The 57453-nt window shown below is 71.8% G+C and carries 46 protein-coding genes (2 of these 46 running past the window's edge); 18 read left to right on the forward strand and 28 right to left on the reverse strand.

What is annotated here, in order from left to right; translation table 11 throughout:
* From ACTOQ1_RS19905 to ACTOQ1_RS19925, 5 genes are all read left to right on the forward strand, one after another.
* Window positions 1-1185, forward strand: the 3' portion of a protein-coding gene (locus ACTOQ1_RS19905) for a peptidase domain-containing ABC transporter (protein ID WP_440069133.1). The gene continues 954 nt to the left of window position 1, outside the view; the window shows 1185 of its 2139 coding nt (coding positions 955-2139); its start codon lies off the left edge, out of view; its stop codon occupies window positions 1183-1185.
* 200 nt (window positions 1186-1385) lie between these two features.
* Window positions 1386-2213 carry a DUF4352 domain-containing protein gene (locus tag ACTOQ1_RS19910; protein ID WP_440069135.1) on the forward strand — a complete coding sequence of 276 codons (828 nt, stop codon included), beginning with the start codon at window positions 1386-1388 and terminating at the stop codon, window positions 2211-2213.
* Between the two features lie 202 nt (window positions 2214-2415).
* On the forward strand, window positions 2416-3996 hold the full coding sequence (locus ACTOQ1_RS19915; RefSeq protein WP_440069136.1) for a hypothetical protein: 1581 nt from the start codon (window positions 2416-2418) through the stop codon (window positions 3994-3996).
* Window positions 3997-4063: 67 nt separating this feature from the next.
* The gene (locus tag ACTOQ1_RS19920; RefSeq protein ID WP_440069138.1) at window positions 4064-5296 is read left to right on the forward strand and encodes a helix-turn-helix domain-containing protein; all 1233 of its coding nucleotides are present in this window, start codon (window positions 4064-4066) and stop codon (window positions 5294-5296) included.
* Between the two features lie 333 nt (window positions 5297-5629).
* Window positions 5630-5935, forward strand: a complete 306-nt coding sequence (locus ACTOQ1_RS19925; RefSeq protein WP_440069140.1) for a hypothetical protein — start codon at window positions 5630-5632, stop codon at window positions 5933-5935.
* Window positions 5936-6313: 378 nt separating this feature from the next.
* On the opposite strand, the gene gatB is transcribed toward ACTOQ1_RS19925, so the two are convergent.
* From gatB to gatC, 5 genes are all read right to left on the reverse strand, one after another.
* Window positions 6314-7819 (reverse strand): Asp-tRNA(Asn)/Glu-tRNA(Gln) amidotransferase subunit GatB, encoded by a 1506-nt coding sequence (gene gatB / locus ACTOQ1_RS19930; protein ID WP_440069141.1) that lies wholly within the window; start codon window positions 7817-7819, stop codon window positions 6314-6316.
* Between the two features lie 33 nt (window positions 7820-7852).
* Window positions 7853-8422, reverse strand: coding sequence for a hypothetical protein (locus ACTOQ1_RS19935; RefSeq protein ID WP_435288491.1), 570 nt, complete (start codon window positions 8420-8422; stop codon window positions 7853-7855).
* Entirely contained in the window at window positions 8419-9507 is a 1089-nt protein-coding gene (locus ACTOQ1_RS19940) for an AAA family ATPase (RefSeq protein WP_440069142.1), read from the reverse strand. The genes ACTOQ1_RS19935 and ACTOQ1_RS19940 overlap by 4 nt, the downstream gene beginning before the upstream one ends.
* Window positions 9508-9568: 61 nt before the next feature.
* On the reverse strand, window positions 9569-11059 hold the full coding sequence (gene gatA, locus ACTOQ1_RS19945) for an Asp-tRNA(Asn)/Glu-tRNA(Gln) amidotransferase subunit GatA (RefSeq protein WP_440069143.1): 1491 nt from the start codon (window positions 11057-11059) through the stop codon (window positions 9569-9571).
* Entirely contained in the window at window positions 11056-11355 is a 300-nt protein-coding gene (gene gatC / locus ACTOQ1_RS19950) for an Asp-tRNA(Asn)/Glu-tRNA(Gln) amidotransferase subunit GatC (RefSeq protein WP_329085297.1), read from the reverse strand. The genes gatA and gatC overlap by 4 nt, the downstream gene beginning before the upstream one ends.
* A 326-nt stretch (window positions 11356-11681) precedes the next feature.
* Here gatC and ACTOQ1_RS19955 point away from each other — a divergent pair, with 326 nt between their 5' ends.
* Entirely contained in the window at window positions 11682-13097 is a 1416-nt protein-coding gene (locus tag ACTOQ1_RS19955) for an ATP-binding protein (RefSeq protein ID WP_440069144.1), read from the forward strand.
* A gap of 131 nt (window positions 13098-13228) precedes the next feature.
* Here the strand turns inward: ACTOQ1_RS19955 and ACTOQ1_RS19960 are convergent, their stop codons facing one another.
* The 3 genes from ACTOQ1_RS19960 to ACTOQ1_RS19970 form a co-directional block, all read right to left on the reverse strand.
* A complete protein-coding gene (locus ACTOQ1_RS19960) occupies window positions 13229-15310 on the reverse strand; it encodes a putative bifunctional diguanylate cyclase/phosphodiesterase (protein WP_440069145.1) in 2082 nt (693 codons plus the stop codon).
* Window positions 15311-15449: 139 nt separating this feature from the next.
* Window positions 15450-17630 (reverse strand): NAD-dependent DNA ligase LigA, encoded by a 2181-nt coding sequence (ligA, locus tag ACTOQ1_RS19965; protein WP_440069146.1) that lies wholly within the window; start codon window positions 17628-17630, stop codon window positions 15450-15452.
* A gap of 154 nt (window positions 17631-17784) precedes the next feature.
* The gene (locus ACTOQ1_RS19970) at window positions 17785-18789 is read right to left on the reverse strand and encodes a methionine synthase (protein ID WP_440069147.1); all 1005 of its coding nucleotides are present in this window, start codon (window positions 18787-18789) and stop codon (window positions 17785-17787) included.
* 280 nt (window positions 18790-19069) lie between these two features.
* Here ACTOQ1_RS19970 and ACTOQ1_RS19975 point away from each other — a divergent pair, with 280 nt between their 5' ends.
* The 3 genes from ACTOQ1_RS19975 (at window position 19070) to ACTOQ1_RS19985 (ending at window position 23142) form a co-directional block, all read left to right on the forward strand.
* Complete coding sequence (locus tag ACTOQ1_RS19975; protein WP_440069148.1) at window positions 19070-20371, forward strand: S8 family serine peptidase; 1302 nt, start codon at window positions 19070-19072, stop codon at window positions 20369-20371.
* A gap of 147 nt (window positions 20372-20518) precedes the next feature.
* The gene (locus ACTOQ1_RS19980; RefSeq protein ID WP_440069149.1) at window positions 20519-22786 is read left to right on the forward strand and encodes a protein kinase domain-containing protein; all 2268 of its coding nucleotides are present in this window, start codon (window positions 20519-20521) and stop codon (window positions 22784-22786) included.
* A gap of 86 nt (window positions 22787-22872) precedes the next feature.
* Window positions 22873-23142, forward strand: a complete 270-nt coding sequence (locus ACTOQ1_RS19985; RefSeq protein WP_440069150.1) for a YbaB/EbfC family nucleoid-associated protein — start codon at window positions 22873-22875, stop codon at window positions 23140-23142.
* Between the two features lie 196 nt (window positions 23143-23338).
* On the opposite strand, the gene ACTOQ1_RS19990 is transcribed toward ACTOQ1_RS19985, so the two are convergent.
* Both ACTOQ1_RS19990 and eccCa read right to left on the reverse strand, forming a co-directional pair.
* A complete protein-coding gene (locus ACTOQ1_RS19990) occupies window positions 23339-23794 on the reverse strand; it encodes a hypothetical protein (RefSeq protein WP_440069151.1) in 456 nt (151 codons plus the stop codon).
* Between the two features lie 2 nt (window positions 23795-23796).
* Complete coding sequence (gene eccCa / locus ACTOQ1_RS19995) at window positions 23797-27762, reverse strand: type VII secretion protein EccCa (protein WP_440069152.1); 3966 nt, start codon at window positions 27760-27762, stop codon at window positions 23797-23799.
* 330 nt (window positions 27763-28092) lie between these two features.
* On the opposite strand from eccCa, the gene eccD reads away from it, so the two are divergent.
* Window positions 28093-29478: a type VII secretion integral membrane protein EccD gene (gene eccD, locus ACTOQ1_RS20000; RefSeq protein WP_440069154.1), complete on the forward strand. Its 1386-nt coding sequence runs from the start codon at window positions 28093-28095 to the stop codon at window positions 29476-29478.
* Window positions 29479-29533: 55 nt separating this feature from the next.
* On the opposite strand, the gene ACTOQ1_RS20005 is transcribed toward eccD, so the two are convergent.
* Genes ACTOQ1_RS20005 through ACTOQ1_RS20015 form a run of 3 tightly spaced genes read right to left on the reverse strand, consistent with a single transcriptional unit; the run spans window position 29534 to window position 31108 of the window.
* Entirely contained in the window at window positions 29534-29968 is a 435-nt protein-coding gene (locus ACTOQ1_RS20005) for a YbaB/EbfC family nucleoid-associated protein (RefSeq protein WP_440069156.1), read from the reverse strand.
* Window positions 29965-30774: a hypothetical protein gene (locus tag ACTOQ1_RS20010; protein WP_440069158.1), complete on the reverse strand. Its 810-nt coding sequence runs from the start codon at window positions 30772-30774 to the stop codon at window positions 29965-29967. The genes ACTOQ1_RS20005 and ACTOQ1_RS20010 overlap by 4 nt, the downstream gene beginning before the upstream one ends.
* A gap of 31 nt (window positions 30775-30805) precedes the next feature.
* The gene (locus tag ACTOQ1_RS20015) at window positions 30806-31108 is read right to left on the reverse strand and encodes a hypothetical protein (RefSeq protein WP_440069160.1); all 303 of its coding nucleotides are present in this window, start codon (window positions 31106-31108) and stop codon (window positions 30806-30808) included.
* A 203-nt stretch (window positions 31109-31311) separates the two neighbouring features.
* Here ACTOQ1_RS20015 and eccB point away from each other — a divergent pair, with 203 nt between their 5' ends.
* The 6 genes from eccB to ACTOQ1_RS20045 all read left to right on the forward strand — a co-directional run bounded on the left by eccB (window position 31312) and on the right by ACTOQ1_RS20045 (window position 36431).
* Entirely contained in the window at window positions 31312-32739 is a 1428-nt protein-coding gene (gene eccB / locus ACTOQ1_RS20020) for a type VII secretion protein EccB (RefSeq protein ID WP_440069161.1), read from the forward strand.
* 108 nt (window positions 32740-32847) lie between these two features.
* Window positions 32848-33162 carry a WXG100 family type VII secretion target gene (locus ACTOQ1_RS20025; protein ID WP_362693859.1) on the forward strand — a complete coding sequence of 105 codons (315 nt, stop codon included), beginning with the start codon at window positions 32848-32850 and terminating at the stop codon, window positions 33160-33162.
* 22 nt (window positions 33163-33184) lie between these two features.
* Window positions 33185-33490, forward strand: coding sequence for a WXG100 family type VII secretion target (locus ACTOQ1_RS20030; RefSeq protein ID WP_344917995.1), 306 nt, complete (start codon window positions 33185-33187; stop codon window positions 33488-33490).
* Window positions 33491-33599: 109 nt separating this feature from the next.
* The gene (locus ACTOQ1_RS20035; protein ID WP_440069163.1) at window positions 33600-33968 is read left to right on the forward strand and encodes a hypothetical protein; all 369 of its coding nucleotides are present in this window, start codon (window positions 33600-33602) and stop codon (window positions 33966-33968) included.
* 6 nt (window positions 33969-33974) lie between these two features.
* Window positions 33975-35417, forward strand: a complete 1443-nt coding sequence (locus ACTOQ1_RS20040; RefSeq protein WP_440069164.1) for a hypothetical protein — start codon at window positions 33975-33977, stop codon at window positions 35415-35417.
* A gap of 372 nt (window positions 35418-35789) precedes the next feature.
* Window positions 35790-36431 (forward strand): MBL fold metallo-hydrolase, encoded by a 642-nt coding sequence (locus ACTOQ1_RS20045; protein WP_440069165.1) that lies wholly within the window; start codon window positions 35790-35792, stop codon window positions 36429-36431.
* A 42-nt stretch (window positions 36432-36473) separates the two neighbouring features.
* Here the strand turns inward: ACTOQ1_RS20045 and mnmA are convergent, their stop codons facing one another.
* Window positions 36474-37544 carry a tRNA 2-thiouridine(34) synthase MnmA gene (gene mnmA / locus ACTOQ1_RS20050; RefSeq protein ID WP_440069167.1) on the reverse strand — a complete coding sequence of 357 codons (1071 nt, stop codon included), beginning with the start codon at window positions 37542-37544 and terminating at the stop codon, window positions 36474-36476.
* 118 nt (window positions 37545-37662) lie between these two features.
* Window positions 37663-38826 (reverse strand): cysteine desulfurase family protein, encoded by a 1164-nt coding sequence (locus ACTOQ1_RS20055; RefSeq protein ID WP_440069169.1) that lies wholly within the window; start codon window positions 38824-38826, stop codon window positions 37663-37665.
* 112 nt (window positions 38827-38938) lie between these two features.
* Here ACTOQ1_RS20055 and ACTOQ1_RS20060 point away from each other — a divergent pair, with 112 nt between their 5' ends.
* Together ACTOQ1_RS20060 and ACTOQ1_RS20065 are read left to right on the forward strand one after the other, a co-directional pair.
* The gene (locus ACTOQ1_RS20060; RefSeq protein WP_440069171.1) at window positions 38939-39445 is read left to right on the forward strand and encodes a TetR/AcrR family transcriptional regulator; all 507 of its coding nucleotides are present in this window, start codon (window positions 38939-38941) and stop codon (window positions 39443-39445) included.
* A gap of 184 nt (window positions 39446-39629) precedes the next feature.
* Window positions 39630-40832, forward strand: a complete 1203-nt coding sequence (locus ACTOQ1_RS20065) for an MFS transporter (protein WP_440069172.1) — start codon at window positions 39630-39632, stop codon at window positions 40830-40832.
* A gap of 137 nt (window positions 40833-40969) precedes the next feature.
* Here ACTOQ1_RS20065 and ACTOQ1_RS20070 read toward each other — a convergent pair whose 3' ends face one another.
* The 13 genes from ACTOQ1_RS20070 to ACTOQ1_RS20130 all read right to left on the reverse strand — a co-directional run.
* A complete protein-coding gene (locus tag ACTOQ1_RS20070; RefSeq protein WP_440069174.1) occupies window positions 40970-41923 on the reverse strand; it encodes an electron transfer flavoprotein subunit alpha/FixB family protein in 954 nt (317 codons plus the stop codon).
* Window positions 41924-41941: 18 nt separating this feature from the next.
* A complete protein-coding gene (locus ACTOQ1_RS20075) occupies window positions 41942-42721 on the reverse strand; it encodes an electron transfer flavoprotein subunit beta/FixA family protein (protein ID WP_440069176.1) in 780 nt (259 codons plus the stop codon).
* Between the two features lie 328 nt (window positions 42722-43049).
* Window positions 43050-44543 (reverse strand): protein kinase domain-containing protein, encoded by a 1494-nt coding sequence (locus ACTOQ1_RS20080; protein WP_440069178.1) that lies wholly within the window; start codon window positions 44541-44543, stop codon window positions 43050-43052.
* A gap of 91 nt (window positions 44544-44634) precedes the next feature.
* Window positions 44635-46638: a protein kinase domain-containing protein gene (locus ACTOQ1_RS20085; protein WP_440069180.1), complete on the reverse strand. Its 2004-nt coding sequence runs from the start codon at window positions 46636-46638 to the stop codon at window positions 44635-44637.
* Entirely contained in the window at window positions 46638-48905 is a 2268-nt protein-coding gene (locus tag ACTOQ1_RS20090) for a protein kinase domain-containing protein (RefSeq protein WP_440069182.1), read from the reverse strand. The genes ACTOQ1_RS20085 and ACTOQ1_RS20090 overlap by 1 nt, the downstream gene beginning before the upstream one ends.
* A gap of 131 nt (window positions 48906-49036) precedes the next feature.
* A complete protein-coding gene (locus tag ACTOQ1_RS20095) occupies window positions 49037-49585 on the reverse strand; it encodes a YbaK/EbsC family protein (protein ID WP_440069184.1) in 549 nt (182 codons plus the stop codon).
* Window positions 49586-49658: 73 nt separating this feature from the next.
* Window positions 49659-51350 (reverse strand): flavin monoamine oxidase family protein, encoded by a 1692-nt coding sequence (locus tag ACTOQ1_RS20100; protein WP_440069185.1) that lies wholly within the window; start codon window positions 51348-51350, stop codon window positions 49659-49661.
* 196 nt (window positions 51351-51546) lie between these two features.
* Complete coding sequence (locus ACTOQ1_RS20105; protein WP_440069187.1) at window positions 51547-52389, reverse strand: M55 family metallopeptidase; 843 nt, start codon at window positions 52387-52389, stop codon at window positions 51547-51549.
* Window positions 52386-53636, reverse strand: coding sequence for a DUF6395 domain-containing protein (locus ACTOQ1_RS20110; protein WP_440069189.1), 1251 nt, complete (start codon window positions 53634-53636; stop codon window positions 52386-52388). Before ACTOQ1_RS20110 ends, ACTOQ1_RS20105 begins: the two co-directional genes overlap by 4 nt.
* Window positions 53633-53998 (reverse strand): hypothetical protein, encoded by a 366-nt coding sequence (locus ACTOQ1_RS20115; RefSeq protein ID WP_440069190.1) that lies wholly within the window; start codon window positions 53996-53998, stop codon window positions 53633-53635. The genes ACTOQ1_RS20110 and ACTOQ1_RS20115 overlap by 4 nt, the downstream gene beginning before the upstream one ends.
* A gap of 87 nt (window positions 53999-54085) precedes the next feature.
* Complete coding sequence (locus ACTOQ1_RS20120; RefSeq protein ID WP_362696769.1) at window positions 54086-54856, reverse strand: enoyl-CoA hydratase/isomerase family protein; 771 nt, start codon at window positions 54854-54856, stop codon at window positions 54086-54088.
* Between the two features lie 102 nt (window positions 54857-54958).
* Window positions 54959-56050, reverse strand: coding sequence for a glycosyltransferase family 4 protein (locus ACTOQ1_RS20125; RefSeq protein WP_440069193.1), 1092 nt, complete (start codon window positions 56048-56050; stop codon window positions 54959-54961).
* A gap of 139 nt (window positions 56051-56189) precedes the next feature.
* Window positions 56190-57453, reverse strand: partial view of an amylo-alpha-1,6-glucosidase gene (locus ACTOQ1_RS20130; RefSeq protein ID WP_440069195.1) — the 3' portion only. Its footprint extends 857 nt past the window's final position; the window shows 1264 of its 2121 coding nt (coding positions 858-2121); the start codon falls outside the window, past its right edge; its stop codon occupies window positions 56190-56192.

Raw genomic sequence — 57453 nt, forward strand, 5'->3', positions numbered from 1 at the left:
ACCACCCGCCGGATCAACCTGCTCACCCAGCAGGAGCTCACCGCCTTCTCCGCGTCGCAGAGCAGCCTCATCCAGGCGATCACCGGCATCGAGACGCTGAAGGCGTCCGGGGCCGAGAACCGGGCGGTGGAGCAGTGGTCCGCCCACTTCACCCAGCAGCTCAACGCCGACGTGCGCAGCGGCCTCACCCAGGGGCTGGTGGAGGCCGCGCTGTCCGCGATCCGGGTGGTCGCCCCGCTCGGCCTGCTGTGGCTCGGCACCTGGCGGGTCCTCGACGGGGAGCTGACCGTGGGCGCGCTGATCGCGCTCAACGCCATCGCGCTCGGCGCCCTGATCCCGCTGGGCTCGCTGATGACCGGCCTGCAGAGCCTGCAGCAGGCCGGCGCGCACTTCGACCGCCTGTCCGACATCCTCGCCTCGGCACCAGAACCCAGCGACGGCATCGAGGTGCTGCGGCTGCGCGGCGCGGTGGAGCTGCGCGGCGTGAGCTTCCGGCACGATCCCCGTGGCCCGTGGGTGGTGCGGGACGTCTCGGTCTCCATCCGGCCGGGGCAGAAGGTCGCCCTGGTGGGCGCCTCGGGGTCGGGCAAGAGCACGCTGGCCAGGCTGCTGCTCACCCTGCACACCCCGGTGGAGGGCGAGATCCGGTACGACGGCGTCCCGGCCTCCGAGCTCAACCTGCGCACCCTGCGCCGCCAGTTCGGCGTGGTCGGCCAGGACTCCGCCCTGTTCAGCGGCTCGATCCGGGAGAACATCGCACTGAACTCCCCCGACGCGCCCCTGGAGCGGGTGGTCGCCGCGGCCCAGGTGGCGGCGCTGCACGAGGAGATCATGGCCATGCCGATGGGGTACGAGACGATGCTGACCGACGGTGGCGGTCTCTCCGGCGGCCAGCGCCAGCGGCTCTCCCTGGCCCGCGCCCTCCTGTCGCGGCCGAAGATCCTGCTGCTCGACGAGGCCACCAGCAACCTGGACAGCGCCACCGAGGCCGTCATCGAGTCCAACCTGTTCTGGCTCACCCAGACCCGCATCGTGATCGCCCACCGGCTGAGCACGATCCGGGACGCCGACCTGATCCTGGTGATCGACTCCGGGCGCGTCGTCGAACGCGGCACCCACGACGAGCTGATGGCCGTCGGCGGCAAGTACGCCGAACTCGTCGCCGCCCAGGCCACCCCCGCCTGACCCCGTTTCCCATAAGGCGCGAAATCACCACAAATTATCCCAATTTTCGAGGTAACGCAGCCCAATGGCCCGCGCTTACCGACCTGTGGTTAAGTGCCCAACCACACGGCATTCACGAAAAGGCCAGAAGAATCGCGGATCGCGTCATCCGAGCGGACATCCAGGGCGTCCCCTATGCACCCTCTGTCCCAGGAGCACCAATGGCGAATCAGTACGGCCCACAGGATCCGCACCAGCGACCGTACGGGCAGCCACCACCCCCGCAGAACGGTTACTCCCAGCAGCATCAGCAGCCCTACGGCCAGCCCTACCCACCACCCGGTCACGGATACGAGCAGCCCTACGGCCAGCCTTATCCGCCGCCCGGCCGGGGATACGGATACGCCGAGCCACCGCGCAAGCCGAGCAAGGGGACCGCGTTCTGGCTGCTCGTCGCCTGCGCGCCCATCCTGCTGCTGTTCGGATGCGTCGCGGCGGTCGTCAGCGTCAGCGACGACACCACGGTGACGACGCGAAAAGACCGGCCGACGGCCGCCCACTCGGCTCCTGTCGCGGAAACCGAAGCGGAAACCGAGAAGGCGCCGACCCAGGAGCCAGAATCCAAACCTTCGACGGCGACCGTAGGTGGCACGATCACACTGAGAGGCATCGAATCCGATCTCCAGGTCGCCGTAACCCTCGAAAAGGTCGTCGAGAACGCGACACCGAAAGTCGACTTCTTCAAGCCGAAAGACGGCAGTCGCTTCTTCGCGGTTCAGCTGACCCTCAAAAACACCGGGCAGCAGGCTTACAGCGACAGCCCGTCCAACGGCGCCATGTTGATCGACACCGAGGGACAGCAATACCGATCGACGTTCGGCGACATACAGGAGGGCGTCTCGTTCGCCGGGTCCGTCACGATGAGCAGCGGCGACAGCCGCAAGGGGGTCATCGTCTTCGAGGTCCCCAAGACCACGAAAATCGAAAAACTTCAGTTCGCGTTGAACAGCGGATTTGCCGATCACACGGGCGAGTGGCTGACCAAATAAAAGTTTGTCAGCGATGCGCCGATCCTGCGGGAAGCTCCGCCCGACAGGATCGGCGCGTTCACCGAGGCGCTGTCGGCGCAGGGAACGGTTTGTCCGCGGTTCTCGCCATCGGCCCGGAGGAGGCCCGTGATTGCGGTCCGGACTCCCGATAGGTCATCATGGCGGGCATGACCTACAGGAAGGGCGGCCACCGCCCCAGCCGGTGAACCCCGGCACCTGGAAGCTGGGCGACGATCCCCTCGGCGATCGCCCCACCTTCCTCGCTCACGCGCTCGCGATGTCCCTGCGGTACGGGCCCGGCCCGTGGCCCGAGGACGCCCAGCGACTCCCCGACGAACCGCCCCGCCCCACCGGCGACGAGCCGTTCATCAGCAGTGTCGTCATGGACGGCATCCAGACCCATCACTTCGGCGTCAAGCCCGACGACGACGCCCTCATCGAGATCACCGACCTGCTCGGCAGGCTCGTCACCGACGATCCCGCCCACAACGATCTCCTGCGGCTGCATGATCGGCTAAGCGCCGTCTCAGCGCTCGGTATCGCCGACGATCTCATCGACCGTATCCGACGGCAGCGGCTTCCCAGAGACAGGATCGGCGAGGTCGGACGGCATCTGGCCGAGCACGGCACCCACCGCGACGCCGTCAAGATCGGCCTTGTGCTGCTCGGCGCCTGCGGGGACGAGCGGGACCGGGAGCTACTGCTCCTGCTCGGCACGCTGGAAGAGCTCACCCTGTACGCGGTGGTCGCCCTGCGGCGCACCCAGCCCGACCACCAGCGTGCCACCTACGAACTGGCCCGCCGAGTACGGGGCTGGGGCCGCATCCACGCGGTGGAACGGCTCAAGGGGTGCGGCGATCCACAGATCAAGGCCTGGTTGCTCCGCGAGGGCTTCCGCAACGGGATCATGAACGAATACCTGGCCCACCTCGCGGCCACGACCGGCGACCTGTACTCGGCCCTGCTGGAGCCGGACGTCGACGACGCCCTGCTCGACGGCGCCGCGGACATCCTGGCCGCCCTGGCGCTGGGCGGTCCGGCCGAGGACATGAGCGACTACGCCGACGCCGTACCGGCCACGCATCGCCTCGCCGACCTTCTCGTCGGCGGGCGGGCCACGCTCGGCAGGCTGGACGCCGCACTGAGAATCCAGGCCTTCCTGCGCGAGCCCGGCGACGCTTCGTCCTGGCCGCCCGACATGATCGCGCAGCTCCGCCACCGCTACGAGGAACTCGTCGTTCAACCCCGGTGGCACGACCTCGTACTGGAGTGCCTGGCCGATCCGCACCACGCCGATTTCGGCCACGCGATGTGGGCCGCCGACGAACTCAACCTGCCGGTGGTCCCGCAGATCATCGCCCGCCTGAACACCGATCCGCTGGACGAGTCCGCATGGCACCACGCCATCAGGCTCGCCACCGCCGAGGAGGCCGAACAGCTCGTCCACCTGGCCGGACGACTCCTTCCCCTGACCGATCTGGCTGACATCGCCGATGGGCCGGGGGACCACCTCGGCCTCGGCGAGGAGTACAGGCCGGATCGAGCGCTGGAGTCCGTCGTAGGCGGGCTGGAGTCCTTCCCCGGCATCGGACTGGCACTGATCGACGTGGCGCTGCGCAACCGGGTCACCAGGATCCGGCGCGCGGCCCTGGCCGCGCTGACCACCTGGCCGGCCTCAGCCGTACCGGACGAGGCGAGAAACTGGGTGAGGCGGGCGGCATCGGTGGAACCGCACGAGGAGACCAGAACCGAAATGATCGATTTCCTGAGACGCCATCCCTGACCAGCTGTTCCCATGACACGCGAAGGCCCCGGACGTAGCCTGAGGTCGTCGAGACCATTATGGAAACGTGCGGGGCCTGCTCATGCGTGATGATGGTGCGAATACCCCCGCCGAAGAGCGAATTGGGCGACGGATCGCCCAGGCCCGCAAGCTGCGCGGCCTGACGCAACAGCAGCTCGCCGATCGCGTGCCCTGCTCCAAGAGTCTGATCGCCCAGGTCGAACGGGGGCACAAACCGGCCACGCAGGCCCTCGTCACCGCCGTGGCTCGAACTCTGCGGATCGGGCTCGGCGAGCTGACAGGCCAGCCGTACCGTGATCCCGAAGCGCGCGAGAACCGGATTCACCAGTGCATCCCCGAGATCCGGCGCGCGCTCCTCGCCTGGGACCTGCCCGACGAAGACGTCTCGCCGCCATCGATGGAACGGCTCCGGGCGGACGTGCGCCGCGCGTCCGTGCTGGGCAGGCAGGCTCGGTACGCCCAGCTTGGAGAGATGCTTCCGGGCCTCCTGGAGGAGCTGACGAGAGCCGTGCACGTCAGCGAGGGCGCTCGACGCGATGAGCTTTTCGGGCTGCTGTCCGAGGCGTACACCGGGGTGACGGCGATCGCTTACACGCTGGGTTACTTCGACCTGCGAAGCTCCGCCATGGATCGTGTGGCGTGGGCGGCCCAGGCGTCTCAGGATCGGCTGCGCGTCGCCCGCACGCAGTGGCAGCGTTCGACCCTGTTCCTGGCGACGGCCACCTACGACAAAGGCCTGATGCTTCTGGATCGAGTTCGGCGGGACATCGGTGAGGATCTTGGCCTCCTGGCTCCCGCCGAGCTGAGCGTGTACGGCGCGGCTCATCTCCGGTCCGCGATCTTCGCTGCCCGCGCAGCGGACCGGCAGACCGCGTTCGACCACATCGAGCACGCACGCGAGGCCGCCCGCGTACTGGGCGGGGACGCGAATCACTATGGCCTCGAATTCGGGCCCTCCAACGTGATCATGCATGAGGTCGCGGTCGCCGTGGAGATGTACGACGGCGGTGAGGCGGTTCGTCGCGCCCGGAACGCCACGTTCCCCCCGACGGTCGCGCCGGTCCGCCTCGGCCATCACTACATCGATCTGGCGCGCGGCTGGCTCTACCACGGTGATCGCCAGAAGTCCTTGGAGATGCTGCTCGCCGCCCGCCGTGTCGCCCCCCAGCAGACGCGCAACCACCCGATGGTCCGTGAAACCGTCCGGATGCTCGTCGACCTGGAACGACGGCGTCCCCGGAACCTCAGCGGCTTCGCGAGCTGGCTCGGCCTGCCGTAGCACGTGCGGGTTTCACGAACCCGTGATACTTCGCCGCCCCTCGTGACGGTGACGCTTTGTACATGCACCGGAACACGGAATCACCACACGCGCCGAGTGTCGAGGATCCGCCCCTGCTGAGCGACGACCAGGCCGACGCGCTCGCCACAAGCATCGGCCACGCGTTCCCGCCCTGGAAGGTCTGGCGGGCAGGCGGCATCTGGTACGCCACCGGCCCGTGCCCGGTACCGGGTTGTGTTTGCACTCGTACGCTGCACGCCCCGACCCGAGCGGTCTGTGCCGCCAGCTCGACGGGTACGAGCGGCGAGACCGGACCCGGCGGGAGGCTTCGCGATGACGAGCCAGGAGGGACCCGCCCTCCGCGGACCGCTGTTTTCCGAGGAGGCGGCGGAACTGGCCGAACGCCGGCTCGCCGCGCTCCGGCAGGCCTACCCCGGCGGGGAGATCGTCTGCGTGACCGGCCTCGGCGTCCCCGTCTGGTACGCCACCCTGCGCGTCACCGTCACCCAGCGGCAGGGACAGGCCGGGGTCCGGGAGACGTTCATGCGCTTCTCCACCGAGGCGCTCGTCTCGGAACTGTCCGTCCAGGTCGAAAAGCCGCACGGCGCGCGGGCTCGGCACATCTTCACCGCCCCCTGAACAGCCGCGACGGCACGGGCTTCTCCGTGTGTCGTCGTACTGAACTCCCGCGAGCGGTGGTGCGGACGACCAGGGGCCGCTCGCGGGTCATACGTGACCGGACGGCGCTCCGGGTCTGGCGCCGTCGTACGCCGGTCGCGGCGGTGCCCCCGTCAGGAGGGGCGGGGGCACCGTTCACATCGTCCGACCGGGCATGTCCGTTTCCCGGAAGACCCGAACGCGAGCGCGGACCCCGCCACCGGAGCGGCGGGGTCCGCGTGAACCACACGTGAAACCTTCGGCGTGAGCTCCCGGGAAACCCCGCGCGCGGGCCCCACAGGCCCTTCGCGTGAGCTCTCGGGAAACCCCTCGTGTGAGTTTGTCCGGAGACGCCGAGGCTTACCCGGAAACGCCCAAGCGCTCCAGGATGAGCTCGCGGGCGCGGCCCGCGTCGGCCTTGCCCCTGCTGGCCTTCATCACGCCGCCGACCAGGGCGCCGACGGCGGCGACCTTGCCGTTGCGCACCTTGTCGGCCGCGTCGGCGTTGCTCGCCAGGACCTGGTCGATGATCTCCATCAGCTCGCCCTCGTCGTTGACGATCTGCAGGCCGCGGGCGGCCACCACCTCGTCGGGGGAGCCCTCGCCGTTCAGCACGCCCTCCAGCACCTGACGGGCCAGCTTGTCGTTCAGCGCTCCCCCGGCGACCATCGCGCACACCCTGGCGATCTGGTCGGGGGTGATGCTCAGCGCGCTCAGCGGGAGACCGGCCTCGTTGGCGCGGCGGGCCAGCTCGCCCATCCACCACTTGCGGGCGTCCGCGGGCGGGGCGCCCGCGGCGACCGTCGCCTCGACCAGGGAGATGGCGTCGGCGTTGTGCATGGCCGCCATGTCCAGGTCGGACACGCCCCACTCCTGCTGGAGCCGCTTGCGCCGCGCGCCCGGCAGCTCGGGCAGGGCGGCCTTGAGCTCGGCGACCCACGCCGGGTCGGGGGCGATCGGCACCAGGTCGGGCTCGGGGAAGTAGCGGTAGTCCTGCGCCTCCTCCTTGGACCGTCCCGAGGTGGTGGTGCCGGTGTTCTCGTGGAAGTGGCGGGTCTCCTGGATGATCCGGCCGCCGCCGGCCAGGATCGCGGCCTGGCGCTCGATCTCACCCCGCACCGAGCGCTCGACGCTGCGCAGCGAGTTGACGTTCTTGGTCTCGGTGCGGGTGCCCCACTCCGAGGAGCCGCGCGGCATGAGGGAGACGTTCACGTCGAAGCGCATGGAGCCCTCCTCCATGCGCACGTCCGAGACGCCGAGGCCGCGCACCAGCTCGCGCAGCTCGATGCCGTAGGCGCGGGCGACCTCGGGGGCGAGCCTGTCGGTCCCCGGGATCGGCTTGGTGACGATCTCCACCAGCGGGATGCCCGCCCGGTTGTAGTCGACGATCGAGTAGTCGGCGCCGTGGATGCGGCCGGTCGCGCCACCGACGTGGGTGGACTTGCCGGTGTCCTCCTCCAGGTGGACGCGCTCGATCTCGATCCTGACGGTCTTGCCGTCGACCTCGACGTCGAGGTAGCCGTCGAAGCAGAGCGGCTCGTCGTACTGGCTGATCTGGTAGTTCTTCGGCATGTCCGGATAGAAGTAGTTCTTCCGAGCGAAGCGGCACCACTCGGCGATGGAGCAGTTGAGCGCCAGGCCGATGCGGATGGTCGCCTCGATCGCCGCGGCGTTCGCCGTCGGCAGCGAGCCGGGCAGCGCCAGGCAGACCGGGCAGACGTGCGTGTTCGGCGGGGCGCCGAACGTGGTCGGGCAGCCGCAGAACATCTTCGACGCCGTGCCCAGCTCGACGTGCGTCTCCAGGCCCAGCACCGGCTCGAAGCGCTCCAGCGCCTCGTCGTACGGCATCAACGTCTCAGCGCTCACTGTCGTTCACCACTTCCTGCTCCATAGAAAACGTCATAGATAACCAAGTCCCTTCAACGCGTTCCTCGTCTCGGCCACCCAGTTCGCGTAGGCGGGCACCTGGGCCAGAACGGCGAGATCGATGTTGCGTCCTATGTACTCGAAGTAGTCGCGGGCAGGCTTGCCGCGCCGGGGGACGGTCGTGGCCAGCACCCCGGCGGGGTCGGAGATCCGCTCGACGTCGCGGGGCCGCGCGGGCAGCCTGCTGAGGTCGCTGCCCTCCAGTTTCGCCCACGCGGCGGGGTCGGCGAGCAGCCAGCCCTCCGTCTCTCCCAGCCCGATCACCGGCACCAGGTAGTGCGAGTGGTAGCGGACGCCGTCCCTGCGGCGGCGCTCCCGCTCGTCGTCGTGCGTGAAGAGCAGGTGGCAGTCGGCCGCGAGCTCCTCCAGCGCGGTGACCATGTGCTCCCGGTCGCAGGAGACGACCTCCGTCGCCTCGACGTCGACGGCGTACGGCGACATCCAGGTGAGCTCGCGCAGCTGCCTGGAGATCACGATGCCGAGGAAGCCCTCGTCGGCCTCCCCCTCCGCGATGAGTCCCGGAACCAGCGGGCGGCTGCTCATGCCGCCGCGCCCAGGTATTTGCGGACCTGCCGGGGCGAGACGAACGTGCCCGGTTCGCCGTCCGGCTGGATCGGCTTGGCCACGGTCACCCGCGACACCCGGTCGTTGTCGGGATCGACGCGGACCGCGGTGTCGAGGAACGTCAGCGCGTCCGGCTCGGTCCGGTAGACCTCCGCGACGACGATCGGGGACTGGCTGGTGAGGATGAGCTGCCGCAGCGGCTCGGGACCCCCCGGCGCGGTGATCCGGCGGCGCACCCGCCGGAGCAGCTCGCCGAGACGGGCCGGATGGACGCCGTTCTCGATCTCCTCCACCAGCAGCGTGCCCGGATGGTCGGGGTCGTGCAGGGCGGCGAGCAGGCCGAGGATGCGCAGGGTGCCGTCGGACAGCAGCGCCGCCGGGACCACTCCCTGGCCGTCGACGATCAGCTCGAAGGAACACTCCCCGCGCTCGACGCGCGGCACCAGCCCGACGACGTCGGGGACCACCCCCGCGAGATCGGCCGCGAGGTCGGCCAGCGCCTCCGTACCCGCCATCCGCCCGAGCACCGCGGCCAGGTTCGAACCGTCGGCCACGAGCGGCCCCCGGTTCGCCGAGGGACAGCGGCGGCGCATCGCCGCCGGCGACGGCGAGTATCGGCGCCACGACTGGACCGTACGGCGAGGCGTGCCCTCCGGGTCGGGGTCCTCGACCATGAGCTCCAGCAGCTCCTCGGGGATCCGCTGGGCGACATGGCTGACGACGGCACCGCTGGATCTGGGGATCTTCAGCACCATCTCCGCGCCCACGTCGAACCTGATCGGCACCACGGAGCCGGGCTCCGGGGTGACGAGCGCCTCCACCGAGACGACGAATCCCGGCACCGCCGAGCCGTGGGCGACCCGGTGGAACTGCTCGCCCGGCAGCCCGCGGGCCGCCCCGAGCAGCCCGCCGGAACCCTCGATCTCGGCCGCCACGAACCCCACGGCGTCGAAGAGGTTCGACTTGCCGCTCGCGTTGGGGCCGACCAGCGCGAGGAAGGGCGGCACATCGAGATCGAAGCTCAAGAAGGACTTGAACCCGTCGATCTCGATCCGAGTGATCATGCCGCCGTACTCCCTGTCACCTGTCGCCCCCTCGCCCTCGTCCCACGATCCCGGAAAAGCCCTACAGCTCCGGGGCTCTGGACAGCAGGCCGCCGCCCCACCGGCTCTCGAGGGCCTTCTCGACCGCGGCGCCGACCCGGTAGCAGCGGTCGTCGCCGAGCACCGGGGCCATGATCTGCAGACCGACCGGCAGGCCGTCCTCGTCGGCCAGCCCGCACGGCACGGAGATGGCCGCGTTGCCCGCCAGGTTGCTCGGGATGGTGCACAGGTCGGCCAGGTACATCGCCATGGGGTCGTCGGCGCGCTCGCCGATCGGGAACGCCGTGGTGGGCGTCGTCGGCGAGATGAGCACGTCCACCTGCTGGAAGGCGGCCTCGAAGTCGCGCGCGATGAGCGTGCGGACCTTCTGCGCCTGCCCGTAGTAGGCGTCGTAGTAACCGCTGGACAGCGCGTACGTGCCCAGGATGATGCGGCGCTTGACCTCGGGGCCGAAGCCCTGTGCCCGGGTGAGGGCCATGACCTCCTCGGCGCTGCGGGTACCGTCGTCGCCGACGCGCAGGCCGTAGCGCATGGCGTCGAAGCGGGCCAGGTTGGAGGAGCACTCCGAGGGGGCGATGAGGTAGTACGCGGGGAGGGCGGTGGTGAACGACGGGCAGGAGACCTCGAAGACCTTCGCGCCCAGCGACTCCAGCAGCTCCACGCTCTCGTGGAAGCGCGCGAGCACGCCCGCCTGGTAGCCGTCGCCGCCGAACTCCTTGACCACGCCGATGCGCAGCCCCGCCACGTCGCCGTTGCGGGCCGCCTCGACGACCGAGGGCACCGGGGCGTCGACGGAGGTGGAGTCCATGACGTCGTGCCCGGAGAACGCCTCGTGCAGCAGCGCCGCGTCGAGCACGTTGCGGGCGAAGGGGCCCGGGGTGTCGAGCGAGCTGGCGAAGGCGATCAGGCCGTAGCGGGACGAGCCGCCGTAGGTCGGCTTCATGCCCACGATGCCGGTGACCGCGGCGGGCTGGCGGATCGAGCCACCGGTGTCGGTGCCGGTGGACAGCGGGGCCTCGTACGCGGCGACCGCGGCGGAGGAGCCGCCGGAGGAGCCGCCGGGGATGCGCGACAGGTCCCACGGGTTGTGGGTGGGGCCGTACGCCGAGTTCTCGGTGGAGGAGCCCATCGCGAACTCGTCGAGGTTGGTCTTGCCGAGGATCACCAGCCCGGACTCGCGCAGGCGGCGGGTCACGGTCGCGTCGTACGGCGGCTTCCACCCTTCGAGGATCTTCGATCCGGCCGTGGTCGGCATGTCCCTGGTGGTGAAGACGTCCTTGTGCGCGATCGGCACCCCGGCCAGCGGGCCGAGCTCCTCGCCGGCGGCCCTGCGGGCGTCGACGGCGCGCGCCTGCTCCAGGGTCGTCTCGGCGTCGACGTGCAGGAAGGCGTTCACCTTCGGCTCGACGGCGGCCATCCGGTCGAGGTGGGCCTGGGCGACCTCGACGGCGGAGACCTCGCCGCTCGCGATCAGCGCGCCCAGGTCCGCGGCGGACTTGCGGATGAGGCTCATGCTTCCTCCCCGAGGATGCGCGGGACGCGGAAGCGGCCGTCCTCGACCGCGGGGGCGCCCGACAGCGCCTCTTCCGGCGTCAGACTGGGTCGTACCTCGTCGGGGCGGTAGACGTTGGTGAGCGGGAGCGCGTGCGAGGACGGCGGGATGTCGTCGGCCGCCACCTCGGCGACGCGGGCGACCGCACCGATGATCACATCGAGCTGGGCGGCGAAGTGGTCGAGCTCCTCGTCGGCCAGCGCCAGCCGGGACAGCCGGGCGAGGTGAGCGACCTCGTCGCGGGTTATGGCGGACATGAGTCGTTGAACCCGTTTCGTGGAATGGCAATTGGACACTGTCATCCTATGGCTCGCGACCTGAGGGTCCCGACTCATTAACACTGCCGCAACCAAGCGAAGATCTCTCACTCCCGGCGGTCGGACCGTCCGGCCCTCCGGACCCGGAGGAAACGGCTCCGGCTCTTCCCGGCCCTGAAGCCTGAAGGAGATCGCGGACTTCACCGCGACCGCCGAAGCGCATAGGGGCGTACTTCTCAGAAGTGAACTTCTATGTTCACCGGAGATACTATCGCTGGCGATAGTATCTCCAGCAGTAGTATCGCCAGCGATAGTATTGGGGACGCATGGGCGAGTTCATCGGCAGGCAGCACGAGCTGACGGTGCTCGGATCCCTGCTCGACCGCGTCCGGGCGGAGGCGACGACCGGGCGTCCCGGGCAGTGCGTGCTGATCCGGGGACGCAGGCGGATCGGCAAATCGGCCCTGGCCGAGGAGTTCATCGGCCGCAGCGGCCTGCCGTCGCTCTTCTACACCTCGGCGCGGGCGGACGCCCAGAGCGAGCTCCACCAGTTCACGGCCGATGTCACGACGTCGGACCTGCCGGGCCGGGACGCGTTCTCCGAGGCGGCGCCCGGCACCTGGAACGGAGCACTGCAGCTGCTGGCGGACGCGCTTCCCGATGACACCCCGTCCATCGTCGTGATCGACGAGGTCCCCTATCTCATGGACCGCGTGGACGCCTTCGAGGGACTGCTCCAGCGCGCCTGGGACCGGTTCCTCAGCCGCAAGCCCGTTCTGCTGATCCTCATCGGATCCGACCTGTCCGTGATGGAGGCGCTGAACAGTTATGAGCGCCCCTTCCACCAGCGTGGCACCGAAATGATCGTCGGGCCGCTCAACCCCCGTGAGATCCAGCAGATGCTCCGTCTCACGGCCGCCGACGCGTTCGACGCGGCCCTCGTCACCGGCGGGCTCCCGCTCGTCTGCGGGGAGTGGCCTCGCGGGGCGTCACTCTGGGAATACCTGCACGCCGCGCTGACGAACCCGGTCTCGGCCCTCCTGGTGTCCGCCGAACGCTCCCTCGCGGCCGGGTTCCCCTCCGGCGCCCAGGCGAGCGAGGTGCTGGGGGCCATCGGCAGTGGCGAGCGCACGTTCACCAACATCGCCAGAAGCGCGGGCGGGATCTCGCACAGCACCCTCGCCAGGGCGGCCGGGCTTCTGGCCTCCAAAGGGCTCGTGGCCGGTGAACTGCCGCTGTCCACCCGCCCCTCGAAGGATCGCCGATACCGCGTGACCGACGCCTACCTGCGTTTCTGGCTCCGCTTCATCCGGCCGCACATGCCCGAGATCGAGCGCCGCAGGGGTGACCTGACCATGCGGCGGGTCGCCGCGCAGTGGAGCACCTGGCGGGGCCGGGCCGTGGAACCCCTCGTCCGCGAATCGCTGGCCCGGCTGCTCCCCGACGACAGGTTGCCGGTGGCACCCGCGATCGGCTCCTACTGGACCAGGAGCAACGACGTGGAGATCGACATCGTGGGCGCGGACAGGGGGCCGATCGCCCGGCGGCTGTGCTTCCTGGGATCGATCAAGTGGCTGGAGAACGCCTCGTTCGACGATCGCGACCTCGCCGCGCTGGCCAGACACAGGGCGGCCCTGACGGACGAGCTTGTCCCGCTCGTCGCGGTATCGCGCGGCGGGGTCTCCTGCTCCGGCCTCACCGCCGCGTACGGCCCCGACGATCTCATCCGGGCGTGGAACTAGCCGGCGCCGGGATCTACGCCGCTGACAAGGACCGCGACGGTCGCAGGCGGATCAATCCCTCGGCGACCCGCGCGGGGCCGTCCGAGGGCGTGGACGTCTCCGACACCAGGCGGCCGGAACCCAGGGCAGGGCTAGGCCCTCTGGGGATCGAGGATCTCGGTGCGGTGCAGGAAGCCCAGGTCGTGCGTGGTGAGGGCCCGGTGTTTGCGCAACCATACGGTCGCGTCGGCGGCGGACATGGGTTCGGCGAACAGCCAGCCCTGGCCGAGGTCGCAGCCCATGTCGGCCAGGCGTTTGGCCACCTCCGCCGACTCGACGCCCTCGGCGACCGAGCGCAGGCCGAGGGAGCGGACCAGGTCGACGATGGAGCGGACGATCCGCTCGTCGTCCTTGGACTCGCCCATGCGGCGGACGAACGATGAGTCGATCTTGACCTCGGCGACCGGAAGGCGCTGCAGGCGGACCAGCGAGGAGTAGCCGGTGCCGAAGTCGTCCAGCGCGAGCGGCACCCCCAGCGCGGTCAGGGCCCGGACGGCGCCGTCGGTGTAGGCCTGATCGGTCATCAGGATGCGCTCGGTGACCTCCAGCTGGATCGCCTTGGGCGGCAGCCGGTAGCGCGCCAGCCCCTCTCCCAGCTGGTCGGAGAGGGCGCAGTCGAGAAGGTCGCGGGCCGAGACGTTGACGGAGATCTGCTCGTGCAGGCCGGTGTGCCACCAGTGGGCGGCCTGCTCCAGCGCGGCGTCGATGACGTATCCGGTGAGGTGGCGCATCAGGTACGACTGCTCGGCCATCGGCACGAACTCGCCGGGGGAGATCATTCCCCGCTCCGGGTGGCGCCACCGCAGCAGCGCCTCCACCCCCCGCACCTGCCCTCCGGCCAGGTCGAGCTTGGGCTGGTAGTGCAGCCGCAGCTCGGAGCGGTCGATGGCCCTGCGCAGGTCGCCGAGGAGGTTGATCCGCTCGGGACTGTTCCGGTCCTTGTCGGCGGCGTAGATCTCGACCCCGGTCCTGCCCTCCTTCGCGAGATACATCGCCACGTCCGAGCGCTGCAGGAGCATCTCGAAGTCGGGCGCGTGGTCGGGGTAGATCGCGATGCCGAACGAGGCGTCCAGGTCGAAGCTCATGCCCTCCAGCCGGACCGGCTCGGTGATCGCCACCCGCAGGCGCGCCGCCACCTCCCTGGCCGCCGCGGCGTCCCTGACCGAGGGCAGCAGGACGGCGAACTCGTCACCGCCGAGCCTGGCCACCACGTCGCCGGGACGGACGCTGTGGGTGAGCCGGTGCGCGACCAGTTGCAGGAGCCGGTCGCCGACCGGGTGCCCGAGGGTGTCGTTGATCTCCTTGAACCGGTCGAGGTCGAGCAGGAACAGGCCGACCCGCTCACCGTCCCGCGCCTCGGCGAGCGCCTCCTCCGTGCTGAGCACGAGCATCTTGCGGTTGGGCAGCCCGGTCAGCACGTCGTGCATCGCCTGGTGGTCGCGGCGGACCGACATGGTGGCGGTGAAGTAGACCGCCAGCATCGGCGCCAGGAACAGCGGCACCAGGGCCGGCGAGTGGTTCATCACCACCACGACGAGCGGGGCCAGGCCGAGCAGCCCGGCGTAGACGAGGCTCTGGTGGCCGATCGTGGTCTTGATCACCCGGTGGATCGACCTGCGCTCGTGCAGCGCCACCGCGCCGGAGACCAGCAGGGCCCTGACCACGAAGTAGGTGAGCCCGGCCAGCCCGATCGCCAGCAGGTCCGAGCCGTCCGGCACCCAGGAGGCCCCCGTGACGGACCTGTCGCCGAACAGCCCGAGCACCAGCCCGGCCGCGGTGCAGGCCAGCGTCACCTGCGCGATGTTGAACATGACCCGGTGGCTCGCCTTGCGGGTGACGGCCCCGTTGACGACCATGGCGACCGCCTGCAGCAGCACGGCGACCGGCAGGCCGTAGTGGAGCAGCGCGGCGAAGGTGAACATGGTCGACGGGTAGGTGCCGCCCACCGTCATCGACGACGACAGCACCACCGGCCGTAGCTCGCCCAGCACGACCAAGGCCGCGAGCATCCAGAACAGCGGGCTGCGGACGAGCTCCGCGGCCCCGGCCACATCTATGCGCAGCAGGGACAGGACGAGGGCGGTGAACCCGATCGTGATGACGGCGGCGAGATAGGCCCACAGGGGCGTTCCCGGTCGCGGTCCGGTGTCGCGAGTGTCGGTTGGGTCGGCCATGAGTAACAAAACCCCCATTAGTTCATTATGGGAGAGTACGGCCTGCGGGCCACTTCGCGGAACCGATTGCGCACGTTCCGTCACGAGCAATTCGCACGTTTTCAAGACACAGCACTTCGAGACACCGGCGAGACGACCCCTACTCCTCGGGTCTCACCGTCATCTCCGACGCCGCCTCGGGCCCCTCGGCCAGCAGAACCCGCAGGCCGGCCTCGTCGAGGATCGGCACACCGAGCTTGACCGCCTTGTCGAACTTGGAACCGGCGTTCTCCCCCACCACCACGAAGGAGGTCTTCTTCGACACCGACGCCGAGACCTTGCCGCCCCGGCCGGCGAGGGCCTCGCCCGCCTCGTCGCGGGTGAAGTCGGCGAGCGTTCCGGTCACCACGAAGGTCAGGCCGGCCAGGGTCTGCGGGAGCTGGTCGGCCGGGGGGTCGTCGACCATCCGGACCCCGGCGGCCGCCCACCGGTCGACGATCTCCCGATGCCAGCCGACCGTGAACCAGTCGTGGATCGCCGCGGCCACGCGCGGGCCGACGCCCTCCACGGCGGCGAGCTCCTCCTCGGAGGCCTTCGCGATCGCGGGGATCGAGCGGAACTCGTCGGCGATCGCCTGGGCCGTCGGTGGGCCGACGTGCCGGATGGAGAGCGCGACGAGCACCCGCCAGACCGGCTGGTCCTTGGCCTTCTCCAGCTGCTCCAGCATCTTCTCGGCGTTCTTGCTCGGCTCGCCGCTCTGGTTGGCGAAGAAGGTGACGACCTTCTGCTCGCCGCTCTCCGGATCGGTCTTCGGCAGGCCGGTGTCGGGGTCGCGGACCACCGACCTGATCGGCAGCAGCTGCTCCATCGTCAGGTCGAACAGGTCCGCCTCGGTGCGGACCGGCGGCTCCTGCGGCGGCAGCGGCTGGGTCAGCGCGGTGGCCGCCACGTAGCCCAGCCCCTCGATGTCGAACGCCCTGCGCCCGGCCGCGAAGAAGATGCGCTCGCGGAGCTGGGCGGGGCACGCCCTGGTGTTGGGGCAGCGCAGGTCGGCGTCGCCCTCCTTCTCGTACGCCAGCTCGGTGTCGCACTCCGGGCAGCGCTCCGGCATCACGAACTCGCGCTCGGTGCCGTCGCGCAGGTCGGCGACCGGGCCGACGATCTCGGGAATGACGTCGCCCGCCTTGCGCAGCACCACGGTGTCGCCGATCAGCACGCCCTTGCGCGCCACCTCGGAGGCGTTGTGCAGGGTGGCCCGCTCGACCGTCGAGCCCGCCACGACGATCGGCTCCATCACGCCGTACGGCGTGACCCGGCCGGTACGGCCCACCGCGACCTGGATGTCGTGGAGCTTGGTGTTGACCTCCTCCGGCGGGTATTTGTAGGCGATCGCCCAGCGCGGGGCCCGGCTGGTGGAGCCCAGGTTGTTCTGCAGCTCGATGCGGTCGACCTTGACCACGACGCCGTCGATCTCGTAGGCCGGGTCGTGGCGGTGCTCGCGGTAGAACTCGATGAAGGCGTTGATGCCGTCGAGGTCGTCGACGACCTTGTAGAGGTCGCTGACCGGCAGGCCGAACCCCTTCAGCCGCTCGTAGACCTCCGACTGGGTGCGGGGCGCGGTGGCGCCCTCCCACCTGCCGACCCCGTGAACGATCATGTACAGCGGCCGCTGCGCGGTGACGCGCGGGTCCTTCTGCCGCAGGGAGCCCGCGGCGGAGTTGCGCGGGTTGGCGAACGGCGCCTTGCCCGCCTCGACCAGCTGCTCGTTGAGCTTCTCGAACTCCTCGACGGGAATGTAGACCTCGCCCCTGACCTCCACCACGTCGGGCACGTCGTCGCCGGTCAGGCGGTGCGGGACGTTGGCGATCGTGCGGACGTTGGCCGTCACGTCGTCGCCGACGCGGCCGTCGCCCCTGGTCGCGCCCCTGGTCAGGCGGCCCTTCTCGTAGAGCAGCGCGATCGCCAGGCCGTCGATCTTCAGCTCGCACAGGTAGGGCGCGGGGTCGCGCTCGGCCAGCCGCTCGGCCCTCGCCTGCCAGGAGGCGAGGTCGTCGGCGTTGAAGGCGTTGTCGAGGCTCTCCATCCGCTGCAGGTGCTTGACCGGGGTGAAGTCGCTGGAGATCGGCGCGCCGATCTTCTGGGTGGGCGAGTCGGGCGTGCGGAGGGTCGGACTCTCCTCCTCCAGCTCGCGCAGCTCGCGCATCCACCCGTCGTACTGGGCGTCGCTCACGGTGGGCGAGTCGAGGACGTGGTAACGCCAGTTGGCCTCCTCGACCAGCTCGGTCAGCTCCGCGTGCCGCTCCAGCGCCGACACCGGCACACCTTCGACCTCAGCGCCCATCGCCCGTCTCTCCCATCGTCGTGGCCCAGGACAAACGTATCTTCGAGCACCGACAATGTGATCCCGCCATTGCTCCGAGTTGGACAAGCCGTCGCCGCTCCCGTACGGCACCGGCCCCCACGCGCTACGAGCACCGCGTGGAGGTCGTACGGGATCACTCGCCGGGGTCGTCCTGCAGGACGCGGGCGGCCTTGCGGCAGGTGGCCAGGGCCGTCCTGGCGTAGGCGGGCGAGGCGCCGGCCAGGCCGCAGGCGGGGGTGAGCACGACCTGCGAGGCCAGGGTCGAGGCGGGGAAGCCGAGGCGGCGCCAGAGCCCGACGGCGGGCTCGGCGACCACGTCGACGTCCGGGAGCCTGGTGTCCGCTCCCGGCACGACACCGAGGAACAGGGCGGTACCGGCCTCGACGGTCTCGCCGATCGCGTCCTCGTCGCGCCTCCTCATGAGGTGGGCGTCCAGCGAGACGCCTCCCACGCCCGCCGTGCGCAACACCCCGAAGGGCACGCCGGGGGCGCAGCAGTGCACGACCGTGAACGTCCCCTCGGGGAGCACCGCGCCGAGCCGGTCGGCGACGATCTGGCGGTCGACGGCGGCGAGCCGCCCGAAGCCCGAGGCGGTCGGCACCGTGCCCATGAGGACGCCGGGCAGCCCCGGCTCGTCGATCTGGACCACGATCCGCGAGGCGCCGGGCACCCTGCGGCGCACGTCGGCGACGTGCGCGGCGAGCCCCTCGGTCAGGGAGTCCACCAGGTCGCGCACCGCGCCAGGATCGGCGAGCGTCTTGTCGCCGTACCGGAGCTCGATCGCCCCCGCCAGCGTCCACGGCCCGCACACCTGGATCTTGAAGGGCCCCTCGTACCCCTGGGCCACCTCCTCCAGCCCGTCGAGGTCGCGGACGAGATGGTCGCGGGCGCGCTTGAAGTCGCGGCCCGGCCTGTCGGCGAACCGCCAGCCCGACGGCTGCACCTCGACGGGCAGCTCCAGCAGGAGTGAGGCGGTGCGCCCGATCATGTCGGCGCCGACACCGCGGGCGGGCAGCTCGGGCAGGTACGGCAGCGCGGGCGACTCGCCGAAGGCGACCCTGACCGCCTCCGCGTGGTCCTCCCCCGGATGCGACCCGATGCCGGTCGCGGTCGCCTCGCCCCATGGGTACTGGCTCAAGCCTGCTCCTGGTCTCACATCGGTTCGCGTCGGTTCGCGTCGGGACGTGGGAGGGACCCACCGGCGCCTGTCCGGCTCGCCCGCCCACGCCAGCTTATGACCGCCGGGTCGCGCCTCCGTCCGGGAGAATCCCGCCGCGCCGTGACGGCACGCGATCAAGCTGAGTAGGGTGCTGCCCGGTATTCACCCGTTTCTGGGGTCTTCTCGCTCCGGAGGCGTCTCGGCGTGGGGGCCGTTTCGCTCGGGGACCGTTTGTTCCGGGTCGTTCTGGGGGCGTTTCGTGATCGGTCGGATGCTCGTCACGGTGCTGGTGCTCGCGGCGATCGCGGCACCACCGGCCGTGGCCAAGGTGGAGGCGCGAGCGGAGACGGGCCCGGGGACCTCGGGAACCGTCTCGACGGTGAAGGCGGGAAGCGCGGGAAGCGCGGGAAACGCGGGAAACGCGGGAAACGCGGGAAACGCGGGAAACGCCTCGACGGTGAAGGCGGGCGCCGCGGGGACGGGCGCAGCGCCGGTCAGGTGCAATCCCGGGCGCGGCACGACCAGCATCGGGGAGTCCTGGGCCCAGCGGCGGCTCAGCCTCCCCGAGGTGTGGGAGCTGACCAAGGGGGCCGGGGTGACCGTCGCGGTCGTCGACAGCGGGGTGGACACCACGCACCCCCAGCTGAGAAGGACCCGGTCGATCGACCTGACCGCCACCGGGGCCCGCGACTGCCTCGGCCACGGTACGGCGGTGGCGGGCATCATCGCGGCGGCCGAGATGAAGGGGGTGCCCTTCACCGGGGTCGCGCCGCAGGCGAGGTTGATCTCCATCAAGCAGACCTCGGACGGCACCGGCGACGTGGGCCGGCTGGCCCTGGCCATCGTGCGGGCCGCCGAACTGGGCGCCGACGTGATCAACGTGTCGGTCGAGGCGCGCGACCATGCCGACCTGCGCGACGCGGTCACCTACGCCCTCGCCATGGACGCGGTCGTGGTGGCCGCGGCCGGCAACGTGCAGAAGGAGGACGGCACCCCCGGGCCCGCCTACCCGGCCGCCTACGAGGGGGTCCTCTCGGTCGGGGCCGCCGGTCCCGACGGGGCGAGGGCCGACTCGTCCAACGCCGTAACCCCCGTCTCCGTCCTGGCCCCCGGCCGGAACGTCACGAGCACCTGGGCCGGGCGGGCCTACCGGGAGAACCTTGAGGGCACCAGCTTCGCCGCCCCGTACGTGGCCGGGGTGGTCGCGCTGGTCCGCGCCCGCCACCCGGGGCTGGACAACGTGCGGGTACGGCGGCGCGTCGAGCTGACCGCCAACGGCGGCTCGGGGGCGGGCACCGGGGCGGGAATGGTCAACCCGCTGCTGGCGGTCTCGGCGATCCTGCCGTCCGAGCAGGTGGCGCTCGCGCCGCGCCAGGCGGCCCCGCTGCCGGAGAACGCGGTGCGGCCGGCGCCTCCCGAGGATTCCCGGGCCATCTCGATCTCGCTCTGGGTCGCGCTGGGGTCGCTCGCCGTGGGCGTCCTGGTCACCGTGGCGGGCGTCGCCGTCCCGATGGGGCGCCGGAGGGGCTGGCGGCCCGGCTCCGCCGAGAACCAAACATGACAAACGTATTAAAAACACGATCTAGTGCGTCAAATTTGGTTGGATGGTGCCCGATTAGCTTAAAGCGGCTTTATTGACAGCTGTGCTGGAAGGAATGCAATGGGGTATTTGCACCCATTACTGCCTGAAGATCCTAAGCGCATCGGTGTGTACATCCTGGTCGGCCGGCTCGACCCGGATCCAGGACACGCCGTCTACCTGGGACATCTTCCCGACGACGACACCATCCGCGTCATCCGCCTCCTGGCCGCCGAGCCCGAGGCCCCCGACCCCCGGGTGCGGGAGCGGATCACGAACGAGCTGCACGCCGCCAAGCGCGCCTCCGGGGCGCACACCGCCAGGCTGCTGGAGGTCGGCTGGTTCGACGACCGCCCGTACGTGGTCCGCGAGCACGTCGAGGGACCCACGCTGCGGCAGGCGATCGCCGAGGGCGGGCCGCTCACCGGTGACGCGCTGGAGCGGTTCGCCGTCGGCACGCTCACCGCGCTGACCGCCCTCCACCTGTCCGGCCTCGCCCACGGGTCGCTCACCCCGGACACCGTGCTGCTCGGCCCGGACGGTCCCCGCGTCTTCGACATCGGGCTCGACCCCGTCACGGGCGAGCGGGAGCCGGACTACCGCGCTCCCGAGCACGTCCGCGAGGAAGCCGCCCTCTCCGCCCCCGCCGTCCCCTCGGCGCCGGAGGCGAGCAGGCCCGCGGACCTCTTCGCCTGGGCGGCCACGGTCGTCTACGCCGCGACCGGGCGGCCGCCCTTCGGCGGCCGGCCGGAGAGGGTCCTGGAAGGCCCCGCCGACCTGACCGGCCTGCCCGCGGAGCTCCGGCCCGTCCTCGTCTCCTGCCTGGACAAGCGATCGCAGGAGCGCCCGGACGCCAAGGCCGCCATGCTGCGCCTGCTCGGTGAGCCCGAGGCGCCGGACGCGCCGGCTCCCCTCCCCGGCGCCGCCGCCGACCCCGCGCTCCTCCCCCTCCCCGGCCTCGTCTCCGGCACCGTCTCGGGTACCGGAACGGACATCGGGGCGGGTGGCGGCGTGGAGGCGCGGCCGGGTACGGACGTCACGGGGGCCACGCGCGGGGACGGCTCCCCGCCGGACGGGAACGCCCCCGGCGCGGCCGTACCGCGACAGGCGGAGCCCGCGACGTCGGTCTGGGGAGCCCCGCAGCTTCCCCGGGGCGCGTCCCCCGCTCCCGAAACCCCGGCCCCGGCGCCCGCGAAGGCCGCCGGGAGCCGTCCGAGGACGGGCAACTTCTCGATGGCGCTGGCCGCCTGCGTCGGCGTGATCGTCCTGCTCTCCGGACTGGGGCTGTGGGCCGCCGGGCGGTACACCGCCCTGAGCGAGCTGGAGCGGGCCTCCGCCAACGGCGCGATGCCCGAGGTCTCGCTCGGGCTGGCGGACCAGTCACGGGACGAGCCGCAGGGGCAGGACCCGGTGCAGAACACCGGGGACGACCCCTCGGGCAAGGTGACCGTGCCCTGGGGGACGACGCCCGACCCCCAGGTCGCGGAGGTGGGGCCGCTGCAGCTGCCCAGCGACGCCCCCACCGGCCTGCCCCAGGTCCCGACCATCGGCGCGTACACCAGCACTCCGGTGCCGGTGCCGACGGCGCCGCTCACCACGGTTCCGACCGCGCCCGCGGTGCCGACGCCCACGGCCGGGGTGCCCTCCGCCGCGGCGTCGTCCACATCGGCGGTCCAGCCGACACCGACGCCGTCCCCGTCCCCGTCCCTGACCGTCGAGCCCGAGCAGCCTCCCACCGGGACGCCGACCCCGGTCCCGAGCCCCACCCCCACCCCGGGCCCGCCGGGCACCCCGGGGCCGACCCCGACCCCCACGCCGACCCTGCCCCAGGGAACTCCCGGCCTGACTCCCACCCCGACGCCGACGCCGACTCCGGCCAGACCGTCCGTCAAGCCCACGCAGACGGTCAAGCCCACACAGACGGTCAGGCCCACACAGACGGTCAGGCCCACACAGACGGTCAGGCCCACACAGACGGTCAGGCCCACACAGACGAGCAAGCCGACAGTGCGGCCCACCACGCCCAGGCCGACGTTCGTGCGGCCCTCGTCGTCCCCGCCGCCGGTACAGCGCACCAACCCCTACACCCCGGAGAAGGTCTGCGGGCTGAACTACTCGGTGCAGCGACAGGTCCCGTTCAAGGGCGGCACCGTCTACCAGCTCTTCAACAGAGTCACGAAGAACACCTGCGTGGTCACCATGAAGAGCGCGGACGTGGGTGTCGCGTCCCCGCTCTGGGCCACCCTCGAGGTGCAGGGTGGTCCGTCCAAGAGCGACCGCGGCAACTACGAGTACTACGCGGGCCCGGTCGTCCTGTCGGCCCAGGGCAAGTGCGTGCGCTTCAACGGCGGCAGCCCCAGCGGTTCCTCCTCCATCGACTGGGGGAGTTGCAAGTAATGCGCGGCGATCGGGAGAGCGTGCCGGGCATGTCCGGCGGGCCGTAATCACCGACCGGTGATCCGGAGACGGACCGGCTTCTCGCGGTGATCGAGGAACAGACGACCCGGATGGAGGAGGTCGGCCAGAACCTGGCCGAGGCCAGGGGACGCGGCGAGTCGGCCGGCGGCCACGTGTCGGTGGAGGTACTGGCCGGCGGCGCGCTGGCGGCCCTCCGCATCGACCCGCGCCCTCCGCCTGGGCTCCGAGGCCCTCGCGGAGGCGATCCTGGAGGCTCGGGCGAGGCCACCAGGGACGCGGCCGAGCAGACCGGCGCGTTGCTGAACTCACTCCTGGAGGACCCCTTCAGGGGCTGACCGTCGACCGGTTCACCGGCCGGCCCCGACGACGGGGTCCGGCCCCGGGCAAAGGCCCGGGGCCGGACTTCCGGAGGCACGGGAAAGGGGCACGGGAAGTGCGCCGCCCCGGTCGGGCAGGCGGCTTGGCCGCGCGGGAGCCGTGCACGATGATCTTGGAGATCCACTGCTCCCAGGTGGGGAGGGCGGGATCTCCCTAAAGGGTGCTGTCCGCCACGGTGTACATCCCCGAGCCGACCAGCCGGGACATCAGGTTGCCCGCCGCGTCACCGGGAAACGCCTTGCCCCAGGGGCCGATCTTGGTCAGGTCGTAGGCGCCGTTGAAGGCCATGTTGCCGGCGAAGCCCCGGCCGAACTGCTTGAAGTTCTCGCCCGCGCCGGTGACGTCGTTGCCGGTGAGGTCCTTCTTGACCCCGGCGAGCTCGAAGATGCTCCACTGGAGCGCCTGCTGCCCCCCCCCCCCCCCCCCCCCGGCGTAGCCCAGGCTGTCGCCAGGGTAGTAGAACGAGTTATAGATGATCTTCTCGACACTGATCTTGAAGATCCTCATCTGCAGGATCGCGCGGCCCTTGAAGAACCTGTCCATGATCTGCTTCTGCACGGCCGCCCCGATACCCGCGGTGGCCCAGGCCCAGACCACCGTGTAGACCATGTTCACTTCTCGGGCTCGGGCTGGGCGACGAACGCGGTCTGGATGAGACGTACGCCGTTCCTCCGGTCGGAGAGATAGGCGCGTCCCGGCGGCAGCGCGTGCGGGCGCACCCCGAACAGCACGCCCTCGTCCTTGTGGCCCGACATCATGACGGCCGGGGTGGCCATGTCCTTGAGCCGCTGGAGCACCGGGTCGAACATGGCCCGTCCCGCGCCGCCCATCGCGCGGGCCAGTACCAGGTGCAGGCCGATGTCGCGGGCCTGGGGCAGCAGGTCGAGCAGCGCGCCGAGCGGGTTGGCGCCCGAGGCCACCACGTCGTAGTCGTCGACCACGATGTAGATGTCCGCCCCCTTCCACCAGCCGCGCGACCGCAGTTCCTCGGGCGAGAGGTTCCCCGGGGGGAGCCGCTTGATCAGTGACTCCCTGATCTCGCCGATGAACTCGGTGGCGGCGGTCGAGGAGGCCGCGTACCCGATGCGGTGCTCGGTGTAGGCGGCGTCCAGCAGCGAGCGGCGGTAGTCGATGACGACGAGGCGGGCCTGCGAGGGCTCGTGGCGGGCCACGACACCCTCGGCCACCAGGCGCAGCAGGTTGGACTTGCCGCTCTCGTTGTCGCCGATGACGACCAGGTGAGGATCGGCGTCGAAGTCGGCGAGCACCGGCGAGAGGGTGCTCTCGTCGATGCCCAGCGGGATGCGCGCGCCGGTCTCCTCGGGGCCCGGCAGGCTCTCCGGCGCGAGGACGGCGGGCAGCAGCCGCACCCTGGGGGCGGGCGGGCCCTGCCAGGCGGTGGCGACGGACTCGACCATCGCCCGCGTGGCGACGGCCAGGTCGTCGCTCTGGTCGCCGCCGTCGACGCGGGGCAGCGCGCTCAGGAAGTGCAGGCCGTCGCGGGTCAGGCCGCGCCCCGGCACGCCCTCGGGAACCGCCATCGCGGTCCTGCGGTTCACCTCGGACTCGTAGGCGTCGCCCAGCCTCAGCTCCACCCGGGAGCCGAACAGGTCGCGGATGGACGGCCGGAACTCCGACCACTTGTTGGTCGCCGCGACCACGTGGATGCCGTAGCTGAGGCCGCGGGCGGCCAGCTCGGTGATCGTGGGCTCCAGCGACTCGAACTCCTGGCGGACCGTGAGCCAGCCGTCGACCACGAGGAAGACGTCCCCGAAGCCGCCGGGGTCCACGGTCCCCGCGGCGATCTGGCGCCGGTAGGTGGTGATCGAGTCGATGCCCCGCTCGGCGAACTCGCGCTCTCGCCGCGCGAGCAGCGTGGTGACCTCGGCGACGGTACGGCGGACCCTGTCGGTGTCCAGCCGGTTGGCCACCCCGCCGACGTGCGGCAGGCCCTCCAGCGAGGCGAGGGCGCCGCCGCCGAAGTCCAGGCAGTAGAACTGCACCTCGGCGGGGGTGTGGGTGAGGGCGAGACCGGCGATCAGCGTGCGCAGCACGGTGCTCTTGCCGCTCTGCGGGCCGCCGGCCACGGCCAGGTGCCCGGCGGCGCCCGACAGGTCGAGCCAGTACGGGTCGCGCCGCTGCTCGAAGGGACGGTCGACGACGCCGAGCAGCGCGTGCAGCCCCCCGCGTCCCTGCCAGTGCGCGGTCGTCAGCCCGTGCTGCGGGGTGACGGACAGGGGCGGCAGGAGCTGGTCCAGCGAGGGCGGCTCGGCCAGCGGCGGCAGCCAGATCCGGTGCGCGGGCGGGCCCTGCCCGCCCAGCCTGCGGACCACGACGTCGAGCAGCGTGTCGCGCCCCGCGCTGACGGCCTCCGGCTCCTCCTCGGGCTCGGCCTGAACGGGAGGCGCGATGTAGGCGGGACCGTACGGGACGATCTGACGCCCCTCGGCCCGCTCGCGCCGCACGACCCGCCGCTCGGGGGTGTAGGGCCCGGAGACGTACGCGGCCTTGAAGCGGACCATGCCGGTGGTGTCGAACTTCAGGAAGGCGTTGCCCGGCGCCGAGGGCAGCTCGTAGGCGTCGGTCACGCCGAGCACCACCCGGCTCTCCATCGCCGAGAAGGTCCGCAGGCCGATCCGGTACGACAGGTGGGTGTCCAGGCCGCGCAGCCTGCCCTCCTCCAGCCGCTGCGAGGCCAGTAGCAGGTGCACCCCCAGGGACCTGCCGAGACGGCCGATCATCACGAAGAGCTCGATGAACTCGGGCTTGGCCGACAGCAGCTCGCTGAACTCGTCCAGCACCACGAAGAGGGTGGGCATCGGGCGCAGGTCGGTCCCCTGCTCCCTGGCCTGCTCGTAGTCGCGCAGCGAGGCGTAGTTCCCGGCGGCGCGGAGCAGCTCCTGGCGCCGTACCATCTCGCCGTGCAGGGCGGCGTGCATGCGGTCGACCAGCGGCAGCTCGTCGGCGAGGTTGGTGATGACGGCCGAGACGTGCGGCAGGGAGTCCATGCCCAGGAAGGTCGCGCCGCCCTTGAAGTCGACGAGCACGAAGTTCAGGACCTCCGACGAGTGCGCGACGGCGAGCCCGAGCACCAGCGTGCGCAGCAGCTCGCTCTTTCCGGAGCCGGTGGCGCCGATGACCAGGCCGTGCGGGCCCATGCCGCCCTGCGCCGACTCCTTGATGTCCAGCTCGACCGGGCGCCCGTCGGTCCCGACGCCGATCGGCACCCGCAGCCGGTTGCGCGGCGCCCTGGGACGCCAGAGCAGCGCCGGGTCCAGCCCCGCGGCGTCGCCGAGCCCCAGCAGCTCGGCCAGCGTGGTGTCGGCGGTGAGCGCGTCACCGCCCCCGGCTCCGGCCGGGGAGCCGCGCAGCGGGGCCAGCCGCCTGGCGAGCCCGTCGGCCTGCAGGTACGAGAACCGGTCGGGCCTGCCGAGCGGCGTGACGACCTCCTTGCCCGCCTGGTCGGCGGTGACCCGGCTGAACAGGTCCTCGGTGACGCGCAGCCTGAGCATCGTCTTCTCGCCCGCCGGGGTGGTGGTCCCGTCGAGGTCGATGAGGGTGACCCCCTCGATCGCGTCGGCGCCCAGCGGGGAGTCCTGCGGGACGTGCCCGCCGTCGATGATCACGACGTGGTACGGGAGCGCCTCGGCGGAGACGCCCGGCTTGAACCGGGCCCGGTTCTTGAAGTCGGCGCCCAGCAGCCGGTCGAGCTCGCCCAGGTCGTCGGTCATGAGGCGGACGGGCCCCGCGGCGTCGGCCTCGTGCGGGTGCAGGGCGTGCGGGAGCCACTTGATCCACTCCCAGTGGGCCATCCACTCCTTGGACGCGCACACCGCGATCCTGAGCTCGTCCGGCGAGTGGAAGACGGCCAGCTGGCCGACGAGCGCCCTGACCATGTCGCGGACGGCCGACTCCGGGCCGGTGGGCCTGATCCTGGCGAAGGAGTGCAGGGAGATGGCGATGGGCAGGTCCGCCACCGTCGAATGGGCGCGGACGAAGCGGCGCAGCGCCCCGGCGGACATGGCGTCCAGGTCCTCGACCGGCTTGGACTCCGGCGGTATGAGCTGGACGGCCAGGCGCTGGGAGCCGGTGCCCACCCGGACGGCGCCGAAGTCGGCGTCCGAGGGCCGCCGCTCCCACAGGCGGGCGCTCAGCGCGATCGCCCAGAGGGCGTCGGGGTCGGGGCCGTTCCAGTTGAGCGCCTCGCGCTGCCTCGCCGCCGCGCGCCTGACCTTGGCGCGGGTCTGGGACAGGTAGCGGAAGTAGTCGCGGCGCAGGCCGTTGAGCCGCTGCTTGCGCTCCCCGCCCGCCCGGCCCATCTGGCCGATGGTCATGCCGACCATGGAGAGCGCGAACATGCCGCTGGCCACGTACATGATCGGGTTCCCGCCGCCGCCACCGGCGAACATCAGCCCCATCGCGGCGCCGCCGGCCACCATCGGCAGGTACATGAGCACCTGCGTGAACCCCGCCGAGGTGGTCTCCGGGATCTCGGGCGGCGACTCCAGGAGGATCTCACCGCGCGGCGCCGCCGGAGGTGGACGCCGCTCGGGACGCCGGACGACCACGATGCCCACTTCGCCCCCGATGTGAGTTAAGCAAATATTGTCCAGTCCGGAGTACCGTAGCGAAACCGTCCCCCGGGTTCGACGGAATCTTCGAGAACGCCTCGGGACCGATACCGGGTGATCGCGGAGGTGGATCCCCGCACCCCGCGGACCGGATGAGCGCCGGATGATCGCGCGGTGAACACCGTGTCCCGCGGACCGGGTGAGCGCCGGACGATCGCGCGGTGAACGCCATGCACCTCGGACCGGATGAGCGCCGGGTGATCGCGGGGTGAACACCGTGCGCCTCGCGACCCCGACGGGTGCCGGGTGATCGCGGGGGTGGCTACCATGCGCCCTGTGAACCAGGTGACCGCAATCCCCCTGTGCCGCATCACCGTCGTCACCCCGCGCCGCCGGGTCGACCTGGCGGTGCCCGCGGACCTCCCCCTCTCCCACCTGCTGCCCGATCTGCTCGCCGCCACCGGCGAGAGCGCCGAGCAGATCGCGCCCGCCGGCGGCTGGGGGCTCCAGCGGATCGGCGCGGCCCCCATGCCCTCGGGCGCGAGCCTGTCCGAGCTGGGCATCAGGGACGGCGAGGTCCTCTATCTGCTTCCCCTCTCGTCCCAGCTGCCCGAGGCGATCTTCGACGACGTCGCCGACACCGTGGCGACCGGCGTCAAGGAGCGGACCGGCCGCTGGCGGGCCGCGCACACCAGGGGCGTGGGGCTGGGCACCGCGGCGCTGTCGATGGTCGCCGCGTTCGCGGTGCTCGTGGCGAGCGGGCCGCCCTGGGGGCCGGTCGTCGCCTTCGCCGGGGCGTGCGCGATCCTCGCCGTCGTGGCGAGCGCCGCGCTCTCCAGGGCCGTGGGCGACGGCCGGGCCGGTGCGACCATCGGCTACACCGCGCTGCCGCACGCCTTCCTGGCCGGGGCCTGCGTGCCGGCTCCCCCCGCCGGTCCCGCCGTGTTCGGGGCGCCCAACCTGCTGGCCGGGTTCGCGGTGACCGCGCTGGTCGCCACCGTGACCGGCTGGGTCGTCGCCGAGGGACTGCCCAACTTCTTCGGCGTCGGGCTGGCCGCGGTGATCGGGACGATCTGCTCGGCGGTCGTCATGTTCACCGGGGCGCCCGCCGCCGGGGTGGCCGCGCTGGCCGCCGCGGTGACCCTGGCCTGCGCCCCCCTCATCCCGACGACGTCCTTCCGGCTGGCGCGGCTCCCGCTGCCCACGCTGCCCGCCAACGCCGAGGAACTGCGCGGCGACACCGACGACATCGACGGCGCGGACATCCGGCGGCGCGCGACGGAGGCCGAGCGGTTCGCGACCGGCCTGACCGCGGGCGTCGCCCTGGTGGCGCTGGGCACGCTGCCGGTCCTGCTCACCGCGAGCGGGTGGACCGCCCCCGCGACCCTGGTCACGCTCTCGCTGGCGCTGCTGATGCGCGCCCGCGTCTTCCAGGGGACCGGTCAGCGCCTCTGGTTGCTCGGCTCGGGGCTGGCCGGGCTGCTGGCGCTGACCCTGGGCGTGGCGTTCACCGTGCCTGACTCGGCCTTCGCGGTGACGATCGGCCTGGTGTGCGCGGCGGCGCTGGCGGGCGGGATGGCGCTGTTCCTCCCGCAGCGGCGCCCCTCCCCGTTCTGGGGACGCGCGGGGGACATCGTGGAGTTCTGCCTGATCCTGGCCCTGCTCCCGCTCGCGCTCGGCGTGATGGACGTGTACGCGGCCGTCAGGGGCCTGTCGGGCTGACCGGGGTCCTCCGGTCAGGAGCCCGTGCCGTCCGGGTCCCGCCCGGACGGCACGGTCAGTCTCGTCTCAGGTCGTCCAGGGTGCGGGCCAGGTCCTGGCCGATGTCCTCGAAACGGCGCCGGGCGTCGGCCATGTCCAGCGGGAGCGGGTCGCCACCGGTGGCGGCGCGGAGCAGTTCCTCGTTCGCGCGCCCGGCGGCCTCCTGGGCGGCGCGGACCGCCTCGGTCACCGCCTCTGCGACGGCCTGGCTGTCCAGGCGCATGATGCGCGGCTCAAGGGTGATCTCCTTGATCCGCCCGGCGCCGTCCACCAGGGCACGGGCCAGGCCGTCGGCGCCGGACCCCTCGCCGGTGACGGTCTCCAGCTCGCCGAAGACCCCGCCGAGCCGCCGCAGCGTCTCCTCGCTCTGCCGTACGACGGCGTCCAGGTCCTCCAGGCGCAGGTTCTCGGGGTTTCCCAGGTGCAGGTTCTCGGGGATGAGGTCGCTCACTTGTACGGCTCCGGCATCTCTTTCTTGGGGGACAGCCACTCGAACGTCCCGCCCTTGGGCAACTGCGGCGCCTGGCCGGGGGCGACGGCGGGCGCCTGCCGGTACGGCAGGAGCGAGGGGTCGATCCTCGCCTTCGTGAAGTCGACCTTGGCCGAGCCGGTGGGCTCCAGGTTGAACGACTGGACCCACGCCTTGCCGGAGAAGTAGACCGACATGCTCCCGGCCACCGAGGCGACGAGCTTGCCCAGCGCCCCGGTCGAGACGGCGATGACCTGGCTGGCCAGGGTGCCCAGCATCTTCAGGTTGACCATGGCGTTGGCCGCGTACGGGGTCGCCAGCATGGCCGCCGCGATCGTGGCGAGGGCCAGCAGGGTGGCCGCGATCTTGGCGATGGCGAGCCAGTACGCGCGGTAGGCGTCCCCCAGCTCGTCGACGATCCCGGCGACGTTCTTGACGTAGGCGCGCAGGCTCTCCAGCGCCTCCTGCATCCGCTGGACGGCGTCGTCGAACGCCTCCCTGTCGTCGGCGATCCAGCCCTCCTTCTCCTTGGTGAGCAGGATCGCGACGTAGCTCTTCACCGCGGTGTCCAGGCGCGAGTGAACGGACTCCCAGTTGTTGTAGGCGTCGGCCATGCCCGGCACGTTCGCCACGGCGGTGCTCGCGATCGCCACGCCCGCCCAGGCCGTGGGCGCCAGCCTGGCACCGCCCTTGAGGGTGGACAGGACCTTGGTGGAGTTCGTGATCACCCCCTTGGCGCTCCTGCCCGCCGTCAGCGGGCTCGGCCTCCCACCCGGTCTCGCGGTCATCTCGGCTCCCCCTGGTTCACTGACAACCGGCTCACTGGTACACGACGGTGCTGTCGTCCTCCGCGGTCCGCCAGTTGACGCGGGCGGTGGTCAGCGCGACCGTCCACGACTCCAGCACCTCCACCGCGTCGTCGAACTTCTCCCCGACGTCCCGCTGGACCTCCCGGTAGCGCATCCCGACCGCGAGCTCGCCGACCGCTCCCCAGCCGGGAAATCCGACCGTCGTGTCGCCCAGCATCGCGCGCAGCTCCCTGATCCTCGGGATGACGTCCTCCTCGATCTCCTTGCGAATGCTCTCGATCGCCTTGGAGGTGACGTACTTCTCCTGGGTCATCCGGCCTCCGTGATCACGTGTTCCCGGACATCTCCTACCATCCCGATCCGGTCCTCCCCTCCCCCTCGAAAGCCTGTTCACGGGGTCGCCGACGGCCGGAAACGTTCGGTATCACCGCCGTTCACCATCGGCGTCCCGTGCACCGCCCGGCGATCACGCTTCTATGCTGTCGGCGACCGAGCATCCGGCGAGGCGGAGGTGGGATGCAGACCCGTCGTGATCTCTATCAGGCGCACCGGCTGATGACCCAGCGCCTGGGCATGGCCCTGCTCCAGGGCGAACCCGACGTGCCCGAGTCGCCGATGCGCAGGCACAACGTCGCGACGTTCTGCGGTGTGCTGGTCGCGGTGCTGGTGGCGGTGGCGTTCGGCATCTACGGCCTGCTGAAGCCCGGCGGCGCCACCGCGCTCACCGCGCCGGGGACGGTGATCGTCGAGGAGGAGTCGGGCGCGACCTTCGTCTACAGCGCGACGCGGGGCCAGATGATCCCGGTCGCCAACGTCACCTCGGCCCGGCTGCTGCTCGGCGGCGGGCAGGGCGTGGCGGTCCGCACGGTCTCCACGGCGTCGCTCACGCGCTTCCCGCGCGGGCTCCTGGTCGGCATCCCCGGTGCCCCCGAGTCCCTGCCGCCCCGCGGGCGGCTGGTCCGCGCCCCCTGGTCGGCCTGCGTGGTCGAGGGCGTGGACGCCGCCGGGACGCGCACCCCGCACACCTCGCTGATCGGCGGGTTCGCGGTCGGCGGCACCCCGATCGGGCGGGACACCGCGATGGTCGTGGAGGAGGGCTCGCAGGCCTGGCTGCTCTGGTCGGACCAGCGGATGCGGGTGCCGCAGGAGAGCCTGCGGGCGCTGACCGAGGAACAGCCCCGGCAGGTTCCCGCGGCCTGGCTCAACGCGCTGCCCATCGGCCCCGACTTCCGCGCCCCGGCGCTCGCCGCCCGCGGCAGGGTGGTACGCGGCCCCGACGGCAGGCGTTCCGTCGCGGGCCGGATCTACACCGTGCGCGCGATGTCGGGCGGCGCGGCCAAGTGGTACGTCCTGCTCCCCGACGGCCTGGCCGCGCTCACGACCGCCCAGGCCGAGCTCCTGCTCCAGGACCCGGCCAGCAAGAAGGCGTACGGCAGGGCGCCGGTGCGCGCCGTGGAGATCGACGCGGCGACCGCGAACGGGATGCGGCGCTCGGCCACCCGCTTCGATCCGGCGGGGCTTCCCACGGCCATGCCGCGGGTCATCGCCCCCGACCCCGCCTCGCCGGTGTGCGCGGTCTACGCCGACACCGAGCGCGGATCGACCCGGGCGCGGCTGACCGTGGGCAGCACCATGCGCATTCCCGCGCCGCCGGCGGGCCGGTTCGACCAGGACTCGGTGGACCAGGTCGTGCTCCCGCCGGGCACCGCGTCGCTGGTGGGCGTGCTGCCGGGGAACGGCAGGCTGGACGCGGTCACCTCGGTCTTCCTGATCAGCGACCAGGGACGGCGGCACGCGATCACCGCGACGGAGTCGCTGGCGAGCCTCGGTTACACCGCCGCGGACGTCGCGCCGCTGCCGGCGCACATCGTGCATCTGATCCCGCAGGGCCCGGCGCTCAGCCGGTCGGCGGCGGGAATGCCGGTGCCGGTGGGACAACCGTGATCCCCGTTACCAACGGTATATCTGTTTGTTACTGGTGAGAGATGCGACGGCTGTCCACTTTGTAATGATCGAAACTCCTATGCCAGTCGAGCACCATGGAGGTGTCACGTGGTTCAGAAGACCTCCGCGTACCATTCGCGGCTTGGCGAGGCGTCACAGAAGACCGACGACGCCAAGACCACGATCAACCAGATCAAGACCCAGCTCGAAGGCCACCGGGGCGAGCTGCGCTCCGGCTGGGACGGCCAGTCCGCGGTCTCCTTCGACGGCGTGTTCAACGCCTGGAGCACCGAGATGACCAACATCCTGCGCGAGCTTGAGGGCCTGTCAGTCAAGCTCAAGAACATCCAGAAGAACTACGAGACCGCCCAGGAGAACCAGACCGCCGTGTCCAGGCGGCTCGGGGCCGACATCAACAGCTGACGGATTCGGAACGGGGATCACCATGGCTAGCGACTTCGACCGCACTCTTGTCGACTTCGGCCAGATGGACCGCTCTGCCGGCGACTTCGCCCGGCAGTGGCAGATGCTGGAAGGCACCCTCCAGAACCTGGAAGGGGACCTCGATCGGTTGCTCGGTGACTGGGAGGGCGACGCGCGCACGGCCTACTACGGCGCCCGCGCTCAGTGGGACGCGGCGTCCGGCCGGATGGCCGCGCTGCTCCAGCGCCTCGGTGGCGTCATCGAGATCGGCAGGGAGAACTTCGCGATGACCGAGAAGGTCAACGTCACGATGTTCGACGGACGCTGATCCCAGGAACCGGGTGGGCCACGGCGGTGCCGCGGCCCTCTCCGCGAGGGGGAGAACCGATCGGGTCGCGGCGCGGTGCCGCGGCCCCTCAGTAACGGGGAGAAGAGGCATGCCACCTCCCGAGGAAGAAGGTCCGGTCTGGCCAGGCCTCAACAAGGACCGCCCGACCGTCGACCTCAAGCGCGACCGGATCAAGAAACTGCTCCAGGCCCTCGAGGAGGACCTCGAACGCCTGGAGAGCTCGAACGAGGGATCGCTGCAGGACATGCGGTCCCTGACCAACCTGACCGAGGCCCAGATCGGCACCTGGGACACCGCCAAGGACGTCGCCAGGGTCACGCAGAAGGCCCACCTGAAAATCGGCACCGTCTATCAGGACACGATCGTCAAGTACCGGGCGGCGCTCCACCTGCTGCGGGTCGCCGCCTACAACTACGAGGACGCCGAGCAGGCCAGCACCACGAACAAGGGGGGGTGAGACGCGATGGGCAACGACCACGCGATTCACCACATCAAGTTCGACGGTGAGAGCGCCCCGGGGATCGGCAGCCGGGACCACTACCGCGACTACAGCGCGACCGAGATCAGGGAGATGCTGAAGTCCACCAACCCGCGGGCCATCGAGGACGCGGGACACGCCTACAACTCCGCGACGACCATGCTGAACGGCAGTCGCAACCTGATCAGAGAGGTCGCCGGAGAGCTGGCGAAGGTATGGAGCGGTGACGCCTCGATCGAGGCGCAGAAGGCGCTCCAGCTCGTCCACAAGACGGTCAACGAGCTGGAGCGCCGCTGCGGCCAGCTCGGCCCCCCGCTGGTCTACTACGGCAAGGAGATCCTTCCCTCCTACATCGACAACGCGGCCAGGAGCGGCTGGTTCGAGTTCGACGACGGGCTGGACCTCATGCCCGGCGACAACTACAACCTGGGGACGTTCGGCGGGATCATCTTCACCGACAAGTCGGAGAACGATCTCGCCCGCGAGGACCTGATGGCGCTCAACGAGGAGCTGATCGTCCTCTACGAGAGAATCCCCGCGACCGTGGAGAAGGACCTGCCCCGGCTGAGCGAACCGACCACCCCCCCGCTCACCAACCAGAACTATCCCAACGGCGGCGGGGGTTACCCGGGCGGCGGGGGAGGGTTCCCCGGTGGAGGCGGCTACCCCGGCGGGGGTGGTTACCCCGGTGGAGGCGGCTACCCCGGCGGGGGTGGTTACCCCGGCGGCGGTGCCGGCTACCCCGGCACCGGAACCCTGCCCGGCTTCCCTGGCGTCGGCTACCCGGGAGGCCCGGGTACGGGCGATCCGGGTACGGGCGGTCCGGGTACGGGTACGGGCGGCGGCTACCCGGACATCTCCAACCCCGCCTATCCGGGCGGTCCCGGTACGGGTGGCCCCGGCACGGGGCCCGGCACCATCCCGCCCGGCCTCACCGACCCGACGGGCCTGAACCCGAACAACCAGAACGTGGGCCTGGACCCGAACGATCCGCGCAACACCAAGCTGGCCGGTTTCGAGCCCACCGTGCCGGGCGGTCCCGGCACGGGGCCCGGCACCGGTCTCGGCCCCGGCACGGGACTCGGTCCCGGGACCGGCACCGGCACCGGCACCGGCACCGGCCTGCCTACCTACTCCGGGGGCGGCGGAGGGGGCGCGGGCCCCACCACGTTCGGCCAGAACGGCCCCGCCGGGCCGACTTCCTGGGTCGGCGCCGGTGGCACCACCGGGACCGGCGGCGGATTCGGCGCCGCCGGTGGCCCGCGGGTCGACGGCCGCGGCGGCATGGGCATGGGCGGCATGCCGTTCATGCCCATGGGCGGCGCGGCGGGCGAGGGGAACCAGGACCGCGAACGCTCCACCTGGCTCACCGAGGATGAGGATGTGTGGGGTGGTGACGGCGGTACCGCACCGCCTGTGATCACCTGACCGGACCGCGCGGGGGGCGGCGCCTTCCCGGCAGCCTCCCGCGCGTGTCCCGCCCCCGCGGCACCATGATCCGCCCCGCCCATAAAGTGAAGAGTTGACTTCCTCCCCCTCGTAAACGAGGGGGATTCCCACGGTCGCCCGTGAGGGTTCCTGCTTCATCGCCGGTCGCCCGCCAGAGAGGACTCTCTGTGAGGTCTTACGTCAGCTCCACAGGCGTTTCACCTCTCCGCCGGCCCGGCGGCGAGGATGCTTCTGATCGGGTGAACAGCGGCCTGGTTGTCGCCACCGTCGAATAGGTTACCGAATCGAGCGGTACCGCGCCGCGTTTCCTCCCCGGCCTGAAGTCCGGGGTATCCACGCTGGAGGTATCTGATGAAACTCACGAAGTTCGGGCACGCGTGTGTCCGTCTGGAGAAGGACGACTCCGTCCTCGTGATCGACCCGGGCTCCTTCAGCGAGGAGTCCGCGCTCGACGGGGCACGGGCGGTGCTCATCACCCACGAACACTTCGACCACGTGGACGCCGACCGGCTGCGCCGGGCCGCCGAGGCCGACCCGTCCCTGCGGATCTGGACCAACGAGGGCGTGGCCGCCATGCTCGCCGACGTCCCCGCCAAGATCCAGGTCGTACGGCACGGCGACACCTTCGACACGGCCGGTTTCGGGGTGAGGGTCGTCGGCGAGTGGCACGCCCCCAACCACCCGGACCTGCCGATCGTGCGCAACGTCGGCTTCCTGGTGGACGAGGAGGTCTTCTACCCCGGTGACGCGTTCACCCCGCCGGGTGTCGAGGTGCCCACGCTCCTGGTGCCGACCAACGCGCCGTGGATGAAGGCGTCGGAGATGGTCGAGTATCTCCGACAGGTCCGCCCCGCCCGCGCCTTCTCCACCCACGACGGCCTGCTCAACGACATCGGGCTCCGCCTGGTCGACATGTGGCTGGAGATGGAGTCCGACAAGCAGAAGGCCGAGATGCGCCGCCTCACGTCAGGCGAGTCGGTCACCCTGCCCTAGGACTGCCCTGGGACTGCCCTGGGACGCGCTCGGCGGGCGGGCTCAGGAGGCCGAGGCGATGGTGGCCGAGCCGATCACGGTGTCGCCGAGGTAGAGCACGGCCGCCTGGCCCGCCGCGACCCCGGTGGCCGGGCTGTCCAGCGTGAGGTGGACCTCCCCGCCGGAGAGCTGGGCGCGGCAGCCGTACACCTCGCCGTGGGCGCGGAGCTGGACCGTGCAGGCCAGCGGCTCGCGCGGCTCCTCCACCGGGCCGTTCCAGACCGGCCGCTCCGCGACGATGGTCGTGACCTCGAGGGACGAGCGCGGGCCGACGGTGACCGTGTTGGAGACCGGCTCGATGGACAGCACGTAACGCGGGCGGCCGTCGGGGGCCGGGCGGTCGATGCGCAGGCCCTTGCGCTGGCCGACGGTGAAGCCGTAGGCGCCCTCGTGGCCGCCCACCACCTCGCCGGACTCGTCGACGATCGGGCCCCGCTCCGCGCCGAGGCGGTCGGCGAGGAAGCCCCGGGTGTCGCCGTCGGCGATGAAGCAGATGTCATGGCTGTCGGGCTTGTCGGCCACCATGAGGCCGCGCCGCGCGGCCTCCTCGCGCACCTGGGCCTTGGTGGAGTCGCCCAGCGGGAAGATCGCGTGACCGAGTTGCTCCCTGGTGAGCACGCCCAGGACGTACGACTGGTCCTTGCCCTGGTCGGGGCTGCGGCTCAGGACGCCGTCCGCGACGCGCGCGTGGTGCCCGGTGGCCACCGCGTCGAAGCCCAGCGCGAGGGCCCGGTCGAGCACCGCCTCGAACTTGATCTTCTCGTTGCAGCGCAGGCACGGGTTGGGCGTGCGCCCGGCGGCGTACTCGCTGACGAAGTCCTCGACCACGTCACGGTGGAAGCGCTCGGCCATGTCCCAGATGTAGAAGGGGATGCCGATCACGTCGGCGGCCCTGCGAGCGTCTCGCGAGTCCTCGACCGTGCAGCACCCGCGGGCGCCGGTCCGGTAGGACTGGGGGTTGGCGGAGAGGGCGAGGTGGACACCGGTGACGTCATGGCCCGCCTCGGCGATGCGGGCGGCCGCCACGGCGGAGTCGACGCCACCGGACATGGCGGCAAGCACACGAAGACTCATAACCCCCTGAGCGTACCCGCGCCGGCGCCCACCTCGTCGGGCCGGGAGGCCCCAAGGCCGTGCGAAGGACACCCGTACGGCACCGATCGGCTCGGCCCGCGCGGCGGGCGCGCTCGACTCAGCTCAGGCCCGCGCGGCGGGCGCGCTCGACGACGAGGCCGATGACATCGGCCAGCCGGTCCACGTCCGCCTCGGTCGAGGTGTGACCGAGGGAGAAGCGCAGCGAGCCACGCGCCCGGAACCCGTCGGCGCCCATCGCGAGCAGCACGTGGGAGGGCTGCGCCACCCCCGCCGAGCAGGCCGAGCCCGTCGAGCACTCCACGCCCTTGGCGTCCAGGAGCATGAGCAGGGCGTCGCCCTCGCAGCCGGGGAAGGAGAAGTGGGCGTTGCCGGGAAGGCGGTTCACCGGATCGCCGTTGAGGATCACGTCGGGCACCGCCTGGCGGACCCGGCGGATGAGGTCGTCGCGGAGCCCGGTCAGCCGGGCCGAGCTCTCGGTCTGCCGGGCCACCGCGGCCCGCACCGCCGTGGCGAAGCCGGCGACGGAGGGGGCGTCGAGCGTGCCGGAGCGGACGTCGCGTTCCTGGCCGCCGCCGTGCAGCACCGGCACCGGGTCGACACCCCGGGCGAGCAGCAGGGCACCGACGCCCATCGGGCCGCCGACCTTGTGCCCGGAGAGCGTCAGCGCGTCGACCCCCGAGTCGGCGAAGACCACGGGGAGCTGGCCGACGGCCTGGACCGCGTCGGTGTGGAAGGGGATGCCGTACTCCCCGGCGATCGCGGCGAGCTCGTGGACCGGCTGGACGGTGCCGACCTCGTTGTTGGCCCACATGACGCTGACCAGGGCGACGCCGTCAGGGTCGCGCTCGATGGCGTCGCGGAGGGTCTGCGGGTGCACCCGGCCGAACTCGTCGACGCCGAGCGACTCGACGGTCGCGCCCTGATGGGCGCTCAGCCAGTGCGCGGGGTCCAGGGCGGCGTGGTGCTCCACCGCGCTGATCAGGATCCTGTCGGCCCCCCCGGCACGGCGGGCCCAGTACAGGCCCTTGACGGCGAGGTTGTCGGCCTCGGTGCCGCCCGCGGTGAAGACGACCTCGCTGGGTCTGGCGCCGAGCGCGGCGGCGATGGTCTCCCGCGCCTCCTCCACGACCCGGCGGGTGCGACGGCCGGCGGCGTGCAGGGAGGACGCGTTGCCGACCTGGCCGAGTTGGGCTGTCATCGCCTCGATCGCCTCGGGAAGCATCGGCGTGGTCGCCGCGTGATCGAGATAGGCGGACTTCACGGCCGCATTCCCCTCCCCAACTCGCTGTCAACCTTCCAAGCGTATCCGCGCCCGTGGAGGGCCTGATCCGCGGAGTTGACCACTAAACCGTCCAGACGGTACAGTAACTGCCATGAGACGGGAAGAGCTGTTGGACGCGGCAGAGGATCTGCTCTGCGACCAGGGCTCCCAGGCTCTCACCCTGGCGACCGTCGCGGAGCGCGCCGGATGCAGTAAGGGCGGCCTGCTCTACCACTTCGGCACGAAGGAAGCCCTGATCAAGGGCATGGTCGAGCGGCTGATCGAGGAGTTCGACGAGCTCGTCGCGACCCAGGGCCACGACACCTACACCAAGAACTACCTGGCGGCCACGTTCGCCGCCGTGCAGAGCGGCAGGCTGCGGCGCTGGGCCGTGGTGACCGGGGCCTCCGGCAACCTCTATCTTCTGGCCCCGCTTCGGGTGGCGATGGCCCGCTGGCACCGCGAGGGGCTCGACAGCGAGCCCGACCCGGAGGCGGCGCAGATCGTGCGCCTGGCCTGCGAGGGACTGTGGGACGTGGCGAGTCACGACCCCGACCTCTACGACGCCGAACACATCGAGATCCTGAAACGACGTCTGCTGGCCCTGCTGCCCGCCTGACGGCCCTGCCCGCCTGATCACCCCGGCACCGCGACGCGCCGGTCGGCGGGCACCCGTCTGATCATTCACCTGACCAGGGGAAACACTCACAAAGATTGGTGGTCGCTTTCGCACGCGCGAAAGCGACCGACTTTGGTGTGCCCGCTCCCCGGTTTGTCAAAACATTTATTGAAGGGATTGAGTCATGACCCGCGACCTGAGAACGGCTCGAACCGGGGCGGTTCTCACATTCGTGCTCGCAGGCCTGCTGTGCGGATCGATGACCGTGCGCATTCCGGCGCTCTCCGACAAACTCGGGCTGTCCGCGGCATCGGTGGGCGCCACCCTCCTCGTGTGGGGGCTGGGAGCGCTCATCACCATGCAGTCGATGCGCGGGGTGATGACACGCTTCGGCAGCCGGAGCATCCTGCGGGTCGCGGCTCCCCTGACCGCGATCACCCTGGCGCTGCTCGCGGTGGCGCCGTCGTTCCCCCTCGCCCTGGCCGCGAGCGGCCTGTTCGGCATGGCGTTCGGCGCGGTGGACGTCGCGATGAACGCGCAGGGCTCGGTGGTCGAACGCGCCTACGGACGCCCGCTGATGAACGGCATGCACGCCGGCTGGTGCGTGGGAGCGATCTCCGCGGGCCTGCTGGGCACCGCGGCGATCGCGGCGGGACTCTCGATCACGGTCCATCTGATCCTGGTCGCCCTGCTCGCGCTCCCCGTGGCGGCGCTCGTCAGCCGTTCCTACCTGCCCGAGCCGGTGAGGGCTTCCCGCCGCCCGGCCGGGGGCCGGAGCACGGCACGGCGCCGGATGCCCCCGGTGGTCTACCTTCTCGGCGTGATCGCCTTCTGCGCGTTCATGGTGGAGGGTACGGTCGCCGACTGGAACGGCCTGTACCTGCGGAACGTGCTGGGCGCGCCGGAGGCGCTCGCCGCCCTGGGCTACCCGATCTTCGAGGCGGGCATGCTGGCCGGTCGCCTCACCGGTGACCGCGTCCGGGCCCGCTTCGGCGCCCGCGGCATGATGGTCGCCTCGGGTCTGGCCACCGCCGCGACCTTCGCCGTGGTCCTCACGGCCCCCACGGCGCCGATCGCCCTCTCGGCCATGCTGTTCGTGGGCGTGGCCGTGGCGACGGTCTCGCCGATGGCCATGTCCCTGGCGGGCGGCGCGACCGGCGATCCCGGACCGGCCATCGCCCAGACGGGCGCGATGGGCTACGCGGGACTGCTGCTCGGCCCCGTGATCATCGGTTTCCTCTCCGATCTGGTCACGCTCAGGGTGGGCCTCGGCATCGTGGTGGTGCTCGGCGTCCTGATCGCCGTGGTCGCGTGGTTCCTGCCCCGCTCCCGCGCGGTCACCGTCCCGCTGGAGACCCCCAGGCACGAACTCTCCATGGCGGCCTGAGCCGCCGCCGACGAGTACCCCGCGGGCCCGCCCCGGCCCGCGGGCCGCCGGCGGGAGCCGGAACGTGGGAGGGCACCGCACGCGTCGTACGGCGCCCTCCCCCGTTCCCGCCTACCGGTACGCAGTGCCCCGGCCGGTCACTTGCGCTTGGTGATCTCCTGGGTCAGCTGCGGGACGATCTGGTGCAGGTCGCCCACGACGCCGTAGTCGGCGAGCTCGAAGATCGGCGCCTCGGGGTCCTTGTTGATCGCGACGATCGTCTTGGCGGTCTGCATACCGGCTCGGTGCTGGATGGCCCCGGAGATGCCCGCCGCGATGTACAGCTGCGGCGAGACGGTCTTGCCGGTCTGGCCGACCTGGAACTGGTGCGGGTACCAGCCGGCGTCGGTGGCGGCGCGGGAGGCGCCGACGGCCGCGCCGAGCGAGTCGGCCAGGTCCTCGATGATCGAGAACTTCTCGGCCGAGCCGACGCCCCGGCCACCGGAGACCACGATCGCGGCCTCGGTGAGCTCCGGGCGCGCGCCCTTCTCCTCCTTGACCCGCTCCACGATCCTGGCGCCCTTGGCGGCGTCGGAGACGGTGAAGGCGACGCGCTCCTCGGTGCCCGCGCCCGCGGCGGCCTCGACCGGAGTGGCGTTGGGGCGTACCGCGACGATCGGGGTGCCCTTGGTCACGCGCGACCGGACGTTGATGCCGCCGCCGAAGATGGACTGGTCGGCGACCAGGCCGTCCTCGACGCCCACGACGTCGGTGAGCACACCGGAGTCGATCTTGATGGCGAGACGGCCGGCGATCTCCTTGGCCTCGGCCGTCGCGGCGACGAGCACCGCGATCGGCGCCTTCTCGCCCACCAGGTGGGCGAGAAGCTCCGCCTTGGGTGCCACGACGTAGTCGCTGACCTCGGCCGAGTCGGCCAGGTAGATCTTCTCCGCGCCGTACTCGGCCAGCCTGGACTGGGCCTCGGGAGAGTAGCCCGCGCCCGTCCAGACCGCGGACGGGGTGCCCAGCTTCCTGGCGAGCGTCAGCAGCTCAAGGGTGACCTTCTTGACCTGGCCCTCGACGTGCTCGACCAGAACGAGAATCTCGGACATTCCAGCTAACCCCCGCTCTCAGACGAACTTCTTCGACGCGAGGAAGTCGGCGGCCTTCACGCCGCCGTCGCCCTCGTCCTTGACGACCGTGCCCGCCGCGCGCGGCGGGGCGACCGCGAAGTCTGCGACCTCGCTCCAGGAGTTGGCCAGGCCCACCTGGGAGGCGTCGATCTCGGCGTCGGCGACGCCGAGCTTCTCGACCGGCTTCTTCTTGGCGGCCATGATGCCCTTGAAGGACGGGTAGCGCGGCTCGTTGATCTTCTCCACGACGGAGACGACGGCGGGCAGCGAGGCCTCGACCCTGTCGAAGCCGTAGTCGGTGACGCGCTGGATGGAGATGGCGCCCCCGTCGACCTGAACCTGGTTGGCGAAGGTGAGCTGCGGCACGCCGAGGCGCTCGGCCAGCATGGCGGCGAGGACCCCGGTGCGGGCGTCCGTCGACTCCGAGCCGAGCACGACCAGATCGAAACCGATCTTCTTGAGGGTCTGTGCCAGGGCGTGGGAGGTGCCCAGGGCGTCCGAGCCGTGCAGCGCGTCGTCCACCAGGTGGACGGCCTTGTCGGCACCCATGGCCAGGGCCTTGCGAATGGTGTCGCTCGCCTTGGCGGGACCCATGGTGAGGACGGTCACCTCACCGCCGTGCGCCTCCTTCAGGCGCAGCGCCTCCTCGACCGCGTACTCGCACAGCTCGTTGATGACGCCGTCGGCGGCATCGCGGTCGAGCGTATTGTCATCGGACTTCAGCTTGCGCTCGGTCGCCGTGTCGGGGACCTGCTTCACGCAGACGACGATGTTCATGGCCGGTGGCCGACCTCCCGTGTTCGCCTGCGCCACCGCGTCGCTGCGGTTGACGCCGGATGCGGTACGTGCACGCGGGGTACGTGCACGCGCTGCCAAGACTGCCAGGTGCCCTCGGGCGGTGTGGCAGCGGGTGGCCCGGTCGGTACGTGCCCGTCCCGGCCCCCGTCATTATGTTACCCATCAGTAGCTTAGGTGCAAACCGCCAGGTTGCGCGGCCCGCGCCGAGCGGCCGTAACCTTCCCCGAGGACCGCCACCCCTACCATACCGAACTATATTCCGGTATTCGCGTGCGGGTTCCGCGCCACGCCCGCACCCCCGGCCCGCTCAGCTGGCCACCAGGATCGCGACCAGGACGAAGACGACGGTGCCCAGCACCAGCGCCAGGGTGAGCGTGCTGAAGAACGTGCTGAGGGCCGCTCCCAGCGCGACGGCCCCGGCCCCGGCCGCCAGGTCGAGGATCATCCGCCCGCGGTCCCGGCGGGCGAACAGGGCGATGCCCGCGTCGACGAGCATCACCGAGCCGTACCCGGTCAGGAGCAGCAGCGCCACCTCGGGCAGCGGTTCCCTCGCGGTCGCGGCCATCAGGGAGACGAGCAAGCCGGTGCCGACGACCCAGCGGCGGTGCAGGACGACCCTGCGGCGCGCGCGGGCCTCCTCCGGCGAGGGCCTGCCCGTCGCCGGGCGCGGCTGCCCCGGTCGCCACTCCCGGGTGCCGAGATCCTGCATCCCGGTGTCCGCCGTGCCCCCGGTGCCCCCGGTGTCCCTGGTGTCCCTGGTGTCCCTGGGCTGCCTGGCCTTCGGCACCGGGATGTCCAGGGGCCGGGGTTCCGGGAACGACGCGGGATCAGGAGACACCGCGGGCTCAGGAGACACCACGGGATCCGGGAACGCCGGGGAGTCCGGGGAGCCCGCTCCCGTGAACGGCGGGGGGTCGCGGAACGCGGCCGGCCGGTGCCGTGCGCCCTCGGCGCGGGCGGCCTTCCCCGCGTCGGCGGGGGCGTGGCGGTATCCGGCCGGCCGGACCACGGGGACACCGCCCAGCCACGCCAGGAGCGCGTCCGCGCGCGGCCGGGCGGCGGGATCGCGCAGGAGGCACTCGCCGAGCGTCGGCTCCAGCCATCCGGGAACGCCCTCGAGGTCGGGAGGGTGATGGACGACGCGGTAGCCGATCGCCGACGCCGGGCCGGTGCCGTAGGGGTGCCGCCCGGTGGACGCGTACGCCAGCGTCGCCCCGAAGGCGAAGACGTCGGCCTCGGGACCGGCCTCGGCGCCTTCCAGCACCTCGGGCGCCAGATAGCCGGGCGTGCCGAGCACGGCCCCCGAGGCGGTGACCGAGGGCGAGTCGAGCGCGGAGGCGATGCCGAAGTCGATGACGACCGGCTCTCCGTCGGTCAGGATCACGTTGGCGGGCTTGAGGTCGCGGTGCACCACCCCTGCGGCGTGCACGGTGGCCACGGCCTCGGCCAGGCCGCGCGCCAGCCGCACGAGAGCGTCGTCGGCGACCGGCCCGTCGGCCGCGACCACCGCGCCGAGCGGACGGCCCTGCACGTAACGGGTGACCAGATAGGGGCGGGACCCCTCCAGGGAGGCGTCCAGGATCTCGGCGACCCGCGGGCCCTGGACCAGCCGCATGGTCTCGACCTCGCGGGCCAGCCTGGTCAGGGCCGTCTCGTCGGCCGCGACGTGGGGATGCAGGATCTTGACCGCCACCGTGCGCCCCTCGGGGTCCAGCGCCAGGTGGACCTCGCCGAAACCTCCGGCGCCCAGTCTCGACAGCAGGCGGTAGGGGCCAAGACGTTCACCGTCCGGCGCAACCATGCGACTCCTTCCGGCGGGTCCCCTCCATCGTGCCGCAGAGAGGGCGATCGCGCACCGGCCGGCGACCGGTAAAGCCCCGCCGGCGGGACCGTTACCTCCAGAACGTGAGGAATCCGAGGCCGAGGCTCTTCATCAGGTCGTCGAAGAGACCGCCGACGAGGTCGAGCGCGCCCATCGCGCCCTCGTTCGCCGACTGCCGCCACTGCGCCGTGAGGTCGTCGACGACCTCGGTCGGAGGCTGCCACGGGGAGAAGGACGGGGCCACGCTGAACGCCGTCATCACCGCGAAGAACGCCAGCGTGCCCAGCACGATCGTGGTCACCATGCCCGCGCCGGGGCTGCGGATGACCCCGCTCAGCGCGCGGGCGACGGCCTTGCGGGGCTTGCCGCCGCCGGGCAGCACGAACAGCCCGGCCACGAAGGCACCCGCGGCGTAGGCGGCCGCGAAGTTCTTGTTCATGTCCCCGGCGTAGACGAGGAACCCCCACACGCACATGCCGAACATCGCCGACAGCGCCCCGGTGACCAGCGTCCCGAACGCGGACCTGATCAGCGCCCACGGCGTGCCGAGCACCGCGAGCAGGGGGTCGCTGGCGCTGCTGCCCCGGATGGAGCGTCGCTGGGCGAGGTCACCGAAGAGGTATTCGCCCACCCGCAGGCAGAGCGCGGCGGCCAGCGCGAACACGCTCACCACCACGGGCAGCATGCAGGCCAGCGCCACCAGGATGGTCAGCAGCAGCACCGAGGCCAGCGGGTGGGCGGCGCGGTAGCGCTCCTGCGGAGGGGTGCGGGGCGCGGGCCGGTCCTGGGTCGGGGCCTCACGCCGCGCCTGGACCGGCGGCGGGTAGGGGCGCGCCTGGCCGGTGGGCGGCGGCGCCGGATATCCGGCCACCCGCTGGTCGGCGAAGGGCGGCGGGGCCGCGGCCCTGACCTGCGCCGAGGGCGGCGCGGGAACGTAGGGCGGCGGCTTGGAGGCCGGGACGTACGGGGGCGGGGCCGTCGCGGCGGACCCCTGGCCCTGCTCCTGCCTGGGCCTGCGCTCACGCCGCTCCGGCTTGGCGTACTCGACCGGCGGGAGCAGGTCGGAGTAGGTGCCGTCCTGCGGCAGCGCGCGGGTGCCGTTCCGCGGCGGCGCGGGCGGCGGGGCCTGCGAGGACCGGGACGGCGACGAGGACGACGAGGACGACGGGGCCGGGGCCTGACCGTCCAGGACCCTGGTGCCGTCGGTGTTGAGGACCTTCGTCCCGCTGTCCAGGACGGAGGTGGGCGGCGTCTCCTGGAAGGCCGTCACCCTCGGGTCGAGGGCGCGGGCCATCCGGTGCAGTTCCGTCGCGGACGGCCGGGCGACGGGGTCGACGGCCAGGGCACGCCGCAGCCAGCCCCGCAGCCACGCGGGGGCCAGGTCGATGTTGGCCCGGCCCTCCATGATGTTGAAGCAGACGACCTCGAAGCTGCCCGTGCCGAACGGCGGCTTGCCGGTCGCGCCGAAGAAGACCGTCGAGGCCAGCGCGTGCACGTCGGCCGCCTGGGTGATCTCGGAGTCGCGGATGATCTCCGGGGCGAGATAGCCGGGGGTGCCGACGAACATGCCGGTCTGGGTGAGCCGGGTCGCGTTGACCAGGTGGGCGATGCCGAAGTCGATGACCAGCGGGTCACCGTTGACGATCATCACGTTGGACGGCTTGAAGTCGCGGTGGATGACGTCGGCCGCGTGGATGGCCACCAGCGCCGCGCACATGCCCTGCGCCAGCCGGATGACCTCGTCGGCGGAGAGCGGGCCGTCCTCCAGGACGGTCTCCTCCAGCGTGCGCCCAGGAGCGAACCGGGTCACGATGTAGGGCTGCTTGGCCGTCAGCTCGGCGTCGAGCACCTCGGCGACGTGCTGGCTGCGCACCCGCCGCATGGTCTCCACCTCGCGGGTGAGCCGGTCGCGCGCCTTGAGGTCGGCGGCCACGTGCGGGTGCAGGACCTTGACGGCCACCTCGCGCCCGTCCTCGTCGAGCCCGAGGTGGACGACGCCCATGCCGCCCTCGCCGATCTTCCTGAGCAGGCGGTACGGACCCAGCCTCTCGGGCGCCCGCGTGTCCCCGGTCATCACGCCGCCTTCTTTCGTAGGTCCTTCAGTTCGTGCACCACCGTTCCGACGTCGACCGGCGTCCACACCGCCCGTCGTGCTGTGTCTCCCACGGTGCCGATCGCCAGGAGGACCATCAGCGCCGCCGCCACCGCCAGCCCCGCGGCGACGATCATGGCCGCGCCGCGCGACGGCAGCAGTGATGCCAGCGTACGTCGCATCTGGCGGCTGGGGCCCTCCACGCCGGGTCCGGCGCAGACGGTCCAGAGCGCGACGGCCACCCCCCAGCTCAGCGCGTTGGTCTCCGGCATGCTCCCGACCAGCACCGCGAGCAGGAGCGTCACCGGCAGGCCGAGGATGAGCGCGTACGGCACGAGGGCGATGGTGATGCCGATCGACTTCAGCAGCGCGGCCGGCTGGCCGAGCACCCGGAGGACGTCGGCCGCCGCCTTGCCCGCGGCCCTTCTGGCGCTGAACGCGGGCTGGGCGATGTCGGCGGCGCGCAGCAGGATCGCCACCGGGATCACCAGCGCGGCGACGATCACCGGGGCGACGACCGCCGCGACCGTCATGACGACCAGCATCAGCACGCTCGCCACCCCGTACGCCTTGGAACGCTGCAACGCGTTTCCGGGACGCTGGCCGGGGTGGAGCGCCGCGGGCACGGGCTGCTGCGGCTGCTGGGCGTGCTGCTGCGGCTGGGGGTGCGGGTAGGGGTAGGGGGGCGGCGTGGGGGTGCGGACCTGCGGGGTCCGCTGCTGGTCGAACGGGGCCTGCCGCTGCGGGTAGGGCGGCGGGGGCTGGCCGCCGGACTGCGGCGACCGGCCCTGCTGACCCGGCGGGGCCTGTTGACCGGGCAGGCCCGGCCGGCCCTGCTGGTCGGTGTACTGGCGGATGTATTCCTGCAGGTCCTGAGGGCGGACCCGCTGGGTGGGAATGTCCCCGTCGGAGACCGGCGCGGTGGCGCCGTCGTCTCCGGCTCGCGCCCCCTGCCGGTCGCCGGCGGGGGTGGACGGACCGGGCACCGGGCCGGGAACGGCGCCCGGACCGCGGGTGGGGACGTCCTCGGGGGCGAGCATGCCGGTGGGCAGGTCGTACGCGGCCTGCTGGGCCGCCGCGGCCTGGCGCAGCTCCTCGGGCGTCACCCGGCGGGTGGGCCACGGGTCGGGCTGCTCCTCGCCGAGCAGCGAGACGTATTCCTGGGGCGGGGCCACGGGGGCGGGAGGCCAGGAGGCGGGCTGCTGGACCGCGGGGCGTGACGCCACCGGGGTCGGCACGTCGCCCGGCCCGTCGACCGCGGCGCCCTGGCGCCCGGGGACGCGCGGATTCGGGGCGGCGGGGACACTCGGGATCGGGGCGCCGGGACCACCGAGGCCACTGAACGCGCCCGGGGCCCCGGGGCCGCGGGAGCCGGGGGCGCCGGGGATGGGGTCGTCGAACTCCGCGACCGTGGTGACCTCGTCGGGCACCCGCGGCCTGCCGGTGCCGGTGCCGGGGCGGGGTAGCAGGCGCGCCACCTGGGCCGCCAGGTCGGCGGCGGCGGGCCGCCTGGCCGGGTCGCGCTGGAGCGCGGCCCGCAGGACCGGCTGGAGCGCCTGGGGGACGGCGTCGACGTTCGCCTTGCCCGCGGTGATGTTGTAGAAGATCATCTCCAGCGTGCCCTTGCCGAAGGGCGGCAGGCCGGTGGCGGCGAAGACCAGGGTCCCCGCCCAGGCGTGCACGTCGACCTCCGGCCCGGCCTCGTGCCCCTCGATGATCTCGGGGGCGAGGTAGCCGGGGGTGCCGATGAACATGCCGGTCTGGGTGAGCCGGGTGGCGTCGACGGCCTGCGCGATGCCGAAGTCGATGAGGACCGGCTCACCGTCCAGGATGAGGACGTTGCCGGGCTTGAGGTCGCGGTGGATCACCCCGACCGAGTGGACGGCGGCCAGCGCCGAGGCCACCCCGTGCGCGACCCGCAGCAGCGCGGGCAGCTCCATCGGGCCGTCCTGCTTGACGACCTCGTCCAGCGGCCTGCCCGCGACGTAGCGCGTCACGATGTAGGGGCGGTGGCCGGTCACGTCGGCGTCGAGGACCTCCGCGATGTACTCGCTGCGCACCCGCCGCATCGTCTCGACCTCGCGCGAAAGACGGCGGCGCGCGACGTCGTCGCCCGCCACCTCGGCGCGGAGGACCTTCACCGCCACCTGCCGGCCCTGCGGGTCGACGGCTAGATGGACCACGCCCATACCGCCCTCGCCGAGCCGCCGCAGCAGCCGGTAAGGACCCAACCGGTCGTCCTGATTCATGGCATGAAGCACCATATCGGCTTAGACCTCGCCCACGAGATGAACCATCGGGCCACATTTTCCGACTGAATAACGTTCACAGAACCCCGACGGTTTCCCGATTCCCGCTCTCACTTAATCTCATTTCCGCTTCAGTTCGCCAGGTGGAGAACCTGCGCCGTCTTCAATCCGGCCAGCAGGGAGCCGGACACGGCCAGCTTGGAGCGGCGGACGCCGCTGCCGATCACGACCTCCGGATGGGCCGCCACCGCCTCGTCGACGAGCACCGGCCAGTCCTCGGGCAGCCCGAGCGGGGTGATCCCGCCGTACTCCATGCCGGTCAGCGCGACCGCGTCGTCCATCGGCGCGAACGAGATCTTCCGCGCGTCCAGATGGCGCCGGATCACCCCGTTGACGTCGGCTCTGGTGGTGGCGAGCACCATGCACGCCGCGTAGCGGGTCTCCCCCGCGCGCCGGGCCGCCACGATCACGCAGTTGGCCGACTCGCCCATGCCCACGCCGTAGCGCTCGCAGAAGGCCGCCGTGTCGGCCAGCTCCGGGTCGATCTCGGCGACGGTGATCCCGCCGATCCCGCCGATCCCGCCGAGTTCCCCGAGCCCGCCGATCGCCCGCGCCACCGGCTCGGCCAGCAGGTCCGGCCGCTCCGCGGCGCTCGTCCAGTCCAGCGTCCCGATCGCCATCGCCGTCTCGCCTCCCTAGGAATTCCTTTGGAGATTCTCTCGCACCGAAGACTTTACGGCGGCGGGGTGACACTCAGGAGGTCGTCTGGAGCACCCGGCGGTGCAGATCGGTGACCGCCCTCCTCGCGGATTCCATGGCCCCGGCCTGCCAGGCGGTCAGGTGCGTGAGCCAGTCGCCGGCGAAGTAGACCCGGCCCGCAGGGCGCTGCAGCAGGGCGAAGCCGCCCTCGTAGGAGGGCCAGCTCGCCCAGCCGCCCTCGATGTACGGCTGGCGCCCCCAGGCGATCGAGATGCTGGAGCGCAGCTCGGCGCGGTACTTCTCCCCGTGGATCTTCTTGCCCTGGGTGAGCGCGCGGTTGCGTCGTTCCCGGTGGGAGAGGCCGGTGTACACGTCGGCGTTCTCCTCGGTGTTGTAGTAGCCGACCACCAGGCCGCCGCGGGAGTGGTAGCCGTAGGAGGGGTACCAGATGTGGGTGATGTCCAGGTCCGTCTCGGTGGCGCCGCCGTAGATGCGGTCGTCGATCTCCCACCAGCGCCTCCCGTACTCCAGCCCGATCTTGCCGGCGGAGACGGGTACGGGAGTGCGGAGCGCGGCGGTGACCGGGGTGCCGAGGTTGTGCGGCAGGCGCGCGAACAGGTGGGGCGGCAGGGTCGCGACGCAGTAGTCGGCGCGGACGACGCCGTCCCGGTGCGTGACCTCCACGCCGTCGGGCAGGTTCCTGACCCCGGTGACCGGCGTGCCCGTCCTGATCCGGTCGCGGCCGACCGCGTCGGCGAGCGCGTCGGTGATCGTGTCCATGCCGCCCACCGGCTGGAACATGGGCATGACCTGGTCGTAGCCGAAGTCCATGGTGACGTACCTGCCGGTGCCCGCGGCGAGCACGTCGCGCAGCGAGGAGGCCGTGCCCACGGAGACGCCCTCGCCCACCCCGGGGTAGGTCTCGAACCCCCGCCGCCGGGAGTCCCGCCGGTAGGCGAGGTCGGGGCCGAGGTCGCCGAAACGCCGCAGGAACTCCTCCAGCCGCTCGCGGTCGTCCGCGGTGAGACGGCGGTCCAGCGCGCCCGCGTTGCTCGCCTTGGCCAGCAGCTCCCCGACGTAGCCGTACAGGTCCGCGCGGGCCGTGCGCGCCCGGGCCGGGGCGGTCATGCCGCGCGTGTAGACGTACGCCGAGGCGTTGTTGTTGACGAAGATCTCGACGGGGACGCCCAGCTCGCGGCAGTAGTCCATGGTGACCATCCAGGCCGCGATCCGCGCGGCCCCGGCGTTGAAGTAGACGCCCTCCTCGAACCCCGCGGTCTGCGTCTCGCCGCCCAGCTCGTCCAGCCGGTCACCCGCGCGCAGCGTGAGGTTCCTGCCGCCCACCCGGCCGGACGCCTCCAGGACCGTGCAGTCGTACCCGGCCTTGCCCAGCTCGTAGGCGCAGGTCAGCCCGGCGATGCCCGCGCCGAGGACGACCACCTTGGCCGCTCCCCTGCCGGTCAGGGAGAAGTCGGAGCGCTGCGGAGGGGCGAAGTCCCTGTCCTGGGACTCCGGGGCGAGTCCGAGGGCGCCCATCGCCGCGAACATGGCCCCGGCTCCCCCGGCCGCGCCCACGCCGACCAGCAGTGCCCTGCGCGTCAGGCCCGCCCCCGTGGCGGGCGCGGCCTTGGCGGCGGGGGTCACCGCGGCGGGGGTCTCGGCAGGGGTCTCGGCGGGGCTCTCGGCGGCGGGTGGCGCCGCGGCGGAGACGGCGTCGGGCCGCACGGGGCCCGTCTCGTCACTCATGGGGGTCGTCAGGGGACATCGGGCACCGTCGGGTCGAGGGGAATCGCGGGATCGGGGGGATCGGGGAGATCGCGGGGAATCGCGGGGTCGAGGGGATCGCCGGGATCGAGGGGGATCGCGCGTCGCAGGCTATCCGGATCGAGGGAAGCCTCGGGCGAAGGGGGGTCGAAAAGGACATCGGGGGGTGTCGGAAGGGTCAGCCGTACGCGCCGCTGCCGCAGGCGACGTGGCCGCCGATCATGGCGAAGATCCCCAGCAGGGACATGATCTGCGAGAAGTCGTCGGTGGTGAACTCCGTGTGGCGCGGGCCCGCCGCCGTCACCCCGGGGATGATCGCGCATCCGGCGGCGATGGCGGTGGAGTTCCACTCGACCCCGAGGGTGAAGGGCGGCTCGGGGGCGCAGAGGCGGAAGTCGGCCACCCGGTCGAGCGCGCGGGCCGCGGCCTCGCGGATGCGGGCGTGGGCGACGGCGGGCGGCAGGAGCTCGGCGGCGAACCTGTCGACGCCCTTCTTGACCGCGACGGTCTCCACGTCGCCGAGCAGTTCCCTGGCCTCCTCGCAGACTGCCTCGTCCCCGGTCACCAGGACCACCGGCACACCGAGCGTCCCGGCGAAGGAGGCGACGAGACGGGTCTCCCCGCAGACCTCGCCGTTGAGGTAGATGTTGTGGATCTCCTTGCCCATCCAGGTGTGGTTGAGCACGCCGTGCTGGACACCGGCCCGCGCGTGGTAGCCGACGAAGCAGGCCGCCCGGTGGCTCGCGTCCAGCCCCTGTCCCATCCGCAGTGGCTTGCCGGGGCCCCGCAGCAGGGTCGCCCGCTCGTCGAGCAGGTCGATCCTGAGGTTCTTGGTCGAGCCGTGGGCGTCGTTGACGCGCACGGCGGTGGCCCCGGCGTCGAACACCCCCTCGACGACCGCGTTGGCGTCGCCGGTCATCAGCTCGCAGCCGCGCTCGTAGCCCCGGCCCCCGGCGTGCATCTCCTCGGGGTCGGTCAGCCCGGTGACACCTTCCATGTCGACCGAGAGATAGACCTTCACGTCATCCCCCATGTCTCGACGCGCCGCGCCTCTTCCTCGCTCATGAAACCGATCTCCCCGTCCACGAAGTCGTGAACCTGCTTGCGCCACGGTTCGGGAATCTCCGCGACCGCGGGCGGGTAGCAGCGGTCCAGCCAGGCGGTGGACGACTCGGTCGCGCGGAGGTACCGGGCCGCCGCGGCGAAGACCGTGTCCTCGATGCCGGGCACCCGGGCGCAGCCGTACTCGATCATCTCCTGGCCCCCGTACGGCGGCGGCTCCTGCCACTTGCGGGCGACCGGACGGCCCGCGGTGATCGTGGTGCGGAGCGGGCGGCGCTCGACGGCGGCCTGGATGAGCTCCTTGTACAGGCACTTGCCGCAGGTCCCGCAGGGGCCGCCCACCCCGCGCAGGCACCAGCGGAGCTGCCCGCGCAGCTCGGAGTTCAGGGCGAGCCGCATCGTGACGGCCTCGCTCACCCCGCCCACCGGGAGCACGATGTGCAGCCCGGCGGCGGCGAACGCCCGTCCCCAGGCGCCGTGCGGGGCCCACATCAGGTTGTCGGGCGTGTAGCGGTGGATGTAGCGGGCGCCCCCCAGCCAGCGCGACCCCAGCTCGTAGCCGAAGGCCAGGCCGCCCAGGTCGAGCTCGTCGGCCATCAGCAGCGCGCCCGCGGCGACCGCGTGGTGCTCGGGGTAGCCGGGACGGGGCTCGGCGAGGGTGAACTCCAGGTCGGAGCGGACGACGGTCAGCTCGCGGCCGGTCTTCTCGGCCAGCGAGGCCAGGACGTCCGAGCGGTAGTGGGTCCACCGATTGGGCACGCGCGGGTGGGAGACCCGCTGGAAGTGCACGAACGGCGCGTCGGGCAGCATCGCGGCCACCGCGACCGAGTCGGCCCCGCCGCTGTAGGAGATCGCCAGCCTGCCGCCGGACCTCGGCTGTGTCCCCGTAGGACCGGCGGGACCGGCGGGACCGGCGGGACCCGCATGGACCCCCCAGCCGTCGCCGATCGCCTCGGCGAACTCCGGCGAGATCGGCCGGTCGAAGGTGACGCGGCGCCGGGTCCACGGCGCGACCACGGTCCACGCGGCGAGGGCGAGCAGGTCCGGGTGGATGTCACGGAGCGCCCGCGGCAGCTCGACCCTGAAGGTGTTCGTGGCCAGCTTCAGCGGCGCGCCGTCGGCGCAGTGGCCGGTGACGCCGTCCTCGGGGTCCAGCCGGAACTCCAGGTGCCAGGTGCCGCCGTCGGCCGTCCAGGCCACTCTCACGCGCCGCTCCCCCTGCCTGCCGTACCCCTGATGCCCGCCGTGTCTCCGGTGGCGCGGTCCACGGCCTGCCAGAGCAGCACCTCGTTCCGGAGCACCCCGTCCAGCGCGACGGCGGTCTCCTGGGCCAGCCGGTGGGCGTCGTCCCAGCGCCCGGCCCGCGCCGGGTCGAGTTTGACCCCGGCCACCTGCGCGCGCAGCTCGACGACCTCCGCGCGCAGCGAGGTGACCTCCCTGGCCAGCGTCTGGACCTCCCAGAGCGCGTCCTTGACGTCCTGCCGGTGGTCGGCCCTGGAGATGTACCGGGAGTCGAACCAGCCGAGAACCGCCCGCCGCAGCGGGGCGGGCACCAGCGCACGCTTCACCAACCGCACCATAACTCGGCACGATACCGGCAATCTCTGATCAGCCAGGACCAATCCCTACAAGCTCCATCCGGCCCGGCGGGCCGGTCAGCGGCCGGTGAACTCGGCCTTCGACCTCTCGGAGAAGGCTCGCATGCCGATCCCCGCGTCGTCGGTGGCGAACAGCCCGGAGAACTGCAGGCGCTCGATCTCCAGGCCGGTGTCGAGGTCGGTCTCCAGGCCGCGGTCCACGGCCTTCTTGGCGGCGCGCAGCGCCAGGGCGGGACCTCCCGCGAACCGGGCGGCGTACGCGAGGGCCTCGGTGTACGTGTCGTCGTCGGGGACGACCCGGTCCACCAGGCCGATGCTCAGCGCCTCGGCTGCGGACACGTGGCGCCCGGTGAAGATGAGGTCCTTGGCCCTGGCCGGGCCGACCAGCCGGGGCAGCCTCTGGGTGCCGCCCGCCCCGGGGATGATGCCCAGCAGGATCTCGGGCTGGCCCAGCTTGGCCGACTCCCCGGCGATCCTGACGTCGGCGCACAGCGCCAGCTCGCAGCCGCCGCCGAGCGCGTAGCCGGTCACGGCCGCGACGACCGGCTTGCCGATCCTCGCGACGGCGGTGAAGCAGTCCTGCAGGACCTGCGAGTGGACCGCCATGTCGGCGTACGACATGCCGGCCATCTCCTTGATGTCGGCCCCGGCCGCGAAGACCTTCCCCCCGTAGAGGACCACGGCGTACACGTCGTCGTCGGCGTCCACCTGCCGGGCGCACTCGGCGATCTCCAGCTGGACCTGCCGGTTGAGCGCGTTCATCTTCGGCCGGTCGAGCCTGATCGTCGCGACCCCGTCGGCCGCCTCCACCCGCACGAACTCACCCATGGACGTCCTCCCGCCTTCCGCCGGGACCCGCGGGCCGCGCCGGGGTCCGCCGTGCCGCGATCCCCGTCGATCACGGCGCCGCGAACCACCTTAGGGCGCGTCTCAGTTGACGGGCATGGCCAGGTCCCTGCTCTCCCCGGCGTTCCTGTCCGAGTCCTCCCTCGCCCGCCTCGGCAGCCCGGCGATCGTCCTGCGGTAGATCGCCTCGTACGCGCGGGCCATCACCTCCACGCCGAAGAAGCGCTCCACGCGGGAACGGCAGGCACGCGGGTCGAGCGTGCCCGCCGCCTCGATCGCGGCGGGGAGCTCCGAGGGGTCGCTCCGGATGAATCCGGTGACCCCGTCCACGACCACCTCGGGCACGGCCCCCCTGCAGAGGGCGACCACGGGCGTGCCGCAGGCCATGGCCTCGATCATGACCATGCCGAACGGCTCCTCCCAGACGATCGGGAAGATCAGGCACCTGGCCGCCGCCAGCAGCTCGTGTTTGCGCGTGGTGTCGGCCTCGCCGACGTACTCGGCGTCGGCGCCGAGCCGGGGCCTGACGTACTCGTCGAAGTAGTCGTACTCGATCTTCTCGGTGAGCTTGCCGGCGAGCAGGATGCGCCGTCCCGCGGCGCGGGCGGCGTCGATGGCCAGGTGAGCGCCCTTGTCCTCGTTGAACCGGCCCAGCCACAGCGCCCAGTCCTCCTTGTGCTCCCTGAAGGGGAAGGCCGTGACGTCGACCGCGTTGTGGACCACCCCCGCCCAGTTCAGGTCGGGGGCGATGCGCCGCTGGGCCTCGGAGATGGCGACCATCGACACGGCGGTGCCGAGCACCCGGTAGTACTCGCCGAACTCGCCCCCCACCTCCCCGTGACAGGTGATCACCGTCGGGACGGTCTGCGCGGGCGCGGTCAGCGGGCCGGCCAGGGTGTGGTCGTGGATCACGTCCACCACGAGCTTCGAGGTCATCGCGTACGCCTTGGCGGCGTGCAGGACCTCGGGCAGCGGCTCGCCGATCCGCTCGGAGGGCGCCCGCCCGTAGGTGCTCAGGAAGCGCGCGGAGGTCCCCGCCCGGCCGGCCCCGATCAGCGTGATGTCGTGCCCGCGCCGGGTCAGCCCGGCGACGAGCCCGGCCACCATCGACTCGATGCCCCCGTAGCCCAGGGGCGGCACGTCGTACCAGGGCGGCGCGACCATCAGAATGCGCATGCCCTCCGACCATTCCGGAACATCTCTCGAAGAAACCATGGCCACCTCACAGAAAAGACACGGAACCGAAGAAGACCGGAACCTGGAAGAACGCGGAATCGGAAAAAGGCGCGGCCCGGGAAGGACGCGAGAGAAACGATCAGTGGACCTGCCGCAGGGCGGCGGTGAGCGGGCTGCGCGGCTCGTTGATCAGGGTGATCCCCTCGGGCAGCCCGGCCACGGCGGCACCGTCCGGGCCGACCTCGATCGTGACCCGGGAGCCCGCGAGCGGCAGTCCCTGGATCCGCAGGCCCTTCAGGCCGACGGGATCCAGCCACACCCGCCCGTACGGGATCCACGGCTCGAAGCGCAGCAGGCTCCTGATCAGCTGGATGGGGCTCGCCGCGGCCCACGCCTGCGGGGAGCAGGAGGTGGGGTACGGAACCGGCCAGGTGAACTCGGCCCGGTCGAACCCGCAGAACAGCTCGGGCAGCCGCCAGCCGAAGACCTCGGCCGCGTCCAGCAGGCCGAAGGCGATCCGCTGGGCCTCGCCCGTGAAGCCGTAGCGCATCAGCCCGGCCGCGATCAGGGCGTTGTCGTGCGGCCAGACCGAGCCGTTGTGGTAGCTCATCGGGTTGTAGGCGCCCATGGTGGTGGCGAGGGTCCGCACCCCGTACCCGGTGAACATCTCCGGCGAGAGCAGCCGCTCGGCGACCTGGGGTGCCCGGTCCTCGTCGAGGATGCCGGTCCACAGGCAGTGGCCCATGTTGGAGGCGAGGCTGTCGATGGCGCGCCCCGCGCCGTCGAGGCCGATGGCGTAGTAGCCCCGGTCCGGCAGCCAGAAGCGCTCGTTGAAGGCGTCCCTGACGCGTTCCGCGCGGGCCGTCCACTGCCCCTCCAGGGCGTTGTCGCCCACCTCGTGGGCGAAGTGGGCGCGGGCGATGTAGGCGGCGTAGACGTAGCCCTGGACCTCGGCCAGGGCGATGGGAGGGGCGGCGATGGTGCCGTCGGCGAAGTTGACGCCGTCGAAGGAGTCCTTCCACCCCTGGTTGATCAGCCCGTGGTCGGTCTTGCGCCGGTAGGACAGGAACGGGTCGGAGGATTTGCGGATCCAGTCGAGGGCCGCGTCGACGTGCGGCATGAGCTCCTCGACGGCGTCCTCGTACATGCCCCACCTGCGCAGCTCGCCCATGACCATCACGAACAGCGGGGTCGAGTCCACCGAGCCGTAGTAGGCCCGGCCCGCGTGCGGCGAGGCGCCGGTCTGCGTGCCGAACCGGAGCTCGTGCAGGATCTTGCCCGGCTCCTCCTCGGTCAGCGGGTCGTCGGCGGTGCCCTGCAACCCGGCCAGGCGCCTCAGGGTGCCCAGGGCCAGGCACTGGTCCATCGAGAGCGCCATCCACGAGGTCAGCAGCGAGTCGCGG

It is taken from the genome of Streptosporangium sp. OZ121, from assembly GCF_051918885.1.
Taxonomy (GTDB): domain Bacteria; phylum Actinomycetota; class Actinomycetes; order Streptosporangiales; family Streptosporangiaceae; genus Streptosporangium.

What these genes read in the sequence shown, in the direction of transcription:
- ACTOQ1_RS20095 (WP_440069184.1), bottom strand. Translation starts at nt 49,585, where the DNA reads ATGGCGATCGGGACGCTGGACTGGACGAGCGCCGCGGAGCGGCCGGAC.
- ACTOQ1_RS20010 (WP_440069158.1), bottom strand. Translation starts at nt 30,774, where the DNA reads ATGACCGCGAGACCGGGTGGGAGGCCGAGCCCGCTGACGGCGGGCAGG.
- ACTOQ1_RS20080 (WP_440069178.1), bottom strand. Translation starts at nt 44,543, where the DNA reads ATGGTTGCGCCGGACGGTGAACGTCTTGGCCCCTACCGCCTGCTGTCG.
- ACTOQ1_RS20085 (WP_440069180.1), bottom strand. Translation starts at nt 46,638, where the DNA reads ATGACCGGGGACACGCGGGCGCCCGAGAGGCTGGGTCCGTACCGCCTG.
- ACTOQ1_RS20070 (WP_440069174.1), bottom strand. Translation starts at nt 41,923, where the DNA reads ATGTCCGAGATTCTCGTTCTGGTCGAGCACGTCGAGGGCCAGGTCAAG.
- gatC (WP_329085297.1), bottom strand. Translation starts at nt 11,355, where the DNA reads ATGTCCGCCATAACCCGCGACGAGGTCGCTCACCTCGCCCGGCTGTCC.
- ACTOQ1_RS20075 (WP_440069176.1), bottom strand. Translation starts at nt 42,721, where the DNA reads ATGAACATCGTCGTCTGCGTGAAGCAGGTCCCCGACACGGCGACCGAG.
- gatA (WP_440069143.1), bottom strand. Translation starts at nt 11,059, where the DNA reads ATGAGCCTCATCCGCAAGTCCGCCGCGGACCTGGGCGCGCTGATCGCG.
- ACTOQ1_RS20065 (WP_440069172.1), top strand. Translation starts at nt 39,630, where the DNA reads ATGACCCGCGACCTGAGAACGGCTCGAACCGGGGCGGTTCTCACATTC.
- ACTOQ1_RS20125 (WP_440069193.1), bottom strand. Translation starts at nt 56,050, where the DNA reads ATGCGCATTCTGATGGTCGCGCCGCCCTGGTACGACGTGCCGCCCCTG.
- ACTOQ1_RS19940 (WP_440069142.1), bottom strand. Translation starts at nt 9,507, where the DNA reads ATGATCACTCGGATCGAGATCGACGGGTTCAAGTCCTTCTTGAGCTTC.
- eccB (WP_440069161.1), top strand. Translation starts at nt 31,312, where the DNA reads ATGCAGACCCGTCGTGATCTCTATCAGGCGCACCGGCTGATGACCCAG.
- ACTOQ1_RS20045 (WP_440069165.1), top strand. Translation starts at nt 35,790, where the DNA reads ATGAAACTCACGAAGTTCGGGCACGCGTGTGTCCGTCTGGAGAAGGAC.
- ACTOQ1_RS19935 (WP_435288491.1), bottom strand. Translation starts at nt 8,422, where the DNA reads ATGAGCAGCCGCCCGCTGGTTCCGGGACTCATCGCGGAGGGGGAGGCC.
- ACTOQ1_RS19990 (WP_440069151.1), bottom strand. Translation starts at nt 23,794, where the DNA reads ATGGTCTACACGGTGGTCTGGGCCTGGGCCACCGCGGGTATCGGGGCG.
- ACTOQ1_RS19910 (WP_440069135.1), top strand. Translation starts at nt 1,386, where the DNA reads ATGGCGAATCAGTACGGCCCACAGGATCCGCACCAGCGACCGTACGGG.
- ACTOQ1_RS19925 (WP_440069140.1), top strand. Translation starts at nt 5,630, where the DNA reads ATGACGAGCCAGGAGGGACCCGCCCTCCGCGGACCGCTGTTTTCCGAG.
- mnmA (WP_440069167.1), bottom strand. Translation starts at nt 37,544, where the DNA reads ATGAGTCTTCGTGTGCTTGCCGCCATGTCCGGTGGCGTCGACTCCGCC.
- ACTOQ1_RS20090 (WP_440069182.1), bottom strand. Translation starts at nt 48,905, where the DNA reads ATGAATCAGGACGACCGGTTGGGTCCTTACCGGCTGCTGCGGCGGCTC.
- ACTOQ1_RS20060 (WP_440069171.1), top strand. Translation starts at nt 38,939, where the DNA reads ATGAGACGGGAAGAGCTGTTGGACGCGGCAGAGGATCTGCTCTGCGAC.
- ACTOQ1_RS20040 (WP_440069164.1), top strand. Translation starts at nt 33,975, where the DNA reads ATGGGCAACGACCACGCGATTCACCACATCAAGTTCGACGGTGAGAGC.
- ACTOQ1_RS20100 (WP_440069185.1), bottom strand. Translation starts at nt 51,350, where the DNA reads ATGAGTGACGAGACGGGCCCCGTGCGGCCCGACGCCGTCTCCGCCGCG.
- ACTOQ1_RS19955 (WP_440069144.1), top strand. Translation starts at nt 11,682, where the DNA reads ATGGGCGAGTTCATCGGCAGGCAGCACGAGCTGACGGTGCTCGGATCC.
- ACTOQ1_RS20015 (WP_440069160.1), bottom strand. Translation starts at nt 31,108, where the DNA reads ATGACCCAGGAGAAGTACGTCACCTCCAAGGCGATCGAGAGCATTCGC.
- ACTOQ1_RS19960 (WP_440069145.1), bottom strand. Translation starts at nt 15,310, where the DNA reads ATGGCCGACCCAACCGACACTCGCGACACCGGACCGCGACCGGGAACG.
- ligA (WP_440069146.1), bottom strand. Translation starts at nt 17,630, where the DNA reads ATGGGCGCTGAGGTCGAAGGTGTGCCGGTGTCGGCGCTGGAGCGGCAC.
- ACTOQ1_RS20035 (WP_440069163.1), top strand. Translation starts at nt 33,600, where the DNA reads ATGCCACCTCCCGAGGAAGAAGGTCCGGTCTGGCCAGGCCTCAACAAG.
- ACTOQ1_RS20030 (WP_344917995.1), top strand. Translation starts at nt 33,185, where the DNA reads ATGGCTAGCGACTTCGACCGCACTCTTGTCGACTTCGGCCAGATGGAC.
- ACTOQ1_RS20120 (WP_362696769.1), bottom strand. Translation starts at nt 54,856, where the DNA reads ATGGGTGAGTTCGTGCGGGTGGAGGCGGCCGACGGGGTCGCGACGATC.